The organism is uncultured Clostridium sp. (assembly GCF_934754915.1).
Classification (GTDB): Bacteria; Bacillota; Clostridia; order Clostridiales; family Clostridiaceae; genus Clostridium.
The window spans coordinates 1-45006 of sequence record NZ_CAKVKB010000019.1 but is presented as its reverse complement, the minus strand read 5'-3'; the positions used below and the strand labels follow the sequence as shown (position 1 = coordinate 45006).

Sequence of the window (45006 nt, the reverse complement as noted above, 5' to 3'; positions counted from 1 at the left end):
CAATATGTGGCACTTGTATCTTCCATCTTCCTTGCAGCCATGCCTTGATATAAGCTCTTTAAGCTCAAGACGCTTTACAACTCCTGTTACTGTAGGATTAGTAAGATGGAGGTGTTTTTCAATATCTTTCTGATATATGTCTCCTTTATGTTGATTAAAATACAGATATATTAATATATTTGCCTGAACTCCTGTCAAATTATATTGTTGAAGGTCTCTATTAGTTTCTTTAAACATTGAATGGGCAATATGCTGAATAAGACCTCCTACAAGTGGATCTTCAATATACTCCTCACATTTGTTCACAATCATCACCCCATTTCATATATACATAGCGTACAATGTATTTTAAATGATTAAATTGTTGTTTGTCAATGTATGTCGTTTTTTTAATAATTTTTATAATTGCATGCTTGAATTTTTAAAAATAATATATTTTAATACTCCTGCATAAATAAAAAAATCTGCTTTGCAGACTGTGTGTTTCCGCCCCTTTCCAAAGTTATCCACAAATCATCCGAATATATAATTTCCTAAAGAATAAAAAAACAGCCATCTGATTATTTCTCATATATGAATCAGATGATTGCTACTTTCCTGCTATTTTATTATTTTACTCATTTATGATGAATAAAACTAAGTCTATTATTGAAAATATTTTTTGACGAATTGACAATTCAATATTTTCAGCAATAGCTAAATTCTCTAAAATACACAATTCTTAATCAATTTTATCTATTATCAATTTTTTCGGGATAAATATCATGATTCATCATTCTGTATTCAGCCATTTTTTCAAATTTAGTTCCAGGTTTTCCATAATTGCAGTAAGGATCAATGCTTATTCCACCTCTTGGAGTGAATTTTCCCCACACTTCAATATACTTTGGTTCCATAAGCTTTATAAGATCTTTCATTATTATATTCATACAGTCTTCATGAAAATCTCCATGATTTCTAAAACTGAACAGATATAACTTTAATGATTTGCTTTCAACCATTTTAATATCAGGTATATAGCTTATATAAATAGTTGCAAAATCTGGCTGGCCAGTTATTGGACACAAGCTTGTAAATTCTGGACAGTTGAATTTCACAAAGTAATCATTACCCTGATGCTTATTTTCAAATACTTCAAGAATATCAGGATTATATCCATAGTCATATTTTGTTCCCATATTTCCAAGAAGAGATAATCCTTCTAATTCCTTGCTTTTTCTTCCTGTTTCATACATATCCTTTTCTCCTTTTATTCTGCTTTTCCTTTTATTCTGCTTTCATAAATTATAAATTTTCTTCCTTTGATTTTAGATATTTTTCAAGTCCTCTTTTTCTTAAAATGCATGCAGGACACTTCCCGCATCCATCGCCCATTATTCCATTGTAGCATGTTAATGTTTTATTCCTTACATAATCCAGCTTTCCAAATTCATCTGCCATTTTCCATGTTTCTGCTTTATCTATCCACATAAGGGGAGTATGGATTACAAATTCATAATCCATTGCAAGATTCATTGTAACATTGAGTGACTTTATAAATACATCCCTGCAGTCAGGATATCCGCTGAAGTCAGTCTCACATACACCTGTAATAATATGTCTTGCTCCTTTAACTTTTGCGAGTACTCCTGCAAAAGTTAGAAAAAGCATATTTCTTCCTTCTACAAAAGTTGATGGAGGAGCTCCATTTTCACCCATTTTTATTTCAATATCATCTCTTGTCAATGCATTAGGTGCAAGCTGATTTAAAAGTCCCATATCTAAAATATGATGTTCAACTCCAAGTTCTTCTGCAATATTTTTTGCACACTCTATCTCAAGTTTGTGTTTTTGATTGTAGTTGAAAGTTACTGCAATAACTTCATCAAAATTTTTTAATGCCCAGAATAGACAAGTTGTAGAGTCTTGTCCTCCTGAAAATACGACAACTGCTTTTTTATTCATTTTTCTTTTCTCCTATTCATGCTGATAAAAATTTTCTGACTACACTATTTATAGGAAATATTTTTATTTAATCTCACAGGCATTATTTTTTATGTCTGCTCTGAATGCTCCTGCAATCTTACAGTCATAAAATAAAAAAACTTTTTATATCAGTTTAATTTCATCATAAAATAGACAAAATAACTGAAATAAAAAGCCCTTATAAATAAAAGAGTCTGCTTTATTACATTAAATAATAAAACAGACTGTAATTCAAAATTCTATGACATTTAAAAAATGCATTCACCTAACTTATTTCAATTTAAATAGCCTAGTTTTATTTAAGGACAGGATGGTCTAAATGAACTGTCCATATTTAATTACTTTATGATAATATCATAATATTATGAACCAATCAATAAAAAATTAATTAATCCCTATAACATAATTTTTATGTACTTTTGTTTTATATACCTTTAATCCAAATGAAAGATTTTTAAACTATTTATTACTGTTTTATGAGAAGAAGTGCTTCCTGTCTCAACATTGGATTTTCTTTAAATACTCCAGTAAATGTTGTTGTTGTTGTTAATGTTCCAGGTTTCTTTATTCCTCTTGCAGTCATACAGCTATGTTCGCCAGTTATTATTACTCCGACATCTTCTGTTTCTGTAACCATTGAAACTATTTCTGCAATATCAGTTCCTATACGTTCCTGAAGCTGAAGCCTCTTTCCAACCATATCGGCAATTCTTGCAATCTTGCTAAGTCCAATTATCTTTTTCCTAGGAATATAAACAACATTAACTTTCATATTATACATTAATGCAAGATGATGTTCACAATAACTGTGTATTGGTATATCCCTTACTATAACCATATTATTATGTACTTCTTCAACACAGCTTTCCTCTTCAAAAGTTGTTCCAAACATTTCTGCTATTTCTTCATTTGTATGAGTCATTCCTTCAAAAACTTCTTCATACATTTTTGCAACTCTTTTAGGAGTATCCTTAAGACCTTCCCTTTCTGGATCGTCTCCCAAAGCTATTAAAATTTCTCTTATGCATTCCTGAATCTTATCAGTATCTATTTTTTTATTCATATCTATACCCCATTCTTCCTTAACAAGCAGTTTTATCTTATGTCATACAAATATATGTTTCCAGCATATGTTCAAACCCCATTGCTCTGATGCAGAATATGCTACATTAATTATCTTCATAAGTCTATATAACATTTATATATTTTTCCAAAATAAATATTATCATTTAAACACATTCTTAATATGACCTTCATAATTCATTTTATAAATGTTTTCCTATAACATGCTTATTACTTGCTAAAATCAATTAAATTGTAACACATTAACTCAATAATATAAACCATAGAAAACCTAAATCTAATCATCTTTCAATAAATTTTACAAAATTTGTCTGAATTATACTCCCCTTAAGTCTTTATTCCATATTATTTTATGAAGTTGAACTTGCAACCTTACTTTATTCATATTGAATTTTTTCATAAATTCTACAATGTAGCTCATTTCTATACTTCCTATAACAGGACTAAAATAAACAAGACATTTTGAAGTTAATTCATATTCATCTATGATTTTTTGGGCCATAAAAAGATCTTCATTATTTCCTATAACAAATTTATATACATCATTTTTTCCTATACATTTCATATTATTATAATTCATCGTATGAGTCATTTTACTTGATGGCAATTTAAAATCCACTATATAACTTATATTATTATTTTTATATCTTTTTTTAAAAGTTTCAATATCCACCGAACCATTTGTTTCTATATGAATTTTCAGTTCATTGTCCTTATTTAACAAATCCAGTAGTTCATGTATATTTTCCTGAATCAGCGGCTCTCCTCCTGTAAGCGTTACATTATATGACTTATTTTCTTTTATATATTCATAAATTTCTTCTGCTGAAAGTTTTTCTTTTATTTCATTTTCTTCCCATGAATAAGTTGTATCACACCATGAACATCTTAAATTACATCCTTGAAATCTTATAAATGTTGCAAGTTCCCCAGAGCTTGGCCCCTCTCCATCTATTGATAAAAATTTCTCTACTATATTGTACATCTCTTCCTCCAATTTTAAAAAATGACTACACCTTCTAAATCAATAGCTCCACACATACCTATAAAACATCATTGAATTCATTGATAAATTATAGTTCTGAATATATACAGCTGTTATTAGGTGTTTCAAATAATTCAACTTCACATATTGGAAGCCCCATGTCTTTAAGTCTGTTAAATATATCTCTAGACATTTCTTCTGCTGTAGGTCTATACTCAACAAAATAAATATCAAAATCATTAGGAAGTTCCTTTAATTTTTCTGCAAGCAATTTTCCTTCATCATTATTTTCTATAACAAGTTTATGATCAAAAGTTTTTTCTATATTTTTTAGTGCATTTTTGAAATTAGAAAAATCATCAATCATGCCTCTGCATTGTCCTTCTTTTTGAAGTTTTTCGCTTCCAATCTGCGCAATAAGTCTGTATCTATGTCCATGTATATTGGAACATTTTCCATTATATCCGCTTAAATAGTGCGCCATATCAAATTGTATTTCGCTTTTCAGCTTAAACATATATGCCATCTCCTTTGTATTTCCAGTTCACAGACACACTCTGTATTTCTTTTCAAAATATGCTCACTACCCTATAGTAAATTTTTGCAAAATAAAAAGATGACAAAATTTATTCAGCCATCTTTTTATCTAAAACCAACAAAAAAACCTGTTTACTATTTCATATAGATAAACAGGACTATGCATTCATATTGAATTAAATTAATAGCCTAGTTTTATTTAAGGACAGGATGGTCTAAATGAACTGTCCATTATTTAATTTACTTTGTCATAATATCATATTTCTTTTTTGTTTTCAATATTATTACATAATAATATTATGATAATTTTATTTCTTAATAAAGATTATTGTGCTATAATAAGCATTAATGTAATAATTACAAATATTTAAGGAGGTTTTTTCTTGAAAAATAAGCTAGGAATTTTACATAAATTTGCTTATAGTCTTTTCGATTTTAAAATATATAGAGAATTCCTGTCACAAGGTTTATTAAAAGCTATATTCTATCTATTTCTTATGACTACAATATTCTCTACTTTGAGTAATATAAGCACTTTAAATGTATTTAATGACGATATGACAAGATTAGAAAATAAATATATTAAAGAGTCTCCAGAATTTGAACTTAAAGATGGAAATTTAAACATTAATTTAGATGGGCCAGTAATATATAAATATACTGGTGATTCACCAATTTTACAACTTTTAATAAATTATGGTGCTATAGGTGACGTTCTTGTTGCAGATACAAGTGGGACAACTGATATATCTATACTGGATGACTATTCTAGTGGTACATATATAAATGCTTCATCAATTTCTTTTAAAAAGCAAGGAAAAATTATAGCTAACATTAATTTTTCAGACAATAAAACATTATCAGTTAATAAGGAATTACTTATTCCAGTTTTTTCATCATTTAAAACTATGTTTACAATTACATTTTTCATACTTAACCCACTGCTTTCATTTATTAACAATCTGGCAGCATTATTTATCATTATTGGTCCTATGACATTTTTAATGCGTACAAATTCTAAGCATAATCTAAAATATAGTCAATGCTGCATAATTGGTGCTTATTCAATGACACTTCCTCTTATCTTTGAATCGTTAGTTACCATTACAGGTATATTTACTTCTGAATATACATTTGTATTTTACGTAATTTCAATGCTTTATTGTACATTGGCACTTAGAAATATAGAATCAACAAAAAAAATAGATACTGTCTTATAGCAGAATTTATCAGGTATGGCTTTCAAAAATAAATAGAAGCCATACCTGATTTTATATATACATATTCATTCCATTTTCTTTTAAATACTCATGCTTTTCTTTGTAATCCGGCATAATCTCTTCAACTCTTCTCCAGAAATTTTTAGAATGATCCCTATAATCAAAATGGCACATTTCATGTACTACAATATATTCAATAACATCTTCCCTTGCCATGCTGCATCTCCAGTTAAATAATATTGCATTTTTCCCAGTACAGCTTGCCCAACGTCTCTTCTGTTCTTTCACTCTTATATCTGTAACCTTGTCTTTAAAAAAAACTTCATATATTTGTATCTTTTTTTGTACAATTTCCATTGTTCTTTTCCTATACCATTTTTCCATAGCTTTTCTCATAACTTCTTTTTCATAAGTATTTGTATAAATTATAAAATGCTGACAATCATATGGACTTTTAAGAGTTTTTCCACTTAAAACAATTCTAATATTCTTATAAGATTCATCATATATTATGTGTACTGGATACTCTTCTCCAAGATACATAAAGGTACTTCCATTTTCAAATTTTCTTGAAACTTTCTGTTTGCTTATATTAAGCATCTCATCCTGTTTTTTAATAATCCACTGAGCTTTTTCATACACAAAATCTTCTGCCTGACTCTCTTTTATATTTAATGGCGCTATTACTGAAACCTTTCCATCCAGATTCACTTTAATGCATATAGTCTTTCTCTTTCTTTTTGTAAAATCAAATTCTATAATTCTGCCATTATACTCAATTTTCATAAGTTTTTTCACCCTATATCTATCATTTCAATTTCAATCATATTTATTATAAATTTTATTCCAATAGTCAAGGTTCTATTTTATAGATTTTGACATAATAAGCATATCATCATCAGATACATACCCATTCTTTTCATAAAATCCTTCTGTTTTTGGTCCATGAATAGTATATAAATATATTCTTTCTACTCCATCATTCTTTAGTTTTTCTGTAAACTCAGTTAAAAGCTTTCTTCCAAAGCCCTTTCCTTGTATATTTTTATCTACACAGAATTCCAGTATCTGAAAATGTATTCCGTTGAAATACTGTTCATCTCTTCCCATAATCATTCCTGCTAGAGCTCCTTCATGGTAATATGCCATTCCTTTATATCCTGGCATATTAATAATATCTACAAGCCTTTTGCTTGCAGTTTCATATGTCCATTCATCATTCCATGGTTCTCCATTAAAAGCCTTTATGAATAAATTAGATATTTCTTCTATATTCTCCATTGTTATTTTCTTAATCATAATTTCCTCCAAAATATATAATTGCGTTCTTTATTCTATAATACTATCTTAATACAAAGTATTTTAATTATCCAATATATATATACTCAATTTAACAATCCACAATTAATCACAAAACCTTTACAATATTTTTTTAATATTATGTAATTTTATTATTAAAAAATATAACTTTGAAATAATCCATTGAAAATAAATTAAAAATTCTTTTATTATGAATATTATTAATTTCTTAATATATATTTAAATTAAGAGAACTTTCATACTTAATATGAAATTTATTAAAAAGGAGCTGATTACTATGGGTTCTATTTTAAATTTTAAATCTTTAACTACAACTTATGTTGACAGTGGACATGCTAACGATAACTTTTATGAATGTAAAAATATATATGCCGGAAGCTGTCACAAAACCCCATGTTCCTCTATAATGTATAAATCTCTTATTCATTTTGATTTGTGCAGCTTTGAAAAACGTCCTCTTGAATATGCATACCTATGTCTTTATGTAAAGGATATCAATTGTGATACTAGTTATTACAGCAACAATACTCTTTCAGTATATAAAAATATGTCACCTTATAACCCAGAAACTGTAACTTGGAATACAACTCCTGAAACAGATAGTGTAATTCGCCTCAGTATACCTTCTAGTGATATAGGAAATTATATTAAAATAAATTTAACATCCATAATAAACAGCTGGATTGAATGTGGAAATAATTATGGTCTCACAATAGAAGCCAGTAATTTTTACTCTTCATTAGTCAAATTTGCCTGTGCAGATTCAACTCATCCTCCTATAATGTTTGTAGAATACAAGAACCCTAAATTCAATTATAATTTTTATAATACCTATCATTCACACAGCTTTCGATAAAATCCAAAAATAAATAAAGCATCCATTCATCTAAAGAGAATAAACCTGCTTTTACTCTGTTTATTCTCTTTAAATTTACTTTGCTATAGAGAATGCATATGTTCATCTACATCCTGCCATTCAACAATATATCCGCTTCCATGAGAACAGAAAATTGAACTTGACGTATATTCAATATCTGCATTCTTTTTGTAATTTCTTCTTTCAATAACTTCTTCACTGTTGTGACATACATCATATCCATCATAAATAAGACTTATAGTTCCCATTCCTCTTGTAAAAACTGCAATTTCCAAAGAATAATCCATGAATGTTGAAACAGGTCCCCTTCCATTTACTATCACTTTATCATCCTTATTTAATGGATTATCAAAAGTTCCATGAAGTCTCTGAATATCAGTAAGAATTCTTCCAATATAATCACTGGATGCTTCTATTGTAAATCTGTAATATGGTTCAAGAAGAACATTTTCAACCTTCTCAAATCCCTGACGTATTGCCCTGTATGTTGCTTCCCTGAAATCACCTCCACATGTATGTTTAATATGTGATCTTCCATTTAAAAGAGTGATTTTTATATCAGTGATTGGAGAACCAGTAAGAAGTCCATAATGTTCTCTTTCAAAAACATGAGTTTTTATGAGTTTCTGATAATTTATGCTGAGATCATCTACATGACATTGGCTTTCAAAGGTTATTCCGCTGTTTCTTTCACCTGGTTCAATCTGCAGCACAACTTCAGCATAATGTCTTAAAGGTTCAAAATGGCCACATCCTGTAGTTTTTTCCTTAATTGTTTCCTTATATAGAATTTCGCATGGTCCAAATTCTATATCTATGTTAAATCGTTCCTTTACGATTTCCTTCAATACCTCAAGCTGTATTTTCCCCATAATATGCACATGAAGCTCCTGAAGTCTTTCATTCCATACTATATTAAGAGATGGGTCTTCACTTTCAAGAATCTTAAAGTATCCGAGAATTTCTTTTATATTGCACGATTCAGGAAAAATCACCTTTGACATAAGAGTAGGAACCATTTCAAAAGATTGCCTCTCTTTAAGTTCACCTATTGTATCAAAAGCATATGCACTTGAAATTCCTGCTGCGCCAAATACATCTCCTGCTTCTATCCTGTCACATGTTTTAAATTTTGTACCGTTATATATTCTTATACTGCTTATTTTTTCTGAAAAGGAATGTTCTTCATCATTTCCATAAATAACTTCATCTCTTACATTTAAAGAGCCACTTGTACACTTGATAAATGTTATTCTTGCTCCATTATCATCATATCTTACTTTATATACTTTTCCCTTAAAGGAATCGTTTTTGTATTTATCATATTCAGTAAATGTAAGTTCATCAAACCCATAAAGAAATTCTAAAATTCCCTTATCCTGAAGGGCACATCCTCCAAAACACGGAAATGCATTACATTCCTTTATTAACTTTTTAAATCTTTCTTTCCATAATTTTTCATCATAACTACCTTCCAGATATTTTTCAAGAAGTTCATCATCCTGTTCACTTATGAATTCTATAAGTTCATCTGTAAAATTTATAGCTGCCTTATCATTGTCAATAATCACATCTACCATACACACATTTTCTGTAAGTTCTTTTTTTATTTCATCAACAACTCTGATTTTATCTGCTCCAGCTCTGTCTAATTTATTTATAAAAAAGAAAACTGGCACATTATATTTTTTCAACAGATTCCATACCGTTTTTGTATGTCCTTGTACACCTTCCACTCCACTTATTAAAATAACAGCATAGTCCATTATCATTATTGCTCTTTCCATTTCAGCAGAAAAGTCTACATGCCCTGGAGTATCTACAAGATAATATGTTGAACCATTAAATTCAAATATTCCTTGATCTGAAAATATTGTTATTCCTCTTTCCCTTTCAATATCATGACTGTCAAGAAAAGTATCTTTATGATCAACCCTTCCGCATTTTCTTATACTTTTTGTATGAAATAATATATGCTCTGAAAATGTTGTTTTTCCAGCATCAACATGAGCAAGTACTCCTATTGTTTTCTTCATAAATGTTACCTCATTAATTTTGTACTCTCAATTAAATATAACTGTTATATTTATAAACAATCAACATAAGTATAACATATATCTTATATCGTATACACTTCAATAAGCATTGAAAGTTTTGTTGCAATGTCATTCTGCTCATCTATTGAACTTATTATACTATCTATTTCATTTGATGCCTCATCCATACTTAATTTTATTTCTTGTGATCTTTTTGATGTATTTAATGAAGCGGAACTTACTGTACTTATTCCTTTTCCAATCATATTTATTGTTTCTGTTATTGTACCACTTTTATGCTTAATTTGATTAGAAATTTCTGATATTAACTTCGAATCATCAACATAACTCTCAGCTATTTCAATTAAAAGTTCATAATCCTTGTTCACATCATTTTGAAGAAAACTTAATATTGTTCCAGTTTCATTAGTAAGATTATCAAACGCCTTCTTAACTTCATCAATTACTCTTTTAATATCTTCAACGGTTACTTTTGTTTGTTCTGCCAATTCCTTTACTTCATCTGCAACCACTGCAAATTCCTTTCCATTTTCACCAGCCCTTGCCGCTTCTATTGCAGCATTTAACGAAAGAAGATTTGTCTGTTCTGACAACTCTGCAATAGAATTTGCCATTACTCTGATTTCTTCTACTACTTTTGCCTGTTCAATTGCATCCCGTACATTTTTAATTATTTTACCATATACACTTTTTGCATTTTTAACAGCCTTTTCACCCTTTTCCCTTACATTCATTGCTTTATCTTGTATTTCAACTGCTGATTTACTGTCATGTTCAGCATTCCTATTCAATTCTACAGCTACATTTTCTATTTCCTCTGTTGAAGAATTTACTTTCTCAGAAATACTGCTTAAATTCTTTACTTCTCCTGCTATGATATTAGTAGCCTCATTTACTTCTTTGATTTTGTTTATTATTATACGTACAAGGGTATTCAAGATTTCATTTGATTTTATAAGCTTATGTGAATATTCTGAGATATTGGTAACCATGAGTCTGTTTGCATCTATGGCTTCATTCAAATCATCTACTACCTGACCAATTTCTTTATCATATCTGCCATTTAATTTAACTGTAAGATCTCCATTTTTTAAAGATTTAGCAAGTTCATTAAGTTTTTTTAATGGTCTTATAATTCCACTTATTATATAAATGGCTAATATAACTGCAATAATTATTCCTACTATAGATATTATTAATGAAATATCTGTACATTTTATTACAGAATACTGTACCTCTTCTATAGACTGCCGCATATTTTGTTTTGTTACAGTCTGAACAGCAGCGTTATCTATTATATTCTGCATATTCAAAAGATGTTCTGTCACTGTTCTCATGGATCTAACGCAAACGCTTGCAATTATTCCTAAACAAATCAGCATAATTATATAACTTCCAATTATTTTACCTTTTACACTTGTGAATTTCTTAGTCTTTTCTTTATTTTTCTTCATATTCTATCCTCCTAATAATAAATTTTCATGTAATCCGTTAAATTTATAGATTCTTCAAATCGATTTCATAAATTCTGTCTATTATTATAATGTATCATTCTAATTTTTTCCATACAACTTGTATTTTTTATAATTTCTCACAAAAAATTGCTTTTGATATACCAAAAGCAATTTTCTAATTATTTTAAATATATATTTTTTATGATAACATTACATAATAGTCAAAAAATCCCACAAAAATTTTATTATTAACCGTAAATGTATATTGTTAATTGGAATATATAGGTTAAATAAACACTTTTATATAAACGGATTATAAAATCTACTTCCATTTTTTACAGAAATAAATAATGATATTATCAATAATAAAGTTAGTATTCCCACAGAAAGATAATCATTTCTTTTAAATTGCCTTTCAGAGTACCATGTTCTCTTTTTCTTATTTCCAAAAGCCCTTAATTCCATTGCACTGCTTATTGTTTCTATTCTTTCAAGGCTTGAAAGAATAAGTGGCATTAAAATTGCTGCAGAATTTTTTATTCTGTCCATAAGTTTAGCCTTTTTAGACATATCTATTCCCCTTGCCTGCTGAGCAAAAGAAATATCAACATATTCATGCTGTATATCAGGGATATATCTTAATGCAATTGCTACCGAATAAGCTATTTTGTAATTTACTCCTATCTTATTTAATGATGCAGCAAATTCACTAGGATTTGTTGCAACCATAAATATAAGTGCTATAGGTATTATTGAAAAATATTTCAGTGTAACATTAAACTGATAAAACAGCTGCTCAAGTGTTACAGTATAAGGACCTCCTATATGAAACAGATCAGTCCTGCTTCCATATATATATACTCCTTCATAAGGTGAAAATACAAATATAGCTATATTATTTATAAGAAGAAATATAAGTATAAAATAAAATACAAATGAAATCTGTTTAAATTTTATCTTTGATATTTTGAAAATGACAAAACTGAATAAAACCATAAAAACTAAAATATATGTATTGTATGTAAGCATTGATATAAGAGACCATAAAAGCAAACATATCAATTTTGATACTCCTGTAAGATTATGAACAAAAGAATCTATTTCAGTATATTCAAGCATTGCTTCATTCATTATCTCCTACACCTCCTGTCCTGTTCTATAAATTTTTCTACAAATCTCTTAGGATTTTCAATTCCACATCTTAAAGCTAAAGTATATAATGAAGTTTCTCTTAAATTCGCTTTCTGTATAATTTGAGCATCTGTAAGAATTTCAGCTGCTTCTGCATCCTTAATCTTTTCTCCATCTGACAATACTATTGCCCTGTCTGTATATTCAAGCATAAGATGCATATCATGTGTAATCATTATTATTGTTATTCCCTTTTTGTTTAATTCTTTTAAGAATTCCATTATTTCTGTATAATGTTTAAAATCCTGACCAGCTGTAGGTTCATCCAGTATTATAATCTCTGGATTTATTGCAAGAATAGAAGCAATTGTAACCCTCTTTTTCTGTCCAAAACTCAATGCAGAAACAGGCCAGTTTCTCATCTTATATAATCCGCATATCTTTAATGCTTTATATACCCTATTTTTTATTTCTTCATCATCATAATTTCTTATTTTCAAACCGAAAGCAACTTCATCAAAAATCATGGTCTTGCTTATCATCTGATTTGGATTCTGCATTACAACTCCAATTTTTTCTGCACGTTCTTTTATTGTATCATTTTCAATATTTCTTCCATTAAATAGTATTTCACCACTTGATGGTTTATAAAATCCACATATAAGCTTTGAAACAGTTGATTTCCCAGCACCATTTCTTCCTACTATACTGACCATTTCTCCCTTATTTATAGTAAATGATACCTTCTTTAATACTTCTCTGTTATTACTATATTTAAATGTTATGTTTTTCACTTCAAGAATAGGATTATTAAGATTGTCTTTTTTATTATGAGCAGCATTGTTAAACCAGCTATGGATTTTTTCAGAACACTTTTCATAATTAAGTTTTTCAACACTTTCCGGATTTAATTTCTCATCTACTTCACAGCCTGCATATTTCAATGCCGTAATATACAAAGGCTCCCTTATTCCATTTTCTTTCAGTATATTTGAGCATAAAAGCTTTGCTGGTGTTGAATCACTTACTATTTCTCCATTATTCACAACTATTATTCTATCTACATGTCTATACAATACTTCTTCAAGTCTGTGTTCAATTATCAGAACAGTCTTTTTTGAATTCTTTTGAACTTCATCTATAAGTTCTATAGCATGATTTCCTGCTGCTGGATCAAGGCTTGCAAGAGGCTCATCAAATAGAAGGATATCCGCCTGTGCTGCTATAACGCCTCCTAAAGATACTCTCTGTTTCTGACCTCCTGATAGTTTGTGCGGAGAAGCAGCAAGATACTCTTCAATATCAACCATTCTTGCAGCTTCTGCAACCCTTTTTCTCATTTCATTCAAACTGATACAGTCATTTTCCAATTTAAAAGCAATATCTTCTCCAACAGTAAGTCCTATAAACTGTCCATCAGGATCTTGAAGAACAGTTCCTACCATGTTAGATATTTCTGATATGCTTAATTTTTTTGTTTCTTTACTATTTATCTTAAGACTCCCAGTTATTTCTCCTTCATATTTAAATGGCACAAGTCCGTTTACCGCATTTGAAAGAGTACTTTTCCCACTTCCTGACGGACCTACAATAAGAACTTTTTCTCCTTCATATATAGTAAGATTTATATTCTTTAATGTAGGTTTTGCCTGAACTTTATATTTAAAACTGAAATCCTTAAATTCTATTACAGGTCTTTTCATATTACGCATCCTTTTCATATCATCATTAAATTAAAATGTATCTCAACGCAGTCATTTTTAGACACAATTATTTTAATAATAACATAATATAATATATTTCTTCAATAGAATATGTTTTTTCATGAATTTTTATTATAAAAATATACAGGATAGATTCTAAAATCTATCCTGTATATTAGCTTGATATTTTTTTATCATTCTTCAAGTATAAGACTATCCTTTTTTATTCTCGTCTTAGCATATGATGATAATAATATTGTTCCAAGTATTCCTATTGTTATCATATTAGATATTCCTGCTGCTATTCCCTGAAGATAAACCTTATTTGAAGGTTCAGCATAAATAATCACATCTAAACTTGGTGCAGCCAAAAACCATGCTATCACATTAGCAATTATCTGATATACATTAAATATAATAATTCTGCTTCCGTTAAATTCATCATCTTTAACATTAATCTTCTTCCATGATAATCCAATAACTAACCCCACTATTGCAGATGCTATTATCCAGCTAAACCATGGAGAACCATAAGCTGTAATATCCTTCAGTGTATGCCCTATAAATCCTATTGCAACGCCAGCAACAGGTCCATAAATAACTGCCATAAGTGCCAAAAAAGGATATGCTGTCTGTATTTCTGTATTGGGAATTCCTGTCGGAATGGACGCAAACCTTCCCAATATCATAAACACAGCAGAGCCTATACCAATTGCAACTATTGTTTTAATTGATAGTTTTCTACTATTCATGTATTCCTCCTTTGTATATAAATATAATTATTCATTATATTTTATCGATTAATATATTATTTTCTTCTATGCCTTAATTTTCTATTAGTTTTCAAGTAATTATCTACTTCCTTGCCTTTTTCTTTTGAAAAAGTTATCTTTCTTTTTGCATCACTGCTTTCAAAAAATAAAATATATTTATTTTTTTCTTCAATTACTGAATATGACTTTATTTTATCCCATGTTGTAACATGACTGCTCATCAATATGCCATCCTCTGTTATACCACATTTATTTCCTATAATCCCCATTGGTATTATGGCAATTACCACAATAATATCAATCATTCTGAGAGTATTATATGAAAAGTATGAATATGCAATAAATACAATCAATATTACTGCTATAACATAAACATATTGATTTCTGCCTGTATAAATAAGTTTATGTTTTCTTTCTTTTAAATAAACAATCAAAGTTACAGCAAGCACAAGAATAATACCTGCTATTGTTAAAATTTCCATTTAAACCTTCTCCCATTTTAATATAATTTTTATTTACATATATAAACGTACCTTACATATATAATACATATATGTTGCAATTGACAATGAAAAATGAAATCTTTGAAAGATTTTTTTAATTATTATGTTGTTTTTCATAACATATTTCAATACAAATTAAATTATATCATATTTTTTCAACAGTCTAACATATTAAATAACAAAACTCTAGTTTAAATCTAATTATTAAAATTCATTTATTTCAAAATTCCTATATTATTTTTCAAAATCTAATGATAATTTTAATCTATCATACCCTAATATAGTGTCTTTGAATACTTCTTTAGCATTATTTTCATATATATGAGGATCTTCCATAGAATTTCCAAAATGTGTTAGAAGTAATTTTTTTACACTTCCTTTATATGCAAGTGTTGCAGCTTCTCTAAATGTCATATGTTTATTTTTAATAGCTTTATTTATATCTTCATCGTTTCCATAAGTTCCTTCACATATAAATAAATCACTATTTCTTATAAAATCAGGAATTTCATTCATAGGCCTTGAATCTGTTATAAAACTGATTTTAATTCCTTCTCGTTTTTCTCCCAAAACCATATCTCGTGTATAAACAATTCCATCAACTTCAACAGTTTCAGCTTTCTTTTGGAGTGTGTTCCAAATATTTTTAGGTACATTATTCTTTAACGCACGTCCAACATCAAATACAGCACTTCTTTTAATATAAAATCCATATCCAAGACATGGTGATGAATGATCTGCTTTTAAAAATGACATCTCTATCTCATTATTAAAAAAACTCATATTTTCTTTAGGATTTTCAATTATATTTATTTCATATGGCAGCCATTCAACTATAGTTCTTAATCCATTTACAGCTCTTGTAATTCCTTCAGGACCTATAATTGTAAGAGGATTTGTTCTTCCACTATTCCCTATAGTTCCGAGAAGTCCTGGCAAACCTACAATATGATCTCCATGAATATGACTTATACATATTACATCTATTGTCTTAAAACCCGAATTGCAAATTTTCATTGATACTTGTGTACCTTCTCCACAATCAATAAGTATTTTTTTGCCCTTATACATTATTAGTGAAGCTGATAAAAATCTATCTGGTGCTGGCATTCCGCCTCCACATCCCAAAAGTATTATATCCACCATATATTAATCATTCCTTTACATGTAAATTTACAATCAATTCGTATAATTCTATATAAATAATCATTTCTTTTTTAATTTTCATAAAATATTATATATTTCACATACATAATTATCAATGAAGAAATTTATTTCTAAATAAATATAGAATTAATTTATTTCTAAAATGCCATACTAAATATGTGTAATAATTGATAATTGAGCAAAGGAGCTGATTATATGCAAAATAACAATAAAAGAGATTATTCAAAGAAAAACTTCTTAAGAAACGGAAATAAACTCCAAGGACAATATGCCAAAAACAGCTTTAATACAAGTATAGAAGAACCTGGCATAAATGAGAGCGGAATTAAAGCAAAAGAGCAGGGTTTTTAAATTTTTTTCAATTTCTATAATAATATTATAAATATCACTACACAAAAAAGCTGCAGTTTAAAAATATTATTCTACTATATGAAATTCTATATACAATCATACTCATATAGTAAAAATATATTTTTATCTCTGCAGCATATTATTGATTAAATATGTTAATCTTTAAAATACATCCTCTCTTACTTAATATTAATCTTCTAAAAGCCTTAAAATTTCTTCTACAGATTTTTTAACTTCTTTAGGAAGTTTATCAAGTTCACGTTGTCTTTGAGCCTCATTATTTATTTGTGCTATCTGCAATACCTTATTCTGGAGACCTGGAATTTTATTTAGATTTGCAACTACAGTATTGAATTTATTTGCAAAGTTAGGATCACTTTGTATTTTCTGCTGAACTTTCACTATCAATTGATATGGATTCATATATATACTCCTATAAGTTTATTTTTATAATTTATTCTATTCACATACAACTCAAATGTTCTTAGATTTAAAAATAAAAAAATCTGCTTCGCAGACTGTGTGTTTCTGCCCCCTTCAAAAGTTATCCACAGATTGTCCAATAATATAATTTCCTATATAATAAAAAATCTGCTTCTCAGATTGTGTGTTTCTGTCCTCTTCCAAAGTTATACACAATTTGTCCCAAAATATAATTTCCTATATAATAAAAAACACTCTGCAATCTTGAACTTTTTCAAGATTGCAGAGTGTTTTTTTATTTATATATATACTATTTTAGAACCCTTTAATCTACTGCTTAACTTAATGATTCTATCTTCATTTAAAGCTGCAGTAGCTTTTTTCATTATGCTAACTTTAAGGCCAAGTTCTACAGCTCCCTTTGCTGTAGCTGAAACTGCTCCGCATGCATCACATCCTACAATTTCAACTTCATTTATATAATTTTCTTTAATAAATTTTACAAGATTATTATTTTTAAACGCATTTTGTGTCTGCTTTTCAAAATAATTTTCTGATACAATTTTTATCTTTTCACTGATTTTAGCCCCTTCACTTCCTGAAATAGCATATCCAATTAATTTTCTATTTAAAAAACTACTTGGAAGTACATGTGCTATATAAATGACTTCATTGTTATCATTACAATAAGAAGTTATAGATTGATTTATATTTTCAATAACCTCATCTATATCATTGTCATAATTAAACTTTTTCTTACTCCGCTGCTCACCAACAAAATCATCTTGAGCATCAATAACCAAAAGTGCTTTTTTCATTTACCCTCCCCAATTTCTTTACAAATATTGTATTATATTAATTATATGTATAACCTATACAATTAATTAAGTACCTTGCTTTTATTTTATATTAGTTTTATTTTTTGTCAATGTGAAAATTTTATCGTTTTTATTGACTTTTTAATATGAAACCTACTAAATATTTAACATTTCTTCCATTTATATATCATTTCCTTCTGTTTTCTATTATCATTTACACTAAAACAGTATATGTAATTTTAAAATAGAAACTCCTTTAATTCCAATTACAAATTTCTGCTCAAATATTCCTTTTCTCTTTGGATTACTTCCATAATAATTTTTGTGCTATTTACAACATCACCTTTAATATTTAAAGAATGATCTGCATTATGTATTTTCACAAGATTTACATTTTTCATTTTTTCTATTATCTCCACACTCCCTTTTTTTATAAGCGGATCTTTAGTTCCTGTAAATACTAATGATTCTTTATCAATTCCTAATTCAACTGTCTTATCAACAGGTGTAAAATATACATTAATAAAGATATATTTATGAGATCCTTCACTTATAATTTTCTTCTGAATTATTCTCTGAATTACAGTTCCTATACTTTTTCCTATGAAAATTATTTTCTTGTATTTTTCATTTAATGACATACTTATAAGTTCCATAGTTTCGTCAACCACTATTTGAAATTTTTCCTTATCAAATTCCTTTCTGGCTGCTTGAAATCCATATTCTATTGGCAATACATCATATCCAAGTTCTAAACACAATTTTTTAGAATAATCAAGAATAGGCCTGTCTAATGTATATCCTATACCCGGTAGAATAACAGCCAATATATCACTTTTATTCTCAATAACTTTACTTTCAAGATAAACATCATATGAAGATTTTAAAATTCTTTCTTCCCTCATTATATATCCTCCTTGTATAATCTAGTTGTAACATTTGATAGAAAACCATTTATAATTCTAACGAACTATAAGTTTAATTATTCTTAATTTTCAATCTTTGTTGTTTGTTTTAAAATTTTAATATTACAGTTTTACACTTATATAATTTAATATATATGTTTTAATAATAAAACTACATAATAATTAAAAAGATTTCACCCTTCATTGTCAATTGTACATTATTAATTAGAATATATGAATTTTTATATATTGTTTTTCTTATTATTTGTGTCCTTCAAAATGCATAAATGACAAAGCCAGGATATAAACATTTTATAATTCATATCCTGGCACAATCAAATCATAATATATCCTATTTTATAATTGTATATCTAGCTCTACTGGACAATGATCAGAGCCTTCAATTGATGTATGAATCTTAGAATCTTTAAGGTTCTCCTTTAAACATTCTGATACAAGAAAATAATCAATTCTCCATCCAGCATTATTTGCTCTTGCATTAAATCTATATGACCACCATGAATATATTCCTTCAGCATGTGGATAAAAATATCGAAATGTATCTATAAAACCGCAGCTTAACAGTTCAGTCATCTTATTTCTTTCTTCATCACTAAATCCTGCATTTTTTCTATTACTTCCTGGATTTTTAAGATCTATTTCATTGTGCGCAACATTTAAATCACCACATACTATAACAGGCTTATCTTTTTCTATTTCCTTAAGATAATTTCTAAATACATCTTCCCATTCCATTCTATAATCTATTCTTGCAAGGCCCTGCTTGGAATTTGGAGTATACACATTTACAAGATAAAAATTTTCATATTCTAAAGTTATTACTCTACCTTCTTTATCATGTTCTTCAATTCCAAGACCTATCTTTACATTGAGAGGTTTTTCTTTGCTGAATACTGCAGTTCCCGAATAACCTTTCTTTTCTGCATAATTCCAATAATCATAATATCCATCAAGTTCTAAATCGATCTGTCCCTGCTGAAGTTTTGTTTCCTGAATACAAAATATATCTGCATCTACTTCTTCAAAATAATCTAAAAAGCCTTTTTTCACGCAAGCCCTCAGACCATTTACATTCCATGATATTAACTTTTTCAATTTCATCAATCTCCCTATTAAAATCTTCTTCAGTCTTTAAGAAACATATCTATTTTTAATATTTCTATATGCTTCTCTAAAATCATCCATAGTAACAATTGTATCTATACCATTTTCTTCAGGTTCCTCAGCATCTGTAAATGCACTTTCATGATGATTTTCTTTTTCAATTTCCTTTGGTGCCGTATTCTCATTTTGTTCTGATTCATATTCAGAATTTTCCTCTTCAGATTCGTCAGCTGCAACCTCTTTTTCTGCATTTATTACTATAAACTTATTTTCATCTTTTTTATCTTCTTCTCTATTAATTTCCTTTTCAGTTCTTTCAATTGCATTTACTGCTGCCATAAATATTATATCCTTAATGTCTGCTCCTGATACATTGGTAAATTCTTTTGCAAGGACTTCTGAATTAACATCTTCTGCAAGTGGAAGCTTCTCTGGAATATGAACATCAAATATAACCTTTCTTCCCTTTTCATCAGGCATTTTAAACTGAACGCTTGCAAGAATTCTTCTCTTAAATGCTTCATCATAATTTTCTAAAAGATTCGTAGTAAATATTACAACTCCTGAGAATTTTTCAAGTTCTAAAAGCATAACACTTCTTGTTATATTTACACCATAATCTGCTGATTGAGTTATATTTGTGAGACGTTTTCCTAAAAACGAATCTGCTTCTTCAAATACAAGTACAGCATCATCTTCCTTCGCTTTTTCAAAGGCCTTCTTAATATTTTTAGGTGTCTGTCCCACATATTTTGATTCAAGATTTGCATAATTTATTGAATAAATCTTCTTTCCAAGATATTTTCCAACAGCTTCTGCAGCCATGCTCTTTCCCGTACCTGGAGCTCCAAAAAAATTAAATATAACAGGTCTGTTTCCACCATAACTATCTTTAAATCCCCATTGTCTGTATATTATATTTTCATGCTTCTTAATATTTAATGTAGTTATTATTTGTTTCTTTTCTTTTTCTTCAAGATAAACTTGATCCATACTATATCTTGGCTCATAAACATCCATAAATTCATCATTAAATACAGTTTCTTTAAGTTCCTCTTTTTCCTCTCTATTCATGAGTTCTTCAATTTTACTTTCATCATTAGCAATAAGAATTCTCTTATTGCTTGGATTATGTCTTGAATTATTAACTTCACATGCTCTATTTATATCGCTAAACAGCTTATCTACTTTTTCCTCATCAAGAAGTACATCTATTCCATCAACTTTCTTATATTTTGCATCAAGAATTGTTATTCTTGCATTTTTATATTTTCTTGTAATACTCTTTCTTGTTACATTCTCTTTCCCTAAACCACTTATTCCAAACATATTTATTATACCTTCCTTAAATGTATTAATTGCTAAAACTTCTAAACAATATTATGAAACATTTATCAGCAATTTCTAGTTGTCAATTTTAATTTATATAATTATTATGTCACATTTATACAAACAGGCGCAATACTCTAAAATAAATAAAAGAAATTTGTAACAAAGCACAGACAATTTTAAAAAATTATTTAGCTTTCATAGAAGTAACATATGAAATAGAAATCTAATATATTGTATTATATCTGATTAACCAAATATATGTTTCATTCCTGCATATGCTGCTCTGATGATTTATTTATATTTTAAATTTCATGGTGTTGGTAATGAAGAAGACCCAAGATCACTAAGTTTAAATGGTGCAGCATCAGATGGATAAGTAGAAGATTATCAGTTAGAAACTACTGAGCATAAGCCAGATGTAAGATGTAAAAAAATCGCTTTTCCAGAAAAGGAAGTACCAATAACTGGAGAAGCTGTAACCTATCAAATTAATGTAAAAAATTTCAATTCAATAAAAGCCGAATCTGTAACAGTTATTGATGATTTTACTGAACTTCTTGAAGACTTAAAATTTGTAGATGGATATTATATCTTAAATAGTAATCCACCTGTTTTAATCACTGATCTTGACGAACTTAAAACAGGCATAAATATAGGTTCATTATCACAATATGAAGAAGCTGTCTTTACTCTCAATTTTATAGTTAAGTAAATTGTAACAATTAAATAAATCATCTGCTCCTTCTAGATTTTGATGAAAGTTTATTCTTTCCTCCTCTATTAGAGTTTTTAAAAGATTTATCTTGTTTATTTTTTGAACTCCTGTCTTTCATGGTTTTATGATTTTTATTTTCATTGCTTTTTAACTTATTTTTCCCATTATCCAGTTTAAATTTATCATTTCTATTTCCAGACTTATGGTTTTTAAATTTATCTCGTATAAGACATTTAGAACCATTTCCAATCAAATCAGTTCTTCCTGCTTCTGTCAGTGCTTCATAAACAAGATTGTAATATTTAGGATTTCTATATTGAAGCAGAGCTCTCTGCATTGCTTTTTCATGCTTTGTTTTTGGGACATAAACTTCCTTCATGGTTATTGGATCTATACCTGTATAATATATTGTCGTTGAAGGTGTTCCTGGAGTGGGATAAAAATCCTGTACCTGTTCTGGATGATAATTTATATCTCTTAAATATTCTGCAAGTTCTATTGCACAATCCAATGTACTTCCTGGATGTGAAGACATTAAATAAGGTACTATATACTGTTTTTTCCCTATTTTTTTTGTTATTTTATTAAATTTGTCTACAAATTTATTATATGTATCTCCGCTTGGTTTACCCATATACTTTAATACCTGTTCTGAAACATGTTCTGGTGCTACCTTAAGCTGTCCGCTTACATGATACTCAACAAGTTCTTTAAAGAAAGTATCATCTTTATCAGCCATTATATAGTCATATCTAAGTCCTGAGCGTACAAAAGCTTTTTTTACTCCAGGCATTTGTCTTATACTTCTCAATAAATCCAGATATTCAGTGTGATCAACATTCATATTACTACACACCTTTGGAGAAAGACATTCTTTTCCCTTACATGCACCAAAAGCAAGCTGTCTATCACATGCAGGTTTTCTAAAATTGGCTGTAGGTCCTCCAACATCGTGTATATATCCTTTAAAATCTGGAAGATGTGTTATTTCTTCAACTTCCTTTAATATAGATTCCTTGCTTCTGCTTTGAACAACTCTGCCCTGATGAAGCGTAATAGCACAGAATTTACAGTCTCCAAAACATCCTCTTGAACTTACAGTACTAAATTTCACTTCTTCAATTGCAGCAATTCCGCCATACTTCTCATATATTGGATGATAATTTTTCATGTATGGAAGATCATAAACCTCATCAAGTTCCTCTCTGTTTAAAGGAGGCTGTGGTACATTCTGAACCATGTACATATCTCCGTGCTTCTGTACAATTACCTTTCCTCTTACAGAATCCTGTTCCTGATACTCTACTTTACTTGCATATGCATATTTCTTTTTATCATTAACAACTTCCTTATATGATGGAATTTCAATATAATCCTGTACATAATCCAAATTACGCGCAAGATAACATGTTCCTCTTACATAATTTATGTCTTTAGCACGCACTCCGTTTTTTAATCCTTCAGCAATCTCAACTATAGGTTTTTCACCCATTCCATATATTAAAAGATCAGCACTGCTATCCAAAAGTATAGATTTTCTAACTTTGTTTTCCCAATAGTCATAATGCGCAAATCTCCTAAGGCTTGCTTCAACTCCACCAATTACAATATCAATATCCTTGTATGCTTCTCTTATTTTATTGCAATATACAATAGTTGCATAATCAGGCCTAAGTCCCATTTTCCCACCTGGAGAATACATATCCTTTTCTCTTCTCTTCTTGCTTACTGTATAATGATTAACCATTGAATCCATGTTTCCCGCATTAACCAGAAATGCATATTTAGGACGTCCTAATTTCTGAAAATCATAAATATTCTTCCAGTCAGGCTGAGGTATAATTCCTACTTTATATCCATTATGTTCAAGTACCCTTGATATGATTGCAGTTCCAAAGCTGTGATGATCAATATATGCATCTCCAGTTACAATTATAAAATCACACTGCTCCCATCCTCTTTCATCCATATCACGTCTGCTTATGGGCAGAAATTTTTTCTCACTTGTCATCTTTTCACCTGCTCATTAAAAAAAATAGATTATATAAATTAAAATTTCATTTTCTAAAGTTTTTCTCCATTTTAATTGAAATATCTTCATTATATTATCACTCATAATAGTGTATATTGTTTAAATGTTTCAGTCAAGAAATTATCTTAATATACATAAAAAGCTTGTTTAAGAAAAGTAATTCGCATTTCTTAAACAAGCTCTATGAATATATTACTATTCAATAATAAATTTGTCTATTTTTTCTTTTAATTCTGAAATGGAATCTAAAATTTTCTCTGATACTTTCTCTATTTCATTAACTGTACCTTGGAATTCAGATGAAGTTGCTGCAACTTCCTCTGTGCTTGCAGAAACTTCTTCTGCTGCTGCACTTGCATTTTCCACTATGTTTATGATTCCCTTCTTTTTTGTATTGATTTCTTCTGATGCTTTAGATATATCAGCAATTTTAGGTGTAATTTCTTCAAGTCCATTTGTAATTTTGTTAAATGATTCAACAGTTCCTTCTATCTTACCTTTTTGTATTGTAACCTGTGAATTTATATGTTCAGTTGATTCAATAATATTTTGACATTCATCTGAAATACTTTTTATTATGCTTCCAATTTCACTTACAGATTTTTTACTCTCATCTGCAAGTTTTCTCACTTCTTCAGCAACAACACTAAAGCCTTTTCCAGCTTCTCCTGCCCTTGCTGCTTCTATAGCCGCATTTAAGGCAAGCATTTGAGTTTGTTCTGCAATTGATTCTATTGAACTTGTAATATTTCCTATAGATGATGTTTTTTCATTCATCTTTTGAACCTGTTCACTAAACATGTTAAAACTATTTTCAAAATTTCTCACTACAGATTGAAGCTGTCCAATATTTTTATTACTGTCATCTACTTGCTTTTCAATAACTTCTGATATTTGAGCCAGTTCATCAATGCTCATATTCATTGTATTTATATTGTCTCCAAATTGATTCATATTAGTATTAGCTTCCAAAAGCTGCTGTGCTTGACTTGTATTAGCTTGAGCTGTTTCATCCATAGCTGCTGAAATATCTTTTGACCCAACTTTAATGTGTTCAGATGACTCTCCCAGTGTATCTGCTTGAACTTTAAGCATCTGCACATTATTCTTTACTCCTGAAACAATATCTTTAATAGAATCTATCATTATATTTAATGATCTATATATTTCTCCAACTTCGTCTTCCTTTTTTATTTCAGCACTATCTAGTTCTTGATTAAAATTACCATTTGCTAAAATAGATAAACTATCTTTTAATTTAATTAGCCTTTTACCAATACTTTCGCCAAAAAGCCATCCAAATACCACTAACATAACAATTCCTATAACAGCAACACCTATAAATATTTTCATTATTCTTTGAGAATCTTTATCTACAATACTGCTTTCAATTTCTAACGCAATAGACCATCCATTTGTTCCTTCTATAGGCGCATATACAACATATTTTTCTGTACCATCATTAAATTTCTTTATTCCTGTATCGCCTGCAATCATAGAATTATAAATTTCATTTGCTTCTTTTAATGATGGATTATCTTGTGATTCTTCTATTAAATTCATTTGATTTTTTACATCATCCAAATCATCTGATGCAATAACTACATCTTTGTTACTTATTATGTATGATTTTCCTGTTCCATTGTAATATTTCAAATTTTTTATTTATTCTGATAAAAAGCTTGAATCAAATGTACATGTAATTGCACCTTTAACTTCACTTCCATTTTTAATAGGAACCATAGTATATATTATTTGTTCATCTGTGCCCTTTATAAAAGATGGATTACTTATATAAAATTCAGTCCCTTTCATTGCATTTTTAAAATATTCTTTTTCAGAAACATCATTTGAAAATCCATCTGTAGAAACAAGATTTCCTTCTGAATCAACATGTCCAATTGAACGCAATCCAAGTTCATTTATATATTTTAAAAATCTCTCATTTTTATCTTCTGCTGATAAACTCATATCTGAAACGGTTTCATCTGCTGCAATTGTTTTACTTATCTTTACAATATTGTTCATTCTTTCTTCAATTATTATACTTTGATCATTGATTATTCTTTCCATACTTTGATATTTTGTCTCATTAAAACTCTTATTGATAACTATAAAAGTTCCTGCAAAAGCAATTCCAAAAATCAGAATAGATATACATGTTATTTTTATTATTATATCTAATTTTATACTTTTAGTTTTGCTCATTTATACACCTCCCATAATACTCTAATACATTTCTTACAATATGTAATTATACTAAATTATCTTTTTTGTCAATATATGAATTATTTTATAAGTATAATTCGTCTATATTTATTATTTTTTCTTTTTATTTGTCGAATAACAGTTCTGCTGTACCTGGCCAGCTTTAAAATTAATCTTCAAATGCATTTTCATTTTATTTTGCAAAATAAAAAATAGAGTATGCAAAACTTATTCTCAGCTTCACATACTCTATTTACAATTTATGCAGATTTATTTTTTAACAATATAAATTAATAGATGCTTTAATTTTTAAATGAATGGATTGGTGATGGAATTCTTCCTCCTCTGTTAGCAAATGCTTCAGAAGATTTTTCATTGACTTTCATTACTGGAGCTCTTCCAAGAAGTCCTCCAAATTCAACCATATCTCCAACCTTGCATCCTGGTGCTGGAATTATTCTTACAGCTGTTGTCTTATTATTTATTACACCAATTGCAGCTTCATCAGCAATCATTCCTGAAATTGTTGATGCTGGTGTATCTCCAGGTATTGCTATCATATCAAGTCCTACTGAACATACACAAGTCATTCCTTCTAATTTTTCTAGATTTAATGAACCGCTTACAACTGCATCTATCATTCCATGGTCTTCAGAAACTGGTATGAAAGCTCCACTTAATCCTCCAACGTGACTGCAGGCCATAACTCCACCTTTTTTAACAGCATCATTAAGCATTGCAAGTGCTGCAATTGTACCATGAGTTCCAACTTGTTCTAATCCTATTTCTTCTAATATTTCAGCAACTGAATCACCAACTGCTGGTGTAGGTGCTAATGATAAATCCACTATTCCAAATGGAACGTTTAATCTCTTAGATGCTTCTTTAGCAACAAGTTCTCCCATTCTTGTAACCTTGAATGCTGTCTGCTTTATTGTTTCAGCAACAACATCAAATGACTCTCCTCTTACTTTTTCAAGAGCTCTCTTTACAACTCCTGGTCCACTTACTCCTACATTTATGATTCTTTCTGCTTCTCCAATTCCATGAAATGCTCCTGCCATAAATGGATTATCTTCTACTGCATTAGCAAAGATAACAAGCTTTGCACATCCAAAACCATGAGTATCTTTAGTTAATTCTGCTGTCTGTTTTACAATATGCCCTAAATCTCTTACGGCATTCATATTTATTCCAGTCTTTGAAGAACCTACATTTACAGATGAACATACCAATTTTGTTGTAGCAAGTGCTTCTGGAATAGAGCTTATTAATATTTTATCGCCCTTTGTGCATCCTTTATGTACTAATGCAGAAAAACCACCTAAGAAATCTATTCCAAGTGTTGCTGCTGCTTTATCTAATGTTTCTGCAAACTTGACATAACTTGTTTCATTTGTAGCTCCACCTATAAGAGATATAGGAGTTACTGATACTCTCTTGTTTACTATTGGAATACCGAATTCTGATTCTATCTGTCTTCCAACAGTTACTAGTTTTTCTGCTGATTTTGTTATCTTATCATATATTTTAATTCTTGCTTTATCTCCATCTGGATCTATACAGTCAAGTAAAGAAATACCCATTGTTATAGTTCTTACATCGAGTTTTTCTTCCTCAATCATCTTTATTGTCTCTAGTATATTATTGCTGTTCATATATATATGCCCCTCCTGATTATAGTGAATGCATTGACTTAAAGATTTCTTCTCTTTGAATCTTTATATCCACACCTAATTTCTTTCCTTCTTCAGTTAATGCTGCTCTCACTTCATCAAAATTTCCTTTCATTTCACTACAGTCAAGCATCATCATCATTGTAAAGAAATCCTGCATTATAGTTTGGTTAACATCCAAAATGTTGATGTTGAATTCTAACATCTTTGCACTTACTCCTGCTATAATACCTACTTTGTCCTGCCCTATTACTGTTAATATTGCTTTCATGCTCATCTACTCCAATCATAATTTATTGCTACTATAATTCTATAATTTATATGAGTCTTTGTCAATTTATTACTTAATATGAATATTTTTTTCGAGTTTTTTAACAATCCTTATTACATTACTAAATAACATTTTTTGCAATGTATATATAAATTCCATCCAGATAGTTTCTTTTCTTATATTTTCAACAACTTTAAATATAGCTTTATGTAACAATGTTGTTGATATTTCATGAAATCATAGAATGAAAGTAATAGTCCAACTTTTTTAATATATTGATAATAGATTATAAACAAAAAACTATATTCAAATAATTTTTTATATCATCCAAATATAGTTTTTTATTTAACAAATTTATATTTCAAATCATTTTAGTTATTTGCTGTTTTTTCAAATTGAGAATTATATAAATTAGTGTAAAATCCATTCATCGCCATAAGCTGTTCATGGTTTCCCTGTTCTATAATGTCTCCATCCTTAAGAACTAATATTATATCTGCATTTTTTATGGTAGAAAGTCTGTGTGCTATTATGAAACTAGTTCTTCCTTTCATAAGATTATCCATAGCTTTTTGTATCTTTAACTCTGTCCTCGTATCCACTGAACTTGTTGCTTCATCAAGAATCAATATTTTAGGATTCTTTAATATTGCACGTGCAATTGTAAGAAGCTGTTTCTGTCCCTGAGACACATTTGCTGCCTCTTCATCTAATAACATATCATATCTTTCATTAAACATATTTATAAATTCATCTGCCTCTGCATTTTCAGCAGCCTTATATACTTCTTCATCACCTGCTTTTAGATTTCCATATCTTATATTTTCCTTTATTGTTCCATTAAATAGCCACGTTTCTTGAAGAACCATTCCAAAAAGCTTTCTAAGATCCCTTCTGTTGAAATTATATATGCTTTTGCCATCAACCAATATATCTCCACTATTTATATCATAAAATCTCATGAGAAGCTTTATAAGTGTAGTCTTACCTGCTCCTGTAGGCCCTACAATAGCAACTTTTTTCCCCTGGCATACCTTAAGACTGAAATCATGTATTATAGTCTTATCTTTATAATACCCAAACTCAACATTTTTAAATTCCACACTTCCTCTTATATTGTCTATACTTTCTGGATTAGCCACATACTGTACTTCTTCTTTTTCTTCCAAAAATTCAAAAATCCTTTCTGATGAAGCAGCTATGGATTGAAGCATATTAGATATCTGTGCGATCTGAGATAGAGGCTGTGTAAAGCTTCGTGTATACTGAATGAAAGATTGTATATCACCTACGCTTATCCTGTCCTTTATTGCAAAATATCCCCCAAGTATAGCTACAGACACATAGCCTATGTTGCTTATAAACATCATTAAAGGCTGCATAAGTCCTGAAAGGAACTGAGATTTCCATGCACTTTCATATAAAATTATATTATCATTATTAAATTTTTCTATTGCATCATCTTCTCCATTAAACGCTTTTACAATATTATGTCCTCCATAAACTTCTTCTATCTGGCCATTTACATGACCAAGATAATCCTGATGTTTTTTAAAATATTTTTGCGATTTTTTCGCTATGAAACTTATGAATAAAATTGATATAGGCACTATAAGAATTACCATTAATGTCATTACTATATTTATTGTAAACATCATATATATTATCCCAACTACAGTTGTCACTGAAGTTATAATCTGAGTCATACTTTGATTAAGACTCTGATTTAAAGTATCGATATCATTTGTCACTATAGATAAAACTTCTCCATGATTTTTCTTATCAAAATAATTCATGGGCATCCTGTTTATCTTTTCTATCATTTCCTTTCTAAGACGATATGTAAGCTTTTGAGAAATATTAGTCATTATATATCCCTGAAAAAATGAAAATATCATACTTATAAGATATATTATAATAAGACCTGTCAAAATATCTCTTATCTTTGTAAAATCAATACCAGCACCGCCTGATAATTTGTTTAATATTCCATTAAATACTTCAGTTGTGGCCTTTCCCAGAATCTTAGGACCTACAACCGAAAAAAAAGTGCTTCCCATTGCAAATATTATTACAAGGCTTATAGAGATTTTATATACAAGCAAATATTTGAAAAGCTTTTTCATGCTTCCTTTAAAGTTTTTAGCTTTAACCTTTCCGCCTTTCATTCCACCCATCATGCCAATCCCTCCCATTGGAGGCCTCATATTTTTATTTTCTTTACTCATATGCAAGTTCCTCCTTTGAAAGCTGTGACAATGCTATCTGTCTGTATATATCACAATTTTTCATAAGTTCTTTATGGGTTCCACACCCAACAATTCGTCCCTTATCCAAAACAAGTATCTCGTATGCATCCATAATTGTGCTTATTCTTTGTGCAACAATTATTTTTGTAGTATTTTTTGTTTCTTCTTTTAAGGCTTTTCTCACAGCAACATCAGTTTTATAATCTAATGCTGAAAAACTGTCATCAAAAACAAGTATTTCTGGTTCCTTTATTACAGCCCGGGCTATTGACAGTCTCTGCTTCTGGCCTCCCGATACATTTGTTCCTCCCTGAGATATAGGAGTATCATATCCCTCACTTTTATTTTCAATAAAATCTTTTGCATTTGCAATTCTGGCTGCCTTTTTCATTTCACTGTCTTTTGCATTTTTTCTTCCATATTTTATATTGGATTTTATTGTTCCTGAAAACAGTACACCTTTCTGAGGTACAAATCCTATTTTTTCTCTTAAATCATGCTGGCTCATATTTCTTATATCTACTCCATCAACCAGTATTTTTCCAGATGTTACATCAAAAAATCTCGGAAGAAGGTTTACAAGAGTTGATTTTCCACTTCCTGTACTTCCTATTATAGCTGTCACTTTTCCTGGTTTAGCTGTAAATGATATATCACTTAATACCTCTTCTCCATCAGGATATTGAAAATATACATTTTTATATTCAACATACCCCCTTCTATTTACATTTATATTCTGTGATGAAATTGGATCAATTATTGAAACTTTTGTCTCTAATACTTCTTTAATACGTTTTGCTGAAACAAGAGCTCTTGGAAAAATCATTGAAACCATGGAAATCATTAAAAACGACATTACTACCTGCATTGTATATTGTATAAATGCCATAAGATCGCCCACTTGCATATTCCCATAATCAATCTGTTTTGAACCTATCCACACAATCAATACTGTTACTGCATTCATTATAAACATCATTGCAGGCATCATTGAGGTCATTATCCTGCTCACAAAAAGATTTGTACCTGTAAGTTCTTTATTTGCATCATCAAATCTCTTTTCTTCATATTCTTCTGTAACAAATGCTCTTATTACAGGAATTCCCGTAAGTATCTCTCTTGTGATCATATTCACTTTATCCACCAGAATCTGAATTTTTTTAAATTTAGGAATCACCATTCCAAATAAGATACTTATTATAACAAGTATTGCTCCTACTGCAGCGGCTATTATCCAGGTCATTGAACGATTTGTATCCAGTACTTTTATTATTCCTCCTATTCCTAGTATAGGTGCAAAAAAAAGTATTCTTAACATCATTACAATAAATGTCTGAATCTGTACTATATCATTTGTTGTTCTTGTTATCAAAGAAGCTGTTGAAAATTTATCGAATTCTCTGCTTGAAAAACTTATTACTTTGCTAAAAACCTCTTTTCTCAAAGTTTTAGCAAGACCAGCAGCAACTCTTGAAGCGAAAAAAGAAACGAGTATTATAGCTATTCCACCAATAAGAGCAACTCCTATCATTTTTATTCCTACGTTAAATATGTAATTCAATTGCTTCTTATCAGTATCTATACCAATTGACTCATACTCATTTTTTACATAGGAAACCGCTTTTTGAGACAAAAACATTTCAGGAATACTATTGAGTTCATCATTAATATTTTCAACAATATTATAACGGCTTTCATCTGGAAGCATTGCAATAAGCTGAAATATATCACTGCTGTCTCCAACCATTCCTTCTGGCATAAAATTTATTATGTTTTGCTTAAATGCTGCTGCCATATTTTCATCATTTTCAAAGCTTTCTACTACTATAATTGCTTTTGAAAAAATGTCATCCAGCCTTTCAGATGAATCCTTATCGGAAGTTTTCTTATATAAAGAAACATTCTCTAATTCAGGATATTTTTCTACATATACATCATATTCATTTTGAGGGAGATTTTCTTTACTCAATAATACATAATTATAATTTACATAATCCTTGTCACCTTTATTCATAAAAAGAACCAGTCTATCAAATTCACTTTTTCTTATAATATCAGGTGCAGTTTCTTTTATCCCCCTCTGCTGAATTCCTATATCAACAATATTAGAAGTATATTGTGGAAGTGATAAATCACTCAATGCCTGTATAGCCAGCAATATTATTATCACTAATATTATTAATGAGTATTTTTTTAAGTACTTAATTATTAAAACCAATATAATGCCATCCTTTCCTTTAGAATATATGCTTAGTCTTTCCTTAAAAATTAACTTAATTCAATATTTTACTGGCTTATACTGATTTTTATTCCTATTATAGTTAATATATACATATATATTGTAATTGATAATTAACGATGAAATTTTTTCCAAAATTTCTTTGATATTTTTATATGTGTTAGATAAATTTTAGCTGTAGTTTTAATTTTGCAATAAATATTATTTTTCTATGAAAAGTAATATTTATAGTTGAATTACAGATATGACTGATTGAAATTATCAGATAAATTGTGAACTGAAATTTAGAATAAAAAGATATGTTTAATAACAAAACAACAGACAGGAAATAATTCATGCCTGCTGTAATTAATCTTTATTAATTTTTATCCTGTATTCTTACGGTTTCAAGATGCTCAGGTGACAATCTTGGATGATGCTTTGATTTTGAATAATCATTAGAAAAATACACTTTTAAACTTTCTTTATTATTCTCTGCATCAACTGCATACATAACATTTTGAACATATCCATGGATGAAATCATCTTCACTGAAGGACAGATGTATTTCAGTCCCAACCTTAGTTATAACATTCAAGACATCATTTAAATCCTTTGAATCTTTTGTAAATACAACATCTCCACTATCTAAAAGGCAAAATTCAACCTTCATAGCTTTCATCCCTTTCATAATTTATGTTTTTATAAATTATATTATAATCGCTTTGTTATTTAAATTCAAATTCTATGTCCAAACCTCACCCATTCATTTTACTTCGATATATTTAATAAAATTCAATATATCGTTTTTTGTTTTTTGAAATATTATGTTATTATGTTAATATAAGCTAATTTTTATGGAGGAAAAATTTATGTACTTATTAACATCATAAGGCATATTTCTTATCTGCCTTGCTTGTCTTGTTTTTGTTTTTTATAAAGTTGCTATTGCTGAATCAAAAAAGAAAAAATAATTATTAAAAAATAAAAATCACATAAACTTCTTTATGAATTATAAACTTCTAAAGAATTATAAAAGCCGCTGTTTCAAACAATGTTCAAAACAGCGGCTTTTATAATTAAAATTAATCTCTTAAAGTAGCTCCAAGTTTATATTCTAAAGATCTTAATATCTTATCGTGTACCTTGTTTACTTCTTTATCATTTAATGTTTTATTTTCATCTCTATAAGCAATTGCATATGCTATGCTCTTCTTACCTTCTGGAATCTGCTTACCTTTGTAAATATCGAATAATTCAACTTTTTCAACTAGATTTCCACCAGCTTTTTTTATAGTATCTTCAATTTCCTGAACCAATACTTCATCATCAACAAGTAGTGCTATATCTCTTGTTACTGCTGGGAATTTAGGCAATGCCTTATATTTTCTTTCAAGGTCTGCACTTTCATATAATGCATCTAAGTTTATTTCAGCAACATAGCATGATTCATCTATACCATAATTTTCAGTAACATCTAAGTGAACTTCTCCTAAAGTACCAACTACATTTTTACCTATAACAAGCTTAGCAGTTTTACCTGGATGATAACTTACATTTTCGCTTTCTCTTTCATATTTAGCACTCTTTATTCCAAGACCTTCAACTATATTTTCAACTGCACCTTTAAGATCTAAGTAGTCACAGTCTCCATACATACCTATAGTTAATATGTTTCTTTCAGTTGGAATCTTATTTTCATCTTCATTCTTTATATAGATTTTACCCATTTCAAATAATCTTACATAAGAATTATTTCTTGAATAGTTTCTTGCCAAACATTCCATCATTGAAGGTAATGTTGAAGTTCTCATAACACTATAATCCTCACCTAATGGATTCTTTATCTTAACTACATTCCTTAATTCACTGTCTGCTGGAAGATTAATTTTGTCAAATACCTTTGGAGACACAAATGAGTAACTGATTGACTGATTTAATCCACTTCCAGTAGCAAGCATAACTACTTTGTCATCTAAAATTCTCTTTCTATACTTTGGTTCTCTTCCAGTAGAAACAGAGAATATTGTAGCAGGTATAACATCATATCCATGAATTCTTGCAACTTCTTCCGCAATATCTTCTCTTATTGCTATATCAACTCTAAATGTTGAAGCTGTTACAACTAAATTGTCTCCATCTATTTCTGTAAATAAATCGACACTGTCTAAACATCTCTTCATTTCTTCTTTAGAAATATCAGTTCCTAGGAATTTATTGATCCATTTTGAATCAACAACTACTTTTCCTGCTTCTTTTTTCTTATTATATATATCAATAGTTCCATCTACAACTTCACCAGCACCTAATTCACATATTAATGCACATGCTCTGTTTATTGCAAGTTCTGCTAAATTTGGATCTATGTCTTTTTCAAATCTGCTTGAAGCCTCACTTCTTAAGTTTAGCTTTTTAGAATTTACTCTTATATTAGTTCCATCAAAATTAGCAGATTCAAATATGATTTCAGTTGTATCTTCTTTAACCTCTGAATTTAATCCACCCATAATTCCTGCAAGACCTATAGTTGTATCACTATCCTTAATACAGATCATAGAATCATCTAATTCTCTTTCAGTTTCATCTAAAGTAGTAAATTTTTCACCAGCTTTAGCTCTTTCAACTACTATTTTATTAGTAGAGATTTCTCTTGCATCATATGCATGCATTGGCTGACCTAATTCAATCATGACAAAGTTTGTTATATCAACAATATTGTTTATTGGTCTTACACCAGCTTCAAGAAGTCTTTCCTGCATCCATCCTGGAGATGGCTGAACTTTTACATTCTTGATTTTTCTTGCCATATATCTTAGGCATAATTCATCTTTAACTTCTACTTTTAATTCATCATTTATATTTCCTGCACCAGTAACCTTGTATTCTAAATTTGGCATCTTATAAGATGTTCTAAGTGCTGCTGCTGTTTCTCTTGCCATACCAACAATACTTAGACAGTCTGGTCTATTTGAAGTTATTTCAAAATCTAAAATAGCCTTGTTTAATTTAAGTACTTCCTTAATATCTTTTCCAAGTGGAGTATCAGCAGGAAGTATCATTAATCCATGAACAGGTTCATCTCCTGCAATTCCTAATTCTTCTTCAGAGCAGAACATACCATTTGATACTTCTCCTCTCAATTTACCTTTTTTAATTCTTGTTCCATCAGCTAATGTTGAACCATGAAGTGCCACTGGAACAATATCCTGTTCCTTCATATTAGTAGCTGCTGTTACTATCTGTATGCTTTCTGATCCAATATCAACCTGACATATGCTTAATTTTTCAGCATCAGGATGTTTTACTATTTGAGTAATTTTTCCTGTTACTACCTTATCTATTGTATCACCTTGTATTATTAATTCTTCAAGCTGTGATCCAGTTAAAGTTAATTTATCTCCTAATTCTTTAGGGCTTACATTTATTTCAACATAATCCTGTAACCAATTAAATGGTACTTTCATAATTTATTCTCCTCCTCATTTTACTGAATTAATCTAATTTAAAGCTCATTAAATCATCCAGTTTTCAAGTTTATCAAGTCAAATCTGCTCATTTAAGATTCAGATTTTAAAATTATATTGTAATTAAAATTTTCATTCTAGAATTGATCTAAAAATCTCATATCACTTTCATATAACAATCTGATATCATCAATACCGTATTTAAGCATAACCATTCTGTCTACACCAAAACCAAAAGCAAATCCGCTGTATACTTCAGGGTCTATTCCACAATTTCTTAAAACCTGAGGATGAACCATACCACATCCTAAAATTTCAATCCATCCGCTGTTTTTACATACTCTGCATCCTTTTCCTCCACATACAAAACAAGTTGCATCCATTTCAGCTGATGGTTCTGTAAATGGGAAGTGATGTGGTCTGAATTTAGTTTGAACCTTATCTCCAAACATTTTCTTCGCAAATAATTCAAGAGTTCCTTTTAAATCTGCAAATGTAACTCCTTTATCTATAACAAGACCTTCCATTTGATAGAATATTGGTGAATGTGTTGCATCAACAGAATCTGCTCTATAAACTTTACCTGGTGAAATCATCTTTATTGGAGGTTTCTGATTTTCCATAACTCTTGCCTGAACTGGTGAAGTCTGAGTTCTAAGAACTATATTATCGTTTATATATAATGTATCCTGTTCACTTCTTGCTGGATGATTTTTGGGAATGTTTAATGCTTCAAAGTTATAATGATCATATTCAACTTCTGGACCTTCTTCAATTGTAAATCCCATAGAAACAAATATATCTTCCATAGTTTGGATAGTTAATTCCAATGGATGTCTCTTTCCTATTACTTTTTTCTTTCCTGGAAGTGAAATATCTATAGTTTCACTTGCAAGTTTTTCAGCCTTTTCTTTATCTTTTATAGCTTTTACTGCAGCTTCAAGTTTTTCTTCAACAGCAGCCTTGGCTTCATTTACCAATTTACCTACTAAAGGTCTTTCTTCTGGAGCTACAGAACCCATTCCTCTCAATATAGTAGTAAGTTCTCCTTTTTTACCTAAAAACTTTACTCTTACTTCTTCTAATTTTTCACTAGTTTTAGAATTATTTATCTGTTCTAACGCAAGTGCCTTTAATTCTTTAAGTTTTTCTTTCATGTTCTTTCTCCTTTCAATAATTCATGCCTCTATCTTTATGTATTAGACATAAAAAAAACGCCCCTCCAAAAAAGGGACGAATTATCCGCGTTACCACCCTGATTGACATCAACAATTAATGTCCAGCTTAATTTAAATAACGATATTTACATACCGCCAGGTGCTACTATTATTTCACATCTGGAACTCCTGAGTGAACTTCACCATTACTTAATTTAAAAAGACTTTCAGTCCATTGGTCTTTTCTCCCTGAAAACTCCATAAAAGTTACTCTCTCAATCACAATTTTTTATATATTAAATTAGTACAACTAATTATACAAATAATGAATAAAAATTTCAAGTCCTGAATCAATCTTTTATGTATTTCACCTAAATTCGAATCCATTTTGTCATCTATAAAGTTAAAATTATATCATTTAAGTCACATTTTAAAAAATCAATCAAGCGAACTTCCTGCCAGATATCCAGTAGAAAATGCCATTTGAAGATTGTATCCTCCTGTTTCTGCATCAATATCAATTACTTCTCCGGCAAAATATAGATTCCTAATAATCTTAGATTCCATTGTAGATGCATTTATTTCCTTAACACTAATCCCTCCAGAAGTAACTTGAGCTGCCTTAATTGTAAGTGTTTCTCTTGCTGTAAGCTTCATTTCTTTTATATATTCAATTATTTTATTTTCATCTTCCTTTTTTAAATCACTTCCTTTAATTTCAGAAAGTCCAAGTAAATTAAATATTTCCTTTAAAAAATTCTGTGGAAGTATCCCTCTTAAATTATTAAGTGCAGTTTTTGATGGATTACTTCTTATTATTTGTGATAATTGTTCCCTTGATTTATCCTTTACAAAATCCAATATAATCTGTACTTCTCCATCTGCAAGTGCTTTATTTATATACGATGAGATCTTTAGTACTCCTGGTCCTGATATTCCAAAATGAGTAAATATCATATCTCCTGTCTTTTCTATCTTCTTCTTTTTGACTTTAGCAGAAATAACCACATTTTTCATAGATATTCCTTGAAGGGACTTCACAAATTCTTCTTTGATAACTAATGGTATTAATGCAGGATATATAGGTGTTATAGTATGACCATATTTTTTTAAAACATCATACATAAATCCATCTGAACCCGTATCTGGAAAACTCTTTCCTCCAGTTGCAATAATAATTTTATCTCCCAATATTTTATGTCTATCTTCTGTTATGATTCCTTTAATTTCCCCATCTTCTACTATTAAATCTTCAATCTTTGTATTATATTTAATTGTTATATTATTAGCAATCAAATCATTTTTTAATACTTTAATAACTTCATCAGCTTTATCACTCTTTGTATATATTTTTTGATCCTGCTCTTCCTTATATTCCAAACCATGTTCTGAAAAATATTCTAAAAGAGAATAATTAGAAAATGTATATAAAGCACTATATAAGAATTTATTATTTGTAACAATTTTATCAAAAAATTCTTCAATATCTCTGTTATTCGTTATATTGCATCTTCCGCCACCAGTAAGTTTAAGCTTTGCTCCTATTTGACTATTTCTCTCTATTAAAACAACTTCGTTATTTTTTGAACTGCTTAGTGCCGCCATAATTCCAGCAGGACCTGCACCAACAACAATAACCTTTGCCATCACTACACCTCGCTATATTTCATTTGTTCTTTATGATTATAACATAAATAAATCACCCCACAAAAATACAATTAGTATACTTTTATGAGATGATTTATCTTTACTTATAGTTATTAATTTTTAATTAAAACTATCTCAATAACACTTTCAGAAATTCATTTTAATAATTTATTTTATCTTTCACACACATTAATTCAATTTTAGAAAGATTATTTCCCATTCCCTCTTTATCTACCCTTGCAATTATATCTGTTTCTATAAAATCACCTGCAACCTGTATATTATTATCTTTAGCAAACTTTATCATTTTATTATAATATGTTCTATTGTCAAATGAATTATTAGTAATATACATAGTCAGATATGTTCCCTCTGGCATAGTCATCATATTTTCATCTTTATACTCAATATTGTTAAATAAATGAATGGACTGCTCTTTAACTACCACTTTATCGTGCTTTACAAAATCATCATAAGAAATTCTGAATCCAATGTCATTGCTAAGTATGCCTCCAAATTTTTTCTCTGCATCAAGAATAACTTTTCTAAGATTCATCTCGAGTTCTTCCTGAGTTTCTGAAACATAATCATATTTTATATAATATCTTTCCTTATTATATACCAGTACAATATTATCAATTCCAGCATTAACAGATTCTTTAATCCTTCCTTCAAAATTGCTAAGATGTAATTTCATATTTTCTAATATTCTTATTTTTTCTCCAATTACTTCTTTCTGTTTTATGATTATATCCAGCATAGACTCTATTGAACTATCTCTATTTATTAGTTTCTTTATTTCTTCTAAAGATAATCCCATAGTTTTACACATTTTTATAGAATCAAGTTTTATAAACTGATCTACAGAATAATATCTATATCCACTTTCACTGTTTATATAAGCAGGTTTTAATAGATCCAGCTTATCATAAAGCCTTAATGTCTGAGTTGATATATTAAACATTTTAGAAATTTCTCCAATAGAAAAATATGTTGACATATTACAAAGTTCTCCTAAACAATTAATTTAATTAACTGCTGCTATATATTTTTCTGTATATTTAGGAACATTAGCAACAATTACTGATACTGTTAAAGATAAAAATTCTGACATGAGAAGACTCAGCCATATTCCATTTATTCCAAATAATTTGGCAAGTATGAACACACTTCCTGGAAGAAATACTACTGATCTAAGCATGCAAAGCATATTGGAATATTTAGGAGCTTCCACAGCCTGATAATAAACAGTTATAGTAAGATTTAATCCTACAATGAAAAAGCCTAAATTAATAAGGTTTAATCCATTATAAGCAATTTCAACTACTGTATTATCAAAAGTAAATATTCCTATAAGTTCTCTTCCAAATACAAAACAAATGATTACAAATACAGCTGTTATGATTATAGAGGTTATATTTGAAATCTTATATATATGAATCATATTTTTAGATTTCTTTGCTCCAAAATTATAACTTATAAGAGGCTGCGCACCAAATGTTATTCCTAAAAGCACCATATAAATATTAGTAGTTATATAATTTATTATGCTGAAAGCAGACAATCCTATTTCACCTGCAAAATTAACAAGGGCTAAGTTTTGTACAAAGATAATGACTGAAAATGAAGCTTCTGCAAAAAATGATGGTATTCCTATCTTTATAAATTCCATTATAACATTTTTCTTAAGTTTTACATTTCCAAAACTCAGCCTGCCTTTCTTTTTTATAAAATGAGGCAGTACAATTGATACTGTAACTAGCTGTCCAAGTCCTGTTGCAATAGCTGCTCCTTTAATTCCCATTTGGAATGGAAATATGAACAAGTAATCAAGAAATATATTAGTAATAGCTCCTGCAATTGTAGATATCATTGCCAGTTTTGGTCTGTTATCATTTCTCACAAAACTATTTAAAGCTATTCCGATTAAATTTGGTATACAAAAAAGAGAATAGTATTTAAGATATTCAGAAGCAAAAGGTTTTAATACCTCTGTTGCACCAAGTAATACTACAATCTGACTAGAAAAAACTGAACAGATAATGCTTATTCCAATACTTAAAACTAAAAGAAATTTGAAAACCTGTCTGAATACCATAACTCCCTCTTCATCATTTCCTGCTCCAAAATTCTTTGATACAAGTGCTCCTCCTCCAACAGCAAACATAGTAGCAATTCCAAAAAACATTATTGTAAGAGGCATAACTATATTGACTGCTGCAAGTGCCATGTCTCCAACTCCCTGTCCTACAAACATTCCATCAATAATCGTATATAATGATGATACAAACATAGCTAATGCTGATGGAATTGCATATCCTAAAAATCTTTTTGTCATAATTTTCCCCTCTCCCTTATATAAATAATATCACTTTAGGTAGTATAAAGTTTATAGTAAGTATAAAGTCAAGAGTTTTTTTATATCATATGAAAATAACAGCAAATATTTTTTATATACTGTGGCTAATTTTATAGTGAGAAACAGTTTATATAGATTTAATTTGTACTCAAGTTAAATTTATATTGGATATTATTTATTATCTAACAAATAGAAGCCAATCTTTGTGAAAAATTCGAATTTTGACACACATAAAACAATTAACGAAAATAGAAAACCTTCTTCTTAAACTATATCTTTCTGTTGCTTTCAAAAATCATTCACAGATTTTTTAATAATACAACTTTCTATTAGTTAAAAACAAAAAAGAGACTGCCATAGTATTAAAGATTATATCCACAGCACCTAATTACAAAACATTAAGTGCTATGAAATTAATCTTTATACGGCAATCTTTATTAAATATTTACATATTCAAAAATTATATATACCTTATGTTATTCTGCTGTAATTGTTCCTGTCTCAGTATCTCTGTCATATGTTAATGAAATAGTAATGCCATTTGTACTGCATTCACTCAAATCAAGTCCATAAAATTCCAAAGAATCTCCATCTTCATCTTTAGCCAATAAATCCCACTCAAGATTATCAGCATCAATCTCAAATTCTATATCTTCTAATTGAGTATCTGGAGGAAATATTTCTTCACCTAAAAGATCCTCTCCCCAATCATCACTACCTGATCCAGTTGCATATAATTCATAAAAGTCAATATCTGTGTTGTTTACTATTGTTACAGGAACAGAAATGCTATCTGATCCATGTTTTGAAAATATCCCTCTGCCCATTTTTTAACACTTCCTCAAAAATAGTAAATTCTTTTGTAAATATTATTCTGCTGTAATTGTTCCAGTTTGAGTATCTCTGTCATATGTTAATGAAATAGTAATTCCATCTGTACTACATTCACTTAAATCAAGTCCATAAAATTCTAAAGCATCTCCTGCTTCATCTTTAGCTAATAAATCCCATTTTAAATTATCAGCATCAATATTAAATGCTATATCTTGAAGCTGAGTATTTGGAGATAATACTTGACCACCTAAAAGATCGTCTCCCCAGTCATCAGTTCCTGCTCCACTTGTATATAATTCATAAAAATCAACGTCTGTATTATTCACTATTGTTACAGGTACTTGAATAACTTGATTTTCTTCTGATTGTGTATCTTTTTTCGCTTCTGTTTTTTCTTCAGACTTATTGCTTTCTTGTGTTGCAGTTGTATTTTGTGATGAAGAAGATTTATCTGCTGAATCACTTCCTCCACATCCTGCTAATAATCCTATTGAAATAGCTCCCACTGCAAGTATTGATAATAATTTTTTACTCATATTTAAACACTCCCTTAAAAAATAGTTAAATCATTTTTCGAAAAATTTTACTATTTAATTTTACTATTTAATTTTTATACTTTCTACAAACTGGGATAACATGCAAATTTTTGTGATAAAATACATTTAATCTATTTAAAAAAATTCATTTTATATAGTATAATATTTTTATAGAAATTATTTCATATATATTTTAAAATTTAAACATTAATATATTTTTATACAAATAGGAGTAAATAATTATGAAAATAGCTGTATGTGAGGATTCTGATTATGAACGTGAAAAAATAATAACTTTAATCAATGAATACTATAAAACCTCCCCAGGTTTATTTACCATTGAAACTTTCAATTCTGGCGAAGAACTTCTAAGCAACTTTCAAAAAAATACATTTAATTTAATTTTATTAGATATATATATGAATCAATTGAACGGAATTGAAACTGCTGAAAAAATACGCAAGTTAGATGATTACTGCTGTATAATTTTTATAACTTCAAGTTTAGATTTTTCTCTAGAAGCCTTTAAAGTTGAAGCTTTAGACTATCTTATAAAACCTGTATCATTAGAAAGCATATCTAAGTGTTTTTCACGATACTATAAACTTTATGGTGATTCAAGCAGATATCTTGAACTAAAAGAATATGGTATTGACCAATATATATATATATCTGACATTATATATATAGAAGTTGTAGGTAATTATTGTTATATACATACTGATAATGATATATATAAAATAAGATCTACTCTCCAAAAACTCTCTGCAAATTTGCAAAACCTAAAAAATCTAATCCAATGTCATAAAAGTTTTATTATAAATCTAGATAAAATAAAACAACTTGAAAACAATTATGTAATAATGTCTAACAATGAAAATATAAAAATAACAAGAAAATACTCAGCTGAATTCAGAAATTTATTTTTCAATTATATTTCATCAAAAATTAGATCTTAAAAAAATCTGATTCAAAAATTTTCATTTATGAATCAGATTTTTTTAAGATTAATTATATATCATATTTATTTATACATATCCTGTCTCATTTTTTCATACATAATTACAGATGTAGCAATTGCAACATTTAACGATTCTGCATTTCCTGGCATTGGTATCTTAACCTTTGTATCTGACAGTTTATATACTTCATCACTTACTCCATTTCCCTCATTTCCAACAGTCAAAAGAACTTTACCTCTTAAATCTTCCTGAAAAAAATCCTTGTCTGTGTCAAGAGATGTAACAACTATTTTAAAATTTTTATCTTTTAACAATTTCACAAGACTCATATTATCATCATCATAATGTACTGGAACATAAAATAAAGACCCCATAGTCGATCGTATCGTCTTTTCATTATAAATATCCACGGTCCCCTTTGTTAAAATTACTCCATCAGCTTTTACTGCATGAGCTGTCCTTATTATTGTTCCAAGGTTTCCTGGGTCCTGTACCTTATCACACAATAAGTAAAATTCTCCATCTATATCTAAAGGCTTCTCATCCATGGAAACTACTGCTGCTATTCCTTGAGGTTTTTCTGTTGAAACCAGTTCATTAAACAAAGAATTACTCATTTCATAAATCTTTGTACTATCATCTATGTATTCTTTTAAATGCACATTCATTTTTTCTTTTCCTTCAGATGTGACTATCATATACTCTATATCCAATCCAGCTTTAAAAGCCTCTTGTACAAGCCTAAATCCTTCAATTATATATCGTCCTGCTTTATTTCTATTTTTTCTTTCTTTAAGCTTTCTAGTTTCTTTAAATAAATTGTTATCCTTACTTTCAATAAATATCATTTGATTCCTCCATCTCACAATGTGCTATACATTATGAATTTACTATATCTCATATTATATAACATTAAATTTTATTATTCTATTTTAATATTGAAATTCAT

41 protein-coding genes and 1 other annotated feature are annotated in these 45006 nt (G+C 29.0%); of the genes, 4 read left to right on the top strand and 37 right to left on the bottom strand.

What is annotated here, in order from left to right:
- From Q0F58_RS05345 to Q0F58_RS05320, 6 genes are all read right to left on the bottom strand, one after another.
- Positions 1-306: MarR family winged helix-turn-helix transcriptional regulator (locus Q0F58_RS05345; RefSeq protein ID WP_294373352.1), on the bottom strand; the 306-nt coding region annotated here is incomplete at its 3' end.
- Positions 307-731: 425 nt separating this feature from the next.
- Entirely contained in the window at positions 732-1235 is a 504-nt protein-coding gene (gene queF, locus Q0F58_RS05340) for a preQ(1) synthase (RefSeq protein ID WP_294373350.1), read from the bottom strand.
- A gap of 49 nt (positions 1236-1284) precedes the next feature.
- Positions 1285-1944, bottom strand: a complete 660-nt coding sequence (gene queC / locus Q0F58_RS05335) for a 7-cyano-7-deazaguanine synthase QueC (RefSeq protein ID WP_294373348.1) — start codon at positions 1942-1944, stop codon at positions 1285-1287.
- 487 nt (positions 1945-2431) lie between these two features.
- Complete coding sequence (gene folE, locus Q0F58_RS05330) at positions 2432-3028, bottom strand: GTP cyclohydrolase I FolE (protein WP_294373346.1); 597 nt, start codon at positions 3026-3028, stop codon at positions 2432-2434.
- A gap of 336 nt (positions 3029-3364) precedes the next feature.
- Positions 3365-4033 (bottom strand): putative 7-carboxy-7-deazaguanine synthase QueE, encoded by a 669-nt coding sequence (gene queE, locus Q0F58_RS05325; RefSeq protein ID WP_294373344.1) that lies wholly within the window; start codon positions 4031-4033, stop codon positions 3365-3367.
- An 88-nt stretch (positions 4034-4121) separates the two neighbouring features.
- A complete protein-coding gene (locus Q0F58_RS05320; RefSeq protein ID WP_294373342.1) occupies positions 4122-4550 on the bottom strand; it encodes a 6-carboxytetrahydropterin synthase in 429 nt (142 codons plus the stop codon).
- 403 nt (positions 4551-4953) lie between these two features.
- Here Q0F58_RS05320 and Q0F58_RS05315 point away from each other — a divergent pair, with 403 nt between their 5' ends.
- Positions 4954-5790 (top strand): DUF1189 domain-containing protein, encoded by an 837-nt coding sequence (locus Q0F58_RS05315; protein ID WP_294373340.1) that lies wholly within the window; start codon positions 4954-4956, stop codon positions 5788-5790.
- Between the two features lie 51 nt (positions 5791-5841).
- Here Q0F58_RS05315 and Q0F58_RS05310 read toward each other — a convergent pair whose 3' ends face one another.
- Both Q0F58_RS05310 and Q0F58_RS05305 read right to left on the bottom strand, forming a co-directional pair.
- Positions 5842-6576, bottom strand: a complete 735-nt coding sequence (locus Q0F58_RS05310) for a M48 family metallopeptidase (protein ID WP_294373338.1) — start codon at positions 6574-6576, stop codon at positions 5842-5844.
- 75 nt (positions 6577-6651) lie between these two features.
- The gene (locus Q0F58_RS05305; RefSeq protein ID WP_294373336.1) at positions 6652-7089 is read right to left on the bottom strand and encodes a GNAT family N-acetyltransferase; all 438 of its coding nucleotides are present in this window, start codon (positions 7087-7089) and stop codon (positions 6652-6654) included.
- Positions 7090-7387: 298 nt separating this feature from the next.
- Here Q0F58_RS05305 and Q0F58_RS05300 point away from each other — a divergent pair, with 298 nt between their 5' ends.
- Positions 7388-7966: a DNRLRE domain-containing protein gene (locus Q0F58_RS05300; protein WP_294373334.1), complete on the top strand. Its 579-nt coding sequence runs from the start codon at positions 7388-7390 to the stop codon at positions 7964-7966.
- Positions 7967-8049: 83 nt separating this feature from the next.
- Here Q0F58_RS05300 and Q0F58_RS05295 read toward each other — a convergent pair whose 3' ends face one another.
- The 7 genes from Q0F58_RS05295 to Q0F58_RS05265 all read right to left on the bottom strand — a co-directional run bounded on the left by Q0F58_RS05295 (position 8050) and on the right by Q0F58_RS05265 (position 16754).
- The gene (locus Q0F58_RS05295; protein WP_294373332.1) at positions 8050-10023 is read right to left on the bottom strand and encodes a translation factor GTPase family protein; all 1974 of its coding nucleotides are present in this window, start codon (positions 10021-10023) and stop codon (positions 8050-8052) included.
- An 83-nt stretch (positions 10024-10106) separates the two neighbouring features.
- Positions 10107-11498: a methyl-accepting chemotaxis protein gene (locus Q0F58_RS05290; RefSeq protein WP_294373329.1), complete on the bottom strand. Its 1392-nt coding sequence runs from the start codon at positions 11496-11498 to the stop codon at positions 10107-10109.
- Between the two features lie 300 nt (positions 11499-11798).
- A complete protein-coding gene (locus Q0F58_RS05285) occupies positions 11799-12629 on the bottom strand; it encodes an energy-coupling factor transporter transmembrane protein EcfT (RefSeq protein ID WP_294373328.1) in 831 nt (276 codons plus the stop codon).
- Positions 12629-14332, bottom strand: a complete 1704-nt coding sequence (locus Q0F58_RS05280) for an ABC transporter ATP-binding protein (RefSeq protein WP_294373326.1) — start codon at positions 14330-14332, stop codon at positions 12629-12631. The genes Q0F58_RS05285 and Q0F58_RS05280 overlap by 1 nt, the downstream gene beginning before the upstream one ends.
- 194 nt (positions 14333-14526) lie before the next feature.
- Positions 14527-15084: an ECF-type riboflavin transporter substrate-binding protein gene (locus Q0F58_RS05275; protein ID WP_294373324.1), complete on the bottom strand. Its 558-nt coding sequence runs from the start codon at positions 15082-15084 to the stop codon at positions 14527-14529.
- Between the two features lie 56 nt (positions 15085-15140).
- Positions 15141-15587, bottom strand: a complete 447-nt coding sequence (locus Q0F58_RS05270; RefSeq protein ID WP_294373323.1) for a DUF5673 domain-containing protein — start codon at positions 15585-15587, stop codon at positions 15141-15143.
- 255 nt (positions 15588-15842) lie between these two features.
- A complete protein-coding gene (locus Q0F58_RS05265) occupies positions 15843-16754 on the bottom strand; it encodes a ribonuclease Z (RefSeq protein WP_294373321.1) in 912 nt (303 codons plus the stop codon).
- Between the two features lie 216 nt (positions 16755-16970).
- On the opposite strand from Q0F58_RS05265, the gene Q0F58_RS05260 reads away from it, so the two are divergent.
- Positions 16971-17126: a hypothetical protein gene (locus Q0F58_RS05260; RefSeq protein ID WP_294373319.1), complete on the top strand. Its 156-nt coding sequence runs from the start codon at positions 16971-16973 to the stop codon at positions 17124-17126.
- Between the two features lie 189 nt (positions 17127-17315).
- On the opposite strand, the gene Q0F58_RS05255 is transcribed toward Q0F58_RS05260, so the two are convergent.
- The 21 genes from Q0F58_RS05255 to Q0F58_RS05155 form a co-directional block, all read right to left on the bottom strand.
- Positions 17316-17549, bottom strand: coding sequence for a hypothetical protein (locus tag Q0F58_RS05255; RefSeq protein ID WP_294373317.1), 234 nt, complete (start codon positions 17547-17549; stop codon positions 17316-17318).
- A gap of 299 nt (positions 17550-17848) precedes the next feature.
- Positions 17849-18367 (bottom strand): isochorismatase family cysteine hydrolase, encoded by a 519-nt coding sequence (locus tag Q0F58_RS05250; protein ID WP_294373315.1) that lies wholly within the window; start codon positions 18365-18367, stop codon positions 17849-17851.
- Positions 18368-18633: 266 nt separating this feature from the next.
- Positions 18634-19272, bottom strand: a complete 639-nt coding sequence (locus Q0F58_RS05245) for an alpha/beta family hydrolase (RefSeq protein ID WP_294373313.1) — start codon at positions 19270-19272, stop codon at positions 18634-18636.
- A 357-nt stretch (positions 19273-19629) separates the two neighbouring features.
- On the bottom strand, positions 19630-20394 hold the full coding sequence (locus Q0F58_RS05240; protein ID WP_294373311.1) for an exodeoxyribonuclease III: 765 nt from the start codon (positions 20392-20394) through the stop codon (positions 19630-19632).
- Between the two features lie 30 nt (positions 20395-20424).
- A complete protein-coding gene (locus Q0F58_RS05235; protein WP_294373309.1) occupies positions 20425-21726 on the bottom strand; it encodes an ATP-binding protein in 1302 nt (433 codons plus the stop codon).
- Between the two features lie 588 nt (positions 21727-22314).
- A complete protein-coding gene (locus tag Q0F58_RS05230) occupies positions 22315-22464 on the bottom strand; it encodes a hypothetical protein (protein ID WP_294373306.1) in 150 nt (49 codons plus the stop codon).
- Positions 22461-24455 carry a YgiQ family radical SAM protein gene (locus Q0F58_RS05225; protein ID WP_294373304.1) on the bottom strand — a complete coding sequence of 665 codons (1995 nt, stop codon included), beginning with the start codon at positions 24453-24455 and terminating at the stop codon, positions 22461-22463. Before Q0F58_RS05225 ends, Q0F58_RS05230 begins: the two co-directional genes overlap by 4 nt.
- Positions 24456-24671: 216 nt before the next feature.
- Complete coding sequence (locus Q0F58_RS05220) at positions 24672-26132, bottom strand: methyl-accepting chemotaxis protein (protein ID WP_294373302.1); 1461 nt, start codon at positions 26130-26132, stop codon at positions 24672-24674.
- 9 nt (positions 26133-26141) lie between these two features.
- Positions 26142-26684, bottom strand: coding sequence for a cache domain-containing protein (locus tag Q0F58_RS05215; protein ID WP_294373301.1), 543 nt, complete (start codon positions 26682-26684; stop codon positions 26142-26144).
- A gap of 302 nt (positions 26685-26986) precedes the next feature.
- On the bottom strand, positions 26987-28342 hold the full coding sequence (locus Q0F58_RS05210; RefSeq protein ID WP_294373300.1) for a PFL family protein: 1356 nt from the start codon (positions 28340-28342) through the stop codon (positions 26987-26989).
- Between the two features lie 19 nt (positions 28343-28361).
- A complete protein-coding gene (locus tag Q0F58_RS05205; RefSeq protein WP_294373298.1) occupies positions 28362-28631 on the bottom strand; it encodes an ACT domain-containing protein in 270 nt (89 codons plus the stop codon).
- A gap of 371 nt (positions 28632-29002) precedes the next feature.
- On the bottom strand, positions 29003-30859 hold the full coding sequence (locus Q0F58_RS05200) for an ABC transporter ATP-binding protein (protein ID WP_294373296.1): 1857 nt from the start codon (positions 30857-30859) through the stop codon (positions 29003-29005).
- Entirely contained in the window at positions 30852-33098 is a 2247-nt protein-coding gene (locus Q0F58_RS05195; protein WP_294373294.1) for an ABC transporter ATP-binding protein, read from the bottom strand. The genes Q0F58_RS05200 and Q0F58_RS05195 overlap by 8 nt, the downstream gene beginning before the upstream one ends.
- A 379-nt stretch (positions 33099-33477) precedes the next feature.
- Complete coding sequence (locus tag Q0F58_RS05190; RefSeq protein ID WP_294373292.1) at positions 33478-33771, bottom strand: hypothetical protein; 294 nt, start codon at positions 33769-33771, stop codon at positions 33478-33480.
- Positions 33772-34183: 412 nt separating this feature from the next.
- A complete protein-coding gene (gene pheT, locus Q0F58_RS05185; protein ID WP_294373290.1) occupies positions 34184-36562 on the bottom strand; it encodes a phenylalanine--tRNA ligase subunit beta in 2379 nt (792 codons plus the stop codon).
- 137 nt (positions 36563-36699) lie between these two features.
- Positions 36700-37719 (bottom strand): phenylalanine--tRNA ligase subunit alpha, encoded by a 1020-nt coding sequence (gene pheS, locus Q0F58_RS05180; RefSeq protein WP_294373289.1) that lies wholly within the window; start codon positions 37717-37719, stop codon positions 36700-36702.
- A gap of 69 nt (positions 37720-37788) precedes the next feature.
- Positions 37789-38011 (bottom strand) — a binding site (T-box leader).
- Between the two features lie 146 nt (positions 38012-38157).
- The gene (locus Q0F58_RS05175; RefSeq protein ID WP_294373288.1) at positions 38158-39366 is read right to left on the bottom strand and encodes an NAD(P)/FAD-dependent oxidoreductase; all 1209 of its coding nucleotides are present in this window, start codon (positions 39364-39366) and stop codon (positions 38158-38160) included.
- 160 nt (positions 39367-39526) lie between these two features.
- Positions 39527-40366, bottom strand: coding sequence for a helix-turn-helix domain-containing protein (locus Q0F58_RS05170; protein WP_294373286.1), 840 nt, complete (start codon positions 40364-40366; stop codon positions 39527-39529).
- Positions 40367-40393: 27 nt separating this feature from the next.
- Complete coding sequence (locus Q0F58_RS05165; RefSeq protein WP_294373284.1) at positions 40394-41704, bottom strand: MATE family efflux transporter; 1311 nt, start codon at positions 41702-41704, stop codon at positions 40394-40396.
- A gap of 497 nt (positions 41705-42201) precedes the next feature.
- A complete protein-coding gene (locus Q0F58_RS05160) occupies positions 42202-42552 on the bottom strand; it encodes a hypothetical protein (protein WP_294373282.1) in 351 nt (116 codons plus the stop codon).
- A gap of 42 nt (positions 42553-42594) precedes the next feature.
- The gene (locus tag Q0F58_RS05155) at positions 42595-43095 is read right to left on the bottom strand and encodes a hypothetical protein (RefSeq protein ID WP_294373281.1); all 501 of its coding nucleotides are present in this window, start codon (positions 43093-43095) and stop codon (positions 42595-42597) included.
- A 242-nt stretch (positions 43096-43337) separates the two neighbouring features.
- Between Q0F58_RS05155 and Q0F58_RS05150 the strand changes: the two genes are divergently transcribed.
- Positions 43338-44054, top strand: coding sequence for a LytTR family DNA-binding domain-containing protein (locus Q0F58_RS05150; protein WP_294373280.1), 717 nt, complete (start codon positions 43338-43340; stop codon positions 44052-44054).
- 65 nt (positions 44055-44119) lie between these two features.
- Here Q0F58_RS05150 and Q0F58_RS05145 read toward each other — a convergent pair whose 3' ends face one another.
- The gene (locus Q0F58_RS05145) at positions 44120-44905 is read right to left on the bottom strand and encodes an RNA methyltransferase (RefSeq protein ID WP_294373279.1); all 786 of its coding nucleotides are present in this window, start codon (positions 44903-44905) and stop codon (positions 44120-44122) included.
- Between the last annotated feature and the right edge of the window lie 101 nt (positions 44906-45006).

Coding starts and splice junctions, on each gene's coding strand:
- queF (WP_294373350.1), bottom strand. CDS start 1,235: ATGTATGAAACAGGAAGAAAAAGCAAGGAATTAGAAGGATTATCTCTT.
- queC (WP_294373348.1), bottom strand. CDS start 1,944: ATGAATAAAAAAGCAGTTGTCGTATTTTCAGGAGGACAAGACTCTACA.
- folE (WP_294373346.1), bottom strand. CDS start 3,028: ATGAATAAAAAAATAGATACTGATAAGATTCAGGAATGCATAAGAGAA.
- queE (WP_294373344.1), bottom strand. CDS start 4,033: ATGTACAATATAGTAGAGAAATTTTTATCAATAGATGGAGAGGGGCCA.
- Q0F58_RS05320 (WP_294373342.1), bottom strand. CDS start 4,550: ATGTTTAAGCTGAAAAGCGAAATACAATTTGATATGGCGCACTATTTA.
- Q0F58_RS05310 (WP_294373338.1), bottom strand. CDS start 6,576: ATGAAAATTGAGTATAATGGCAGAATTATAGAATTTGATTTTACAAAA.
- Q0F58_RS05305 (WP_294373336.1), bottom strand. CDS start 7,089: ATGATTAAGAAAATAACAATGGAGAATATAGAAGAAATATCTAATTTA.
- Q0F58_RS05300 (WP_294373334.1), top strand. CDS start 7,388: ATGGGTTCTATTTTAAATTTTAAATCTTTAACTACAACTTATGTTGAC.
- Q0F58_RS05295 (WP_294373332.1), bottom strand. CDS start 10,023: ATGAAGAAAACAATAGGAGTACTTGCTCATGTTGATGCTGGAAAAACA.
- Q0F58_RS05290 (WP_294373329.1), bottom strand. CDS start 11,498: ATGAAGAAAAATAAAGAAAAGACTAAGAAATTCACAAGTGTAAAAGGT.
- Q0F58_RS05285 (WP_294373328.1), bottom strand. CDS start 12,629: ATGAATGAAGCAATGCTTGAATATACTGAAATAGATTCTTTTGTTCAT.
- Q0F58_RS05280 (WP_294373326.1), bottom strand. CDS start 14,332: ATGAAAAGACCTGTAATAGAATTTAAGGATTTCAGTTTTAAATATAAA.
- Q0F58_RS05275 (WP_294373324.1), bottom strand. CDS start 15,084: ATGAATAGTAGAAAACTATCAATTAAAACAATAGTTGCAATTGGTATA.
- Q0F58_RS05270 (WP_294373323.1), bottom strand. CDS start 15,587: ATGGAAATTTTAACAATAGCAGGTATTATTCTTGTGCTTGCTGTAACT.
- Q0F58_RS05265 (WP_294373321.1), bottom strand. CDS start 16,754: ATGGTGGATATAATACTTTTGGGATGTGGAGGCGGAATGCCAGCACCA.
- Q0F58_RS05260 (WP_294373319.1), top strand. CDS start 16,971: ATGCAAAATAACAATAAAAGAGATTATTCAAAGAAAAACTTCTTAAGA.
- Q0F58_RS05255 (WP_294373317.1), bottom strand. CDS start 17,549: ATGAATCCATATCAATTGATAGTGAAAGTTCAGCAGAAAATACAAAGT.
- Q0F58_RS05250 (WP_294373315.1), bottom strand. CDS start 18,367: ATGAAAAAAGCACTTTTGGTTATTGATGCTCAAGATGATTTTGTTGGT.
- Q0F58_RS05245 (WP_294373313.1), bottom strand. CDS start 19,272: ATGAGGGAAGAAAGAATTTTAAAATCTTCATATGATGTTTATCTTGAA.
- Q0F58_RS05240 (WP_294373311.1), bottom strand. CDS start 20,394: ATGAAATTGAAAAAGTTAATATCATGGAATGTAAATGGTCTGAGGGCT.
- Q0F58_RS05235 (WP_294373309.1), bottom strand. CDS start 21,726: ATGTTTGGAATAAGTGGTTTAGGGAAAGAGAATGTAACAAGAAAGAGT.
- Q0F58_RS05230 (WP_294373306.1), bottom strand. CDS start 22,464: ATGATTTATTTAATTGTTACAATTTACTTAACTATAAAATTGAGAGTA.
- Q0F58_RS05225 (WP_294373304.1), bottom strand. CDS start 24,455: ATGACAAGTGAGAAAAAATTTCTGCCCATAAGCAGACGTGATATGGAT.
- Q0F58_RS05215 (WP_294373301.1), bottom strand. CDS start 26,684: ATGAGCAAAACTAAAAGTATAAAATTAGATATAATAATAAAAATAACA.
- Q0F58_RS05210 (WP_294373300.1), bottom strand. CDS start 28,342: ATGAACAGCAATAATATACTAGAGACAATAAAGATGATTGAGGAAGAA.
- Q0F58_RS05205 (WP_294373298.1), bottom strand. CDS start 28,631: ATGAAAGCAATATTAACAGTAATAGGGCAGGACAAAGTAGGTATTATA.
- Q0F58_RS05200 (WP_294373296.1), bottom strand. CDS start 30,859: ATGAGTAAAGAAAATAAAAATATGAGGCCTCCAATGGGAGGGATTGGC.
- Q0F58_RS05190 (WP_294373292.1), bottom strand. CDS start 33,771: ATGAAGGTTGAATTTTGCCTTTTAGATAGTGGAGATGTTGTATTTACA.
- pheT (WP_294373290.1), bottom strand. CDS start 36,562: ATGAAAGTACCATTTAATTGGTTACAGGATTATGTTGAAATAAATGTA.
- pheS (WP_294373289.1), bottom strand. CDS start 37,719: ATGAAAGAAAAACTTAAAGAATTAAAGGCACTTGCGTTAGAACAGATA.
- Q0F58_RS05175 (WP_294373288.1), bottom strand. CDS start 39,366: ATGGCAAAGGTTATTGTTGTTGGTGCAGGTCCTGCTGGAATTATGGCG.
- Q0F58_RS05170 (WP_294373286.1), bottom strand. CDS start 40,366: ATGTCAACATATTTTTCTATTGGAGAAATTTCTAAAATGTTTAATATA.
- Q0F58_RS05165 (WP_294373284.1), bottom strand. CDS start 41,704: ATGACAAAAAGATTTTTAGGATATGCAATTCCATCAGCATTAGCTATG.
- Q0F58_RS05160 (WP_294373282.1), bottom strand. CDS start 42,552: ATGGGCAGAGGGATATTTTCAAAACATGGATCAGATAGCATTTCTGTT.
- Q0F58_RS05155 (WP_294373281.1), bottom strand. CDS start 43,095: ATGAGTAAAAAATTATTATCAATACTTGCAGTGGGAGCTATTTCAATA.
- Q0F58_RS05150 (WP_294373280.1), top strand. CDS start 43,338: ATGAAAATAGCTGTATGTGAGGATTCTGATTATGAACGTGAAAAAATA.
- Q0F58_RS05145 (WP_294373279.1), bottom strand. CDS start 44,905: ATGATATTTATTGAAAGTAAGGATAACAATTTATTTAAAGAAACTAGA.